The 57,515-nt window shown below is 62.2% G+C and carries 50 protein-coding genes (2 of these 50 cut by a window edge); 25 read left to right on the forward strand and 25 right to left on the reverse strand.

What is annotated here, in order from left to right; all coding sequences use genetic code 11:
* Window positions 1–432 carry the 5' end (the start) of a YeiH family protein gene (locus tag B5483_RS13770; protein ID WP_054944900.1) on the reverse strand. It extends 651 nt beyond the left edge of the window, so only the first 432 of its 1,083 coding nucleotides appear in the window; its start codon is at window positions 430–432; its stop codon lies beyond the left edge, outside the window.
* A 109-nt stretch (window positions 433–541) separates the two neighbouring features.
* On the opposite strand from B5483_RS13770, the gene B5483_RS13775 reads away from it, so the two are divergent.
* Window positions 542–1,780 (forward strand): MFS transporter, encoded by a 1,239-nt coding sequence (locus tag B5483_RS13775; protein WP_079730799.1) that lies wholly within the window; start codon window positions 542–544, stop codon window positions 1,778–1,780.
* A gap of 43 nt (window positions 1,781–1,823) precedes the next feature.
* On the opposite strand, the gene B5483_RS13780 is transcribed toward B5483_RS13775, so the two are convergent.
* The 4 genes from B5483_RS13780 to B5483_RS13795 all read right to left on the reverse strand — a co-directional run bounded on the left by B5483_RS13780 (window position 1,824) and on the right by B5483_RS13795 (window position 8,318).
* Window positions 1,824–3,599, reverse strand: a complete 1,776-nt coding sequence (locus B5483_RS13780) for a sensor domain-containing diguanylate cyclase (protein ID WP_079730800.1) — start codon at window positions 3,597–3,599, stop codon at window positions 1,824–1,826.
* Between the two features lie 174 nt (window positions 3,600–3,773).
* Window positions 3,774–6,200 carry a TonB-dependent receptor gene (locus B5483_RS13785; protein WP_054944908.1) on the reverse strand — a complete coding sequence of 809 codons (2,427 nt, stop codon included), beginning with the start codon at window positions 6,198–6,200 and terminating at the stop codon, window positions 3,774–3,776.
* Between the two features lie 135 nt (window positions 6,201–6,335).
* Complete coding sequence (locus B5483_RS13790; RefSeq protein WP_079730801.1) at window positions 6,336–8,093, reverse strand: tetratricopeptide repeat-containing sulfotransferase family protein; 1,758 nt, start codon at window positions 8,091–8,093, stop codon at window positions 6,336–6,338.
* A 39-nt stretch (window positions 8,094–8,132) separates the two neighbouring features.
* Window positions 8,133–8,318 carry a hypothetical protein gene (locus B5483_RS13795; protein ID WP_079730802.1) on the reverse strand — a complete coding sequence of 62 codons (186 nt, stop codon included), beginning with the start codon at window positions 8,316–8,318 and terminating at the stop codon, window positions 8,133–8,135.
* Window positions 8,319–8,397: 79 nt separating this feature from the next.
* Between B5483_RS13795 and B5483_RS13800 the strand changes: the two genes are divergently transcribed.
* Together B5483_RS13800 and B5483_RS13805 are read left to right on the forward strand one after the other, a co-directional pair.
* Window positions 8,398–9,471, forward strand: coding sequence for a LacI family DNA-binding transcriptional regulator (locus B5483_RS13800; protein ID WP_079730803.1), 1,074 nt, complete (start codon window positions 8,398–8,400; stop codon window positions 9,469–9,471).
* Complete coding sequence (locus tag B5483_RS13805; RefSeq protein WP_079730804.1) at window positions 9,464–10,684, forward strand: MFS transporter; 1,221 nt, start codon at window positions 9,464–9,466, stop codon at window positions 10,682–10,684. The genes B5483_RS13800 and B5483_RS13805 overlap by 8 nt, the downstream gene beginning before the upstream one ends.
* Window positions 10,685–10,825: 141 nt before the next feature.
* On the opposite strand, the gene B5483_RS13810 is transcribed toward B5483_RS13805, so the two are convergent.
* A complete protein-coding gene (locus B5483_RS13810; protein ID WP_079730805.1) occupies window positions 10,826–13,138 on the reverse strand; it encodes a TonB-dependent receptor in 2,313 nt (770 codons plus the stop codon).
* A 196-nt stretch (window positions 13,139–13,334) separates the two neighbouring features.
* On the opposite strand from B5483_RS13810, the gene B5483_RS13815 reads away from it, so the two are divergent.
* The 7 genes from B5483_RS13815 (at window position 13,335) to B5483_RS13845 (ending at window position 22,312) form a co-directional block, all read left to right on the forward strand.
* Window positions 13,335–15,344, forward strand: coding sequence for an alpha-glucosidase (locus B5483_RS13815; protein WP_079730806.1), 2,010 nt, complete (start codon window positions 13,335–13,337; stop codon window positions 15,342–15,344).
* Window positions 15,341–16,354, forward strand: a complete 1,014-nt coding sequence (locus B5483_RS13820) for a LacI family DNA-binding transcriptional regulator (protein ID WP_054945329.1) — start codon at window positions 15,341–15,343, stop codon at window positions 16,352–16,354. The genes B5483_RS13815 and B5483_RS13820 overlap by 4 nt, the downstream gene beginning before the upstream one ends.
* Window positions 16,351–17,265, forward strand: a complete 915-nt coding sequence (locus B5483_RS13825; protein WP_079730807.1) for an aldo/keto reductase — start codon at window positions 16,351–16,353, stop codon at window positions 17,263–17,265. The genes B5483_RS13820 and B5483_RS13825 overlap by 4 nt, the downstream gene beginning before the upstream one ends.
* A gap of 127 nt (window positions 17,266–17,392) precedes the next feature.
* Window positions 17,393–18,481 (forward strand): LLM class flavin-dependent oxidoreductase, encoded by a 1,089-nt coding sequence (locus B5483_RS13830; RefSeq protein ID WP_054945331.1) that lies wholly within the window; start codon window positions 17,393–17,395, stop codon window positions 18,479–18,481.
* Window positions 18,482–18,499: 18 nt separating this feature from the next.
* Window positions 18,500–19,987 carry a glycerol-3-phosphate dehydrogenase gene (locus B5483_RS13835; protein WP_079730808.1) on the forward strand — a complete coding sequence of 496 codons (1,488 nt, stop codon included), beginning with the start codon at window positions 18,500–18,502 and terminating at the stop codon, window positions 19,985–19,987.
* Between the two features lie 72 nt (window positions 19,988–20,059).
* Window positions 20,060–21,538, forward strand: coding sequence for a glycerol kinase (locus B5483_RS13840; RefSeq protein ID WP_079730809.1), 1,479 nt, complete (start codon window positions 20,060–20,062; stop codon window positions 21,536–21,538).
* Between the two features lie 99 nt (window positions 21,539–21,637).
* Window positions 21,638–22,312 (forward strand): DUF2270 domain-containing protein, encoded by a 675-nt coding sequence (locus B5483_RS13845; RefSeq protein WP_054945334.1) that lies wholly within the window; start codon window positions 21,638–21,640, stop codon window positions 22,310–22,312.
* 10 nt (window positions 22,313–22,322) lie between these two features.
* Here B5483_RS13845 and B5483_RS13850 read toward each other — a convergent pair whose 3' ends face one another.
* The 4 genes from B5483_RS13850 to B5483_RS22885 form a co-directional block, all read right to left on the reverse strand.
* The gene (locus B5483_RS13850; RefSeq protein WP_054945335.1) at window positions 22,323–23,000 is read right to left on the reverse strand and encodes a CDP-alcohol phosphatidyltransferase family protein; all 678 of its coding nucleotides are present in this window, start codon (window positions 22,998–23,000) and stop codon (window positions 22,323–22,325) included.
* A 126-nt stretch (window positions 23,001–23,126) separates the two neighbouring features.
* Window positions 23,127–23,396: a hypothetical protein gene (locus B5483_RS13855; protein WP_139384001.1), complete on the reverse strand. Its 270-nt coding sequence runs from the start codon at window positions 23,394–23,396 to the stop codon at window positions 23,127–23,129.
* Entirely contained in the window at window positions 23,393–23,581 is a 189-nt protein-coding gene (locus B5483_RS13860; protein ID WP_054945337.1) for a hypothetical protein, read from the reverse strand. Before B5483_RS13860 ends, B5483_RS13855 begins: the two co-directional genes overlap by 4 nt.
* Window positions 23,582–23,616: 35 nt before the next feature.
* Window positions 23,617–23,841 (reverse strand): hypothetical protein, encoded by a 225-nt coding sequence (locus B5483_RS22885; RefSeq protein WP_139384002.1) that lies wholly within the window; start codon window positions 23,839–23,841, stop codon window positions 23,617–23,619.
* A 35-nt stretch (window positions 23,842–23,876) separates the two neighbouring features.
* Between B5483_RS22885 and infA the strand changes: the two genes are divergently transcribed.
* Window positions 23,877–24,143 (forward strand): translation initiation factor IF-1, encoded by a 267-nt coding sequence (gene infA, locus B5483_RS13865; RefSeq protein ID WP_039858122.1) that lies wholly within the window; start codon window positions 23,877–23,879, stop codon window positions 24,141–24,143.
* A gap of 47 nt (window positions 24,144–24,190) precedes the next feature.
* Window positions 24,191–24,343, forward strand: a complete 153-nt coding sequence (locus B5483_RS23210) for a hypothetical protein (RefSeq protein ID WP_007014606.1) — start codon at window positions 24,191–24,193, stop codon at window positions 24,341–24,343.
* A gap of 95 nt (window positions 24,344–24,438) precedes the next feature.
* Here the strand turns inward: B5483_RS23210 and B5483_RS13875 are convergent, their stop codons facing one another.
* Window positions 24,439–24,681 carry a hypothetical protein gene (locus B5483_RS13875; protein ID WP_054945339.1) on the reverse strand — a complete coding sequence of 81 codons (243 nt, stop codon included), beginning with the start codon at window positions 24,679–24,681 and terminating at the stop codon, window positions 24,439–24,441.
* Window positions 24,682–24,758: 77 nt separating this feature from the next.
* Window positions 24,759–24,965: a cold-shock protein gene (locus tag B5483_RS13880; protein ID WP_007014604.1), complete on the reverse strand. Its 207-nt coding sequence runs from the start codon at window positions 24,963–24,965 to the stop codon at window positions 24,759–24,761.
* Between the two features lie 384 nt (window positions 24,966–25,349).
* On the opposite strand from B5483_RS13880, the gene B5483_RS13885 reads away from it, so the two are divergent.
* From B5483_RS13885 to B5483_RS13920, 8 genes are all read left to right on the forward strand, one after another.
* Complete coding sequence (locus tag B5483_RS13885) at window positions 25,350–25,958, forward strand: cation diffusion facilitator family transporter (RefSeq protein WP_079730810.1); 609 nt, start codon at window positions 25,350–25,352, stop codon at window positions 25,956–25,958.
* 97 nt (window positions 25,959–26,055) lie between these two features.
* Window positions 26,056–27,894, forward strand: a complete 1,839-nt coding sequence (locus tag B5483_RS13890; RefSeq protein ID WP_079730984.1) for a cation:proton antiporter — start codon at window positions 26,056–26,058, stop codon at window positions 27,892–27,894.
* A gap of 95 nt (window positions 27,895–27,989) precedes the next feature.
* Window positions 27,990–28,550, forward strand: a complete 561-nt coding sequence (locus tag B5483_RS13895; RefSeq protein ID WP_245829212.1) for an OmpA family protein — start codon at window positions 27,990–27,992, stop codon at window positions 28,548–28,550.
* Window positions 28,551–28,836: 286 nt separating this feature from the next.
* Window positions 28,837–29,379: a Csu type fimbrial protein gene (locus B5483_RS13900; RefSeq protein ID WP_245829215.1), complete on the forward strand. Its 543-nt coding sequence runs from the start codon at window positions 28,837–28,839 to the stop codon at window positions 29,377–29,379.
* A 16-nt stretch (window positions 29,380–29,395) separates the two neighbouring features.
* Complete coding sequence (locus B5483_RS13905; RefSeq protein ID WP_231634563.1) at window positions 29,396–29,929, forward strand: Csu type fimbrial protein; 534 nt, start codon at window positions 29,396–29,398, stop codon at window positions 29,927–29,929.
* A gap of 5 nt (window positions 29,930–29,934) precedes the next feature.
* Window positions 29,935–30,690: a fimbrial biogenesis chaperone gene (locus tag B5483_RS13910; protein WP_079730987.1), complete on the forward strand. Its 756-nt coding sequence runs from the start codon at window positions 29,935–29,937 to the stop codon at window positions 30,688–30,690.
* Window positions 30,691–30,781: 91 nt separating this feature from the next.
* Window positions 30,782–33,016: a fimbria/pilus outer membrane usher protein gene (locus B5483_RS13915; protein ID WP_245829217.1), complete on the forward strand. Its 2,235-nt coding sequence runs from the start codon at window positions 30,782–30,784 to the stop codon at window positions 33,014–33,016.
* Complete coding sequence (locus B5483_RS13920; protein ID WP_079730812.1) at window positions 33,007–34,005, forward strand: Csu type fimbrial protein; 999 nt, start codon at window positions 33,007–33,009, stop codon at window positions 34,003–34,005. Before B5483_RS13915 ends, B5483_RS13920 begins: the two co-directional genes overlap by 10 nt.
* Before the next feature lie 10 nt (window positions 34,006–34,015).
* Here the strand turns inward: B5483_RS13920 and B5483_RS13925 are convergent, their stop codons facing one another.
* Together B5483_RS13925 and B5483_RS13930 are read right to left on the reverse strand one after the other, a co-directional pair.
* A complete protein-coding gene (locus B5483_RS13925) occupies window positions 34,016–35,722 on the reverse strand; it encodes a M61 family metallopeptidase (protein WP_079730813.1) in 1,707 nt (568 codons plus the stop codon).
* An 85-nt stretch (window positions 35,723–35,807) separates the two neighbouring features.
* On the reverse strand, window positions 35,808–36,287 hold the full coding sequence (locus B5483_RS13930; RefSeq protein WP_054945343.1) for an Lrp/AsnC family transcriptional regulator: 480 nt from the start codon (window positions 36,285–36,287) through the stop codon (window positions 35,808–35,810).
* A gap of 145 nt (window positions 36,288–36,432) precedes the next feature.
* Here B5483_RS13930 and B5483_RS13935 point away from each other — a divergent pair, with 145 nt between their 5' ends.
* Window positions 36,433–37,401 (forward strand): ornithine cyclodeaminase family protein, encoded by a 969-nt coding sequence (locus B5483_RS13935; RefSeq protein ID WP_079730814.1) that lies wholly within the window; start codon window positions 36,433–36,435, stop codon window positions 37,399–37,401.
* Window positions 37,401–39,491 (forward strand): amidohydrolase family protein, encoded by a 2,091-nt coding sequence (locus B5483_RS13940; RefSeq protein ID WP_079730815.1) that lies wholly within the window; start codon window positions 37,401–37,403, stop codon window positions 39,489–39,491. The genes B5483_RS13935 and B5483_RS13940 overlap by 1 nt, the downstream gene beginning before the upstream one ends.
* Before the next feature lie 51 nt (window positions 39,492–39,542).
* On the opposite strand, the gene B5483_RS13945 is transcribed toward B5483_RS13940, so the two are convergent.
* The 5 genes from B5483_RS13945 to B5483_RS13965 all read right to left on the reverse strand — a co-directional run bounded on the left by B5483_RS13945 (window position 39,543) and on the right by B5483_RS13965 (window position 48,284).
* On the reverse strand, window positions 39,543–40,835 hold the full coding sequence (locus B5483_RS13945; RefSeq protein ID WP_079730816.1) for an APC family permease: 1,293 nt from the start codon (window positions 40,833–40,835) through the stop codon (window positions 39,543–39,545).
* Complete coding sequence (locus tag B5483_RS13950) at window positions 40,832–42,352, reverse strand: S10 family serine carboxypeptidase-like protein (protein ID WP_245829220.1); 1,521 nt, start codon at window positions 42,350–42,352, stop codon at window positions 40,832–40,834. Before B5483_RS13950 ends, B5483_RS13945 begins: the two co-directional genes overlap by 4 nt.
* Window positions 42,349–43,425 (reverse strand): pyridoxal phosphate-dependent aminotransferase, encoded by a 1,077-nt coding sequence (locus B5483_RS13955; RefSeq protein WP_245829223.1) that lies wholly within the window; start codon window positions 43,423–43,425, stop codon window positions 42,349–42,351. Before B5483_RS13955 ends, B5483_RS13950 begins: the two co-directional genes overlap by 4 nt.
* A 184-nt stretch (window positions 43,426–43,609) precedes the next feature.
* Window positions 43,610–46,642, reverse strand: coding sequence for a TonB-dependent receptor domain-containing protein (locus B5483_RS13960; protein WP_054945348.1), 3,033 nt, complete (start codon window positions 46,640–46,642; stop codon window positions 43,610–43,612).
* A gap of 145 nt (window positions 46,643–46,787) precedes the next feature.
* Complete coding sequence (locus B5483_RS13965) at window positions 46,788–48,284, reverse strand: S10 family serine carboxypeptidase-like protein (protein WP_245829225.1); 1,497 nt, start codon at window positions 48,282–48,284, stop codon at window positions 46,788–46,790.
* A 204-nt stretch (window positions 48,285–48,488) separates the two neighbouring features.
* Here B5483_RS13965 and B5483_RS13970 point away from each other — a divergent pair, with 204 nt between their 5' ends.
* The 3 genes from B5483_RS13970 to B5483_RS13980 all read left to right on the forward strand — a co-directional run bounded on the left by B5483_RS13970 (window position 48,489) and on the right by B5483_RS13980 (window position 52,029).
* A complete protein-coding gene (locus B5483_RS13970; RefSeq protein WP_245829228.1) occupies window positions 48,489–49,742 on the forward strand; it encodes an aminotransferase class V-fold PLP-dependent enzyme in 1,254 nt (417 codons plus the stop codon).
* A gap of 8 nt (window positions 49,743–49,750) precedes the next feature.
* Entirely contained in the window at window positions 49,751–51,265 is a 1,515-nt protein-coding gene (locus B5483_RS13975) for a S10 family serine carboxypeptidase-like protein (RefSeq protein ID WP_245829231.1), read from the forward strand.
* A gap of 131 nt (window positions 51,266–51,396) precedes the next feature.
* Window positions 51,397–52,029 carry a (d)CMP kinase gene (locus B5483_RS13980; protein WP_079730818.1) on the forward strand — a complete coding sequence of 211 codons (633 nt, stop codon included), beginning with the start codon at window positions 51,397–51,399 and terminating at the stop codon, window positions 52,027–52,029.
* A gap of 77 nt (window positions 52,030–52,106) precedes the next feature.
* Here B5483_RS13980 and B5483_RS13985 read toward each other — a convergent pair whose 3' ends face one another.
* The 6 genes from B5483_RS13985 to B5483_RS14010 form a co-directional block, all read right to left on the reverse strand.
* Window positions 52,107–52,985 (reverse strand): Rossmann-like and DUF2520 domain-containing protein, encoded by an 879-nt coding sequence (locus B5483_RS13985; RefSeq protein ID WP_079730819.1) that lies wholly within the window; start codon window positions 52,983–52,985, stop codon window positions 52,107–52,109.
* A 53-nt stretch (window positions 52,986–53,038) separates the two neighbouring features.
* The gene (locus B5483_RS13990; protein ID WP_079730992.1) at window positions 53,039–54,205 is read right to left on the reverse strand and encodes an acyltransferase family protein; all 1,167 of its coding nucleotides are present in this window, start codon (window positions 54,203–54,205) and stop codon (window positions 53,039–53,041) included.
* A gap of 174 nt (window positions 54,206–54,379) precedes the next feature.
* A complete protein-coding gene (locus B5483_RS13995; RefSeq protein WP_054945352.1) occupies window positions 54,380–55,207 on the reverse strand; it encodes an SDR family NAD(P)-dependent oxidoreductase in 828 nt (275 codons plus the stop codon).
* Window positions 55,208–55,240: 33 nt separating this feature from the next.
* Window positions 55,241–55,735: a VOC family protein gene (locus tag B5483_RS14000; RefSeq protein ID WP_079730820.1), complete on the reverse strand. Its 495-nt coding sequence runs from the start codon at window positions 55,733–55,735 to the stop codon at window positions 55,241–55,243.
* The gene (locus tag B5483_RS14005) at window positions 55,732–57,105 is read right to left on the reverse strand and encodes an aromatic ring-hydroxylating oxygenase subunit alpha (RefSeq protein WP_245829234.1); all 1,374 of its coding nucleotides are present in this window, start codon (window positions 57,103–57,105) and stop codon (window positions 55,732–55,734) included. Before B5483_RS14005 ends, B5483_RS14000 begins: the two co-directional genes overlap by 4 nt.
* A 283-nt stretch (window positions 57,106–57,388) precedes the next feature.
* On the reverse strand, window positions 57,389–57,515 hold the final stretch of the coding sequence (locus B5483_RS14010; protein ID WP_231634569.1) for a TetR/AcrR family transcriptional regulator. Its footprint extends 584 nt past the window's final position; 127 of the gene's 711 nt are visible here — the last part of the coding sequence; its start codon lies off the right edge, out of view; the stop codon is at window positions 57,389–57,391.

The following is a 57,515-nucleotide window of genomic DNA, read 5'->3' on the forward strand; positions in this document are numbered from 1 at the left end:
GGCATAGCGCGATTGTCCCGATATCCTGGCACCCGCGAGGCCGGCGCCGAAGGCAAGCGTCATGATTACCAGCAGCGCCGCAAAAGGCTGGATGCCCAACGCTTCGATCTGGACGAAGGTGATCTGCAGACCGAGAACGACAATGCCAAGGCGCAGGCAGGTGCGCGAGGCGAAGTCCAGCCCGGCATGCGTGTCCTGATCGCGCGAGATGAAATTGAGGGCGAGGCCGATGAGGAGGCCCATGAGGATGATCGGAAATCCGTAATGGTCCGACAGCCATGCCGCTGCACCGGCCGCCGCACCGCATGCCAGCAGTCCGGGAACAAGGTGCGACGGCACACGCTTGCCCGGCGGCGGGGTGTCTCCGGTGAGCTGCAGTTCGCCAAACAGGTCGCCAGCATGGGGCGATGCCTGCCAGTCCACACCTCTCATTCCTCTCTCCGATCCCATATGTCTAACGGTGTCATATTTTGCTTCCCTTATCAGGCACGGGCGCTAAGCTGCAACAACAATTCGGCTGGTAGGGCCGGGGATCGGGAGAATGCAGGTGGTAACGCAAGAGCAGTTGATGCGTGAAAAGGTGGCGAGCAGGATCGTCGTCCTGTTGGTTGTCCTCCTTTTCTTGGGCAATGCGCTCAATTACGTCGACAGGCAGGTTCTTGCCCTGCTCAAGCCGACGCTCGAAGCTGAGTTCCACTGGACCGATACCGACTATGCCCACCTTGGCGCGACTTTCCAGATCGCTGCTGCCGTTGCCCTGTTGGGGGTTGGCTGGTTCGTCGACCGATTGGGCGTGCGTCTGGCCTATGGCATTGCCATTGCGGTCTGGAGCGCCGCGGGAATGGCACATGCCCTTGCCGCAAGCGTCCAGCAGTTCGTTGCAGCCCGCGTAGTCCTGGCGGTTGGCGAATCGGTCAGTACGCCGGCCGGGCTCAAGGCTGCGGCGATTTATCTTCCTGCGAGGCAGCGAAATGTCGCCATCGGGCTTATCAACACCGCGCCCAACATCGGCGCGATCATCACGCCGCTGCTGATCCCGCCCTTCGCCATTGCCTTTGGCTGGAAGGCTGCCTTCATCGTGACCGGAAGCCTGGGCTTCATCTGGTTGGCGTTCTGGTGGCCGACGATGCGCGGGATCAAGCCGCTCCATCATGTTGCCGAGCGAGCTCCCGTGAGATGGGGAGAGATGCTGCGCGACCGCAGGACCTGGGCGGTAACCGGCGCCAAGGCCTTTACCGACTGTGTCTGGTGGTTCGTGCTGTTCTGGATGCCGGACTTCTTCAACCGGGCCTTCGGGATGAGCCAGGCCGATCTTGGCTGGCCCATTGCAATCATCTTCGCGCTCGCCGCGCTTGGCGCGATTACATCCGGGGGGCTTTACCCTATACTCTTGGGTCGCGGCTATACCGTCAACCGCGCCCGCAAGATGTCGATGCTGTTCTTCGCAGTGACGGTCCTGATCATGCTTCTCGCCCTGCAGACCGACAACCCCTGGCTTGCTGCGGTGTTCATCGGCTTCGGGCTGTTCGCTCACCAGGGTTTCTCGACGAACATCTTCGGCATGGCGGCAGACATCGTTCCGTCCGCGCGCATGGCAAGCGTGATTGCCGTGGGTGCGGTGGCTGGCAACCTGTCAGGAACGGCGATGATCGAGTTCGCGGGCTGGTCGCTGGATAGCGGTCTTGGCTATGGCCCGATCTTCGGGATCTGCAGTGTCGCCTACCTATGTGCGCTGGCCTTCATCCATCTGGTCGTGCCGGATCTTCAGCTGGAGGATTGATCCTGCTTGTCCCCCATGCCCGCCAGTTCTCGGCAGGCATGGGTCAGGCAGCGGCGCGAACGCCGTTCCTGCCGAACCGCTTCATTTCATAAAGTGCCACGTCGGCAGCGTGAAAGACCTGATCCGGCAGGTCCGACGCGCGAAATTCTGCCACGCCGCAACTGACTGTCGCCAGGATATGGACAGTATCCTCGCTGAAGGCAGGCGTCTGCCTGACGGATTCGACGATGCGTTGACATGCATTTCGCGCCGTCTCCAGATCGCAATGGAGGAGAATGGCGAACTCGTCGCCGCCGATCCGTGCAATGAAATCGCCTTCGCGCATGCTTCTCTTCATGCGCTGGGCTATTTCCCGCAGGACGACATCACCAACGCCGTGTCCATGGGCGTCGTTTATGGCCTTGAAGCAATCGACGTCGACGATCGCCAGCGAAGTGGAGCCGATGGGGGAGTGAGCAAGGGCTTCCAGTTCCACGCGCAGACCCTGGCGGTTCGGCAAGCCGGTGAGGTCGTCCTTCAGGGCTTTCAGCTCCAGTGTGGCTTCGTTGTCCTTGCGTACGGTCACGTCACGCAAATTGATCACCGCACCCGCGATGCAACCATTGCGCCGAAGCAGGCCGATCGAGCCTTCAAGGACCAGTTCAGGACGCAACATCGGCGTGAATTCGAATGTGCCGGGCAAGGCGATGTCATTTCTTGCCGCCCGGTGCATCTCGCGAACGAGATCCTGCGCCAGTGGCGAGACCGTGTCCATCGAGCGGCCAATCATCTGGCCCGGCTCGATGCCGAGGTACTTCCTGAGCGGTCCTTCCGCCCACTTGCACATGCCGTCTACGTCGAAGCCGAGGATGCCGTCCGGTGAATGCGACATCATCAGACGCAGGGCTTCCTCGCGTTCGGCGAGGTCGTGCATGACGGTCTTTCGCGAGGAGACGATCGTTGCAACCGGCAGCACGGTCGCAAGCAGCAGGACCAGGTAGAACTGGAAATAGAATTCCTGGGCACCTTTGGAATAGGGCATTATTGCGATCGGTCCCGCCCCCCTGATCGTGGCGACGGCGCCGATGACGGCGATGATGATGACGCCTGCCATGACCGAGGAATTGCCATGTCTGAAGGCCAGCACCAGCAGGGATGACGTCAGCAGGAACAGCAGGGGAATGTTGTCCTGTGCAAAGACGAAAGCCGTCAGCAGCGTATGTGTGCCGACCAGGCCCAGAACTTCGACTTTTTCGCTAGGGCCGCGCGACTGGAAGCCATGCCAGTAGCTTCCTTCGAACAGGGCCTTGAGGAACGGCGTCACGACGATGTAGCCCAGCGAATTGCTGAGGAACCAGCTGAGGAAGGAGGAACCGAGGTCCTCGCCGTAGCTTAGAAAGGTAACGAGGGTGCCGGCAATGGCCCCGACGAGTGGCGCGACGAGCCCGGCACAGGTCACGAAGCCCAGAACCGTGCGAGCGCTGTCAAGCAGACTGTCGCCTTTGTTAACCTGCAGCAGTAACCAGGCCGCAAGCCAGGTCTGGCCCATGTTGATGCCGCCATAAAGGAAAAGTCCCGGCGTCCATTCCCGGGTCAGGACGTTCGCGATCAGGTTGCCGCACCAGCCGGCGAGCAGGATGTAGGGCCAGTCACGCTTCGGATGTTTCAGGAGAAGGGCAAGAATTACAGCATCGGCGGGCCACATCGTGGCGTGCGCGTGAAGGTCGGAAGTGACGTAGATCGTGGTCCAAGCGAGCAGGGCGTAAGCCAGTGCGCCGATAAGCGCGCTATCGACGCAGTGCTGCCAGTCCTTTTTTCCTTCACTTACTTTGGCGACCATCGTCGCCCGGTCTAGCAAGATTCGTTAAAGAATTTTCTATCGTCGATTAGGTAGTGCGATTCGAAATCCATTGCGTTGATTTGCAATAAAAATTGCTTGCGCAAAGATCTCGTTTGGACCGTAGGCTTGGCCAAGGAGTACCTGGTGTTCAGATCCTTGGCCAATGACTGGCCACTAGTAGTCGTAGCCCACCTTGACGCCGAATAACTGGGGCTTGGTCGGATAGGCCATCGCGTATTCTCCGCAGAGCTGCGGGGCGCATACGGTGTTGAGCGACAGGATGCCGTGGCTGGAAAAGGCATTCTGGATGAAGCCTTCCACGCGATAGTGATCCCACCTCATGCCTATCGAGAAGTCGGCGGTCGTGAACGCCCTGGTCGGGCCGACTGCGGCAAAGTCACTGTCGGTGAGGAAGGAGCGGGTGCCGCCCTGGTGGCTGACCGTAGCCTGGAAGAATGCCGTTCCTGCGCCCACGGGGGCCTCGTATCGTGCGGTGGCATTGCCCTTGAACTTGGGCATGACCGGGAGACGGGTGCCCGAAGGTGTGGATTCGCCAAGCGAGCAGTCCGGATTGTTCGTAGCGTCGAGGTAGCAGAAGCCGCGCGACAACTGGGCATCGACATAAGTCGCACCGGCGGACAGCGAAAGGCCACCGAAGCGCATCGAGACGTCACCCTCGATGCCGTAGATACGGGCATCGCCGGCGTTGTAGGTGTTGGTCACGCCATTCTGGCCGAAGGGAACGAGGCCGAACTGGAGGTTCTTCCATTTTTCGTAGAAAACCGCGCCGTTGAAAATGGCCGGGCCGAGGCGGGTTTTCCAGCCGATCTCGTAGTTGTCGAGGGTGTCGGCCTTGAACGGTCTGACGCCGGGCCTGCGGTTGTTGCCGCCGGGGCGATAGCCGCGCGAGACGGTGCCGTAGAACATGATGTCCGGCGTCGCCTGCCATTTCACGCCACCTTTCCAGATGACGCCGGATTCGTCGACTTTCTTGTCAACGCTCTGGCACGGCACGTCGGGAATGTCGGTCGGGAAGCAGATAGCCGGATCGACGCTGCTGCCGGAATTGAGGCCGGAGAAGCCGAAGATTGTGTTCTTGGCCATGAAGCCGCGGATGCCGCCGATTAGCGTGACCGACGGGACAACGTCGTATTCCGCCTGCGCGAACATCGCGTAATCGCGGTCCTTGCGGTTGATGCGGGTGCGGAAAGCCGTGTCGGAATTGGGGAAGGGGACTACCCAATCGGGGTCGACTGCGGTGCCCAGGCCCTGGATATCATAGTCTGCAAAGACCTTGTCGGTCTGGATCTGCAGGAACATGCCGGCGGTAAGCCGGAACGGTTTGTCCGAAGGTGAGCTGACGCGCAGTTCCTGCGTAAACTTGGTGTACTTGTCCTTCAGGATCGCGTTCTGGGTGGGGTCGAGGAATTGGCCGTCAGGTCCGATGAACTTGGTTGCATCGCTGAAGTAGGTAACGCCATCGTATTCGTAGGTGTAGCTGTCGTAAGCGACGCTATAATAGGAATAATCGGGACGGTTATCGACCGTACGCTCGAAGTAGCCACCGACATAGGTGACATCCCAGTCCGAGAGCTTGCCCTGTACGGTCAGCGCAGCTTGCCACCATTCGTCCTTGTTATAGCCGGGCAGGTAGGAAGTGACTGTGAGATAGGGCTTGCCTGAAACGGCAGGACGGTTGGCGTTGCCTGGGACATCGCGCACCGGTCCCCACAGGAAACTGCCGTGGGCAACCTGGTGCTGGTACATGAAGGAGGGCGTGACCGTCCAGGAATCGTCGAGTTCGATGCCCAGCGCTGCGCGGCCGCCGGCCGTCTCGACATCGTTGAAGTCGTCCTCCACCAACGCCGCGTTGGTGACGGTGACACTGGTCGTCGGATCGTTGTCATCCAGATAGAATGTGCGCGTGCCCGGCTTGTTGTCGATATACCCGCCCTGCTTTTCATAGAAGGCACTGACGCGCAGGGCCATCATGTCGCTGAGCGGCAGGTTGACGTAGCCTTCGACGGAGCCACCGAAGTCGCCCTTGCCCCATTTGTTGGCCTGGAGGTCGATCGAGCCGGAGGTCTTGGTCGGGTCGGGCTTGTTGGTGATGATGCGCAACACGCCCGAAAGCGAGGAAGCGCCGAACAGCGTGCCCTGCGGCCCGGCGAGCGCTTCGATACGGGCAATGTCGTAGACATGGAAGTCTACCGTTCCCCCGATCGTCGTGACGGGCACGTCGTCGATATACATCGAACTGGTCGGCAAGGGGCCGATGTGCAGGCCGTCGCCGCCGGAAGCCACGCCGCGGAAGAATATCTGCGACTGGCTGGGGCCGAACGACTGGAAACTGACGCTGGGCAGGATCTTCGCGTAGTCGTCGAAAGAGGCGACGTTCGCGTTCTCGAGGCTTTCCGAGCCGAGGACATTGATGCTCAGCGGAACTTTCTGGAGGCTTTCCTCCCTGCGCTGGGCGGTAACGATGATTTCGCCGCTATATTCTTCGCCAGCCTGTTGGGCATGAACGGTTATGGGCGCGATAAGAGATGTCGTCGAAAGCAGAGTAAAGGCGAGCCGGCCCTTTCGGATTCCTCGAAGCATGCGGAAACCCCCCTGAAATGATGCGACATAGTTTGCCATGCGTGTTTATTCGCAAAGCGAATTGTTTCAGGGCATCGCGATTTGTGTTGCTTTTTCAGCTATGCGTTGCGGTGCTGCCACAGTGGCTTCGGCGGTTTATCGGCAAGCGTAATCGTCAAGCGTGGGCCCCAGGGCTTCGCGCAGCGGCGTCAGGCGGTCTTCGACGGCTCTCCAAAGCCCGGCACCGTCGCGATTGATGGGACGGCGAACTTGCTCGGAACTGGCGGTGCGCACCGCGCGGTCGTTTTCGAAGAAGCGCAGGCAGGCATCCTCGAACGGCAGGGCCAAGGCGTTGAGCAGGTTGCGGGTCGCCGCTTCGGGATCGTCCAGCAGGTCCTCATGGATGACCCTCACGATGCGCCCCGGCATGACGGAATCGAAATGACGCATGAGCCGAACGTAATCGGCGTAATAGTGACCGATGTCGGCTAGGTCATAGGAGAAGGCCTGGCCACTGGCGTAGTGTTGGCGGAAATTCGAATAACCGCAGTCCAACGGATGGCGGCGGGCATCGACGATGCGCGCATTGGGCAAGATCAGGTGGATCAGTCCGGCATGCAGCCAGTTGTTCGGCGTCTTGTCGATGAACAGCGCCTTGCCTTCACGGCGATGGATGCGCGTGCGCTCGAGATAGGTTTCGCCAAGCTCCCGCAGCCGCTCCGGAGATAGTCCGGCGATGACTTCGGGATAGCTGCCTTCCTTCCCAAGCCGGGAGACCAGGGAAAGGATGTCCGGCAATTCCATCGTGCCTTCGACCATCGAGTGACTGGAGAGGATCTGCTCGATGAGCGTCGAGCCGGCGCGCGGAAGGCCCAGCACGAATACCGGATCGGGTTCCGGGTAGCCCAGGCCATTGCGCTTCGCAAGGAAGGCGGCATCGAACAGGGCAATGGTGCGATCGACCGCCCTCCTGGTCCTTTCGGCGCGATAGGGAAGCTGTTCGCGGCGCAGGGTATTGGCCGTGAGATAATGGTCGAAGCCTTCCTCGGGGCGTCCCGCATCCTCCAGCGCCTTGGCGAGCGCAAAATGAAGATGGTACCTGTCTTCGGCACTGGCCGAGGGATCGGCAAGTCCGGCTTGAATGGACGCTATATCCGCTTCCTGAAGGCGCACGGTCTTGAGATTGGCAATGGACCACCAAGCTTCCCCGAAGGCCGGGCGCAAGTCCAGCGCGCGGCGGTAGGCGGCCACCGCGTCGGCCTGTCGGCCTACGGTCTTGAGCGCGTGGCCATAGCTGGTCCAGATGCGCGGTTGGCGTTCGCTGCCCGGGCGTGCCAGTACGCTTTCGTAAAGGCTGATCGCTTCGGCGAATTCGCCAAGCCGGCCGACGACTGCGGCGCGTAGCACGCCATTGCCGGGGCCTTCATCGGTCAGACGATCCAGCTCCGCCAAGGCTTCTACAGTCTTGTTCTGGCGGTAGAGGGCCATGGCCAGATTGGTGCGCGCGGCAACGAAGGCGGGGGCGAGTTCCAGTGCACGGCGCAGGAGCTGTTCCGCATCCTGATAGCGCCCGATCCGTCCGGCGACCTCGGCCAGCATCCGAATGGCGGCGACGTCGAACGGGTTCTCGCGCAGGCGGCCGCGAAGGAGCGGTTCTGCCTGCTCAAGCCTGTTCCGGACCATCGCGTGCCCGGCCTGGATCAGGATCGGGTCGAGAGTGGAGGCATCGATCGCGGCCAGTTCTTCGACACTGGCGCGCTCTTCATTGCCCAGGGCGCGCAAGGCGCGGGCGGCGAGGCGATGGGCTTCGGCGTCATCCGAATTTCGGGCCAGCAGCGTTTCGCAGTCGCGTAGGGCGGCGCGTGGGTTCTGGCCCACCTCTTTACGTATGGCGGAGTAGTTTGCTGGCGTCATACGTGGATCGACACCTCACCGTGGTTGATTCCACATCTTTCATACAGGACAAGATTCTCGACTGGCAATGAATTGCACAGGAGCGATGCTGCCAAGCTGCGCGATGATGAACTGGCGCACCTGCTTGCCGGTCTGCACGCGCAGGTAGCCTGCACGGGCGGCCGTCTCCCCGAAAGCCGCAACACCGGCGGTGTCGACGATCAGGGCTATCCCAAGTCCGTGCATATCGACTGGGTCCGTGTCTGGCAAAAGCCGCCAAGCGCAGCTAGTACACGGCAGCAGGACAGGGGGAAATCCGTAGACCATGGGGCGACGGCGCCAGGCAGTCACGATCAAGCACGTTGCGGCGGACGCGGGCGTCTCGCTGCAGACGGTCAGTCGCGTCATCAACAACGAGCCCAATGTGCGGTCCGAAATGCGCGAGCGGGTCCAGGCATCGATCGACAAGTTGGGCTATGTCCCGTCGATCGCTGCACAGCGCATGAGCGGATCGCGCTCCTACCTGATCCTTGCCCTCAACGATCGGGAGCGCACGATCGCCGATTGGCGCGCACGCCATGGCACGGACTGGGTGGACCAGATGCTGCTGGGCGGCATGCTGGAATGTTCGCAGCATGGCTATCGCCTGATCTTCGAACTGGTCGACACGCATAACGACCATGTCGAGCGTGAACTGACCGCCGCGATTGCCGCATTGCAACCGGACGGTGCTGTCCTGACGCCGCCGCATTCGGAAAATCCAAAGATCCTGGCGACGCTCGACCGGTTCAACATTCCCTATTCCCGCATGGGGTCGCGCGCAGGGTTCGACGAGACGGGGCATGACGGCTTCAAGATCGCCATGGATGAGGAAGGCGCCGCGCGCCTCGCGACGCGTCACCTGCTTGACCTTGGACATAGTCGGATCGGGTTCATTGCGGGCCCTGCAAATTACAAACTCTCGCAGTGGCGCGTCGATGGCTGGCGCGGTGAGATGGAAGCCGCCGGCAATGCCACCGAAGGGCTTCTGGCCGCAGGCGACTTTACTTTCGCTTCGGGCGAGCAGGCAGCAAGGACGCTTCTCTCGCAGGACAACCGGCCGACGGCGATCATTGTCAGCAACGATCAGATGTCACTCGCCACCGTCGAAGTCGCGCATGAGCTGGAGCTGTCGATCCCGCAGGACCTTTCGCTGATCAGCTTCGACAATACCCCGCCAGTCCGGTTCACCAGGCCGCCCCTCACGGCCGTGGACCAGCCGGTAGCGGACATGACCGCCCGCGCCGTACGGATGCTGATTGCGTGGCAGCGGGACAAGACGTGCGAACCTGCTGCCGAAGTCATTTCAGCCGATCTCGTCGTGCGCGGATCGACGGCTCCGCCGGGGCAAAGTGGCTAGGATTAACGCCGCAGAAGCGGCATCCGGTGAGAAGCGTTGCAATTCTGCCGGACGCTTCCTGGCGCTCTATGCCCTTGCATGGGCCGGAGCGACGATTGCCTACACGCCGTTCCTGACGATACTCCTGCCGGTTCGTGCCGAACTGTTGGCCGGCGGACAGCAGGTGCAATGGCTGGCGGCGACGACTTTCGCCGGAGCGATGGCCGCCAGTCTCGGCAATATCGCCTTTGGATGGTTGAGTGACCTGAGCGGACAGCGAAGGATCTGGGTGGGACTTGGCCTGGTGCTCTCCGGCGTCATCCTGCTGCTCATCCCGAGTATCGAAAGGCTGCCGGTCCTGATCGCGGCGGTGATCGGCTGGCAGCTTGCGCTGAATATGATGATGGCGCCGCTTTCGGCATGGGCTGGGGACGGGGTGCCCGACAGGCACAAGGGCATCCTTGGCGGGCTGCTTGCCTTTGCTCCGGCCCTTGGCGCGTTTTCCGGTGCCTTCGTCACGATCCCGGGCTTGGCGGAAGTGCAAATGCGCTTTGTGCTCGTGGTCATGATCACCTGTGCCTGCGTGGTGCCGCTGCTGGTCTTCGGCGGGCGAGGCGGGGCCGGCAGGCAGGAAGCCGATTTGCTGGAACGGGATGTACGGTTCGACAGCGCCCAATGGCTGCGATTGACCGTGACTCGCATGTGGTTTGCGCGTCTCCTCGTGCAGATCACCGTAGTCTCCCTGTTCGCCTATCTCTACATCTGGTTTCGCAGCATCGACCGGAGCTTTACCGATTCGTCAGTCGCCAGATTATTGTCCTTCGTCCTCCTCCTTGCCGCGCCCGTGGCCCTTTGGGCTGGACGTTGGGCCGATCTGGCCGGACGTCCGATAGCGCCCTTGCGCATATGCGCGATCGTCAGTGGCGCAGGACTCGCGCTGATGGCACTGGCAAACGACCCGGAACTGGCGATGGGTGGCTACATCGTATTCGGCATTTCGAGTACGGTGTTCCTGTCCCTGCACAGCGCACAGACCTTGCGCATCCTGCCAAACAACGCGCGTCGTGGACGGGACCTGGGATTTTTCAACCTCACCAATACCGTGCCCTCACTTATCGTCCCCTCCCTGACTCTGGCCCTGGTGCCTGCTCTCGGATTTCCGGCGCTCTTCGCGGTCCTGACGATCTTCGCGCTGTCCGCAGCATTCCTGCTTCGTCGGCCGTCCCGGCCCTGATCTACCGCTTCGGTGGCGTTTTGAAGCGTCGCCGTTTTGACAATACTCTTCTACGCTGACTGCAGTGAACGCCGTCACGCCAAAAAAAATGCCCCCTCGCCGCTGCGCGAGGGGGCACCGGGGGAGAACCGGCAGGTTGGGTTACAGGCGCGCGCGCAGGCTGGCGCCGAAGTAGCGGTCGGCATCGCGCGGGATCTGCAGGCGTTGTCCATCGGAAACGTTCAGCAGGACGTAGCTTTCATCGGTGATGTTGCGGACGTAGAACGTCAGGCGGTACTTGTCGTCGGCATCGGACAGGCCGAGCGAGGCGTTCCACTGTCCGTAGGCGTCGATCGGCCCGGATTCGCCGAGGTCCGAATACTGCTTGGAGACGTGGCGATAGTCGGTGTTGAGGTAGACGACCATGTTGCCGACGGGCCGCTCGTAGTCCGCACCCAGCGTATAGGTGAACTTCGGTGCCAGCGGCAGGCGGGTGCCGTCGCGGGCGTCCGGTGCATTGGTCAGCGGGTTCGGATTGAAACGCTTGACCTTGGCATCGGCATAGGCCGCGCTGGCGCGCAGGGTCAGGCCGGTGACCGGAACTGCCGTGAAGTCTGCCTCGAAGCCCTGGCTCTTGACCGTACCGGCATTGGTCAGGTTGGTGACCACTGCGCCATTGAGGAGCACGAAGTTGTTGGCCTGGAAACCGTCGTACTGGACCGTGAAGCCAGCAAGGTTAAGCTGGACCTTGTTGTTCAGGAACTGCGACTTGAGGCCGACCTCGAAGGCGTCGGAAGTTTCTTCGTCGATGGGCACCGCGTTGGTCGGCGCCGTGTGGTTGAAGAAGACGTTGAAGGCCGGGCCCTTGTAGCCGCGCGTATAGCTGCCGTAGAGCATGATGTCGCGGCTCGGGGTGAACTGTACGACGGCCTTGCCCGAAAGGTTGCTGTTGGAGCTCGATCCGCTCGAAACGTTGGTGCCGTTACCGCCGCCTGCAATCGTGCCGCCTGCCGGGTTGCCGGAAACGCCGGGTCCGGTTGCCGGAAGGCCGGTCGTCGCGTTCACGCCGGGCGCGCGAATATGGGTGAAGCTGAGTTCGTCCCAGGTGTAGCGCAGGCCGCCGGTAATCGCGAACATGTCGCTCAGGCGATAGGTCGCCTGGCCGAATACGGCATAGTTAGACGAGTTGACGTCGCTTGCCGAGCTGGCGGTCGGGAAGAGCGTATTGACCGTGTCATCCAGGTTGCAGGGCTGTCCGCCGGTGATGGGGTCGACCGGCAGGGTCGAGCTGGCGCAGGTGATGTCGCGGCGCGTGAAGTCCTGCTTGTTGTCCGAATGCCAGAGGAAGCCGCCGACCTGATAGTAGAACGGGCGCGACTGATCCGAGGCGATGCGGGCTTCGAAGGACATCTGCTGCGTCTTGACCACGCCGTTGTCGTGAAGCTGGGCCGTGCCGACGAGGGCGCGGGGCAGGAAGTCGCCCTCGCGGATTTCCTCGTTCCACCAGTTGCGGTAACCGGAGACGAAGCTCAGCGTGTGCGTGTCGGACAGGTCGATGTCGCCCGATGCGGTGAAGCTGTACTGCTTGTCACGCGTGCGGGTGACAAGGTTGTGGTTCACGTAGCGCTGGTCCTCGCCCAGCGCGACGCCACCGGGAAGGCCGAGTTCGGCATCGAGCACGGTGCCGCGGCTTGCGCCGGTGACATCGGCGCAGCAATCATCGTCTGCATGGAAGTAGTCGGCGATGAAGCGCAGGCGGGCGATTGAACCGGAATAGTCGACGATGCCGCGAGCACCCCAGTGCTCGTAACCGTTCACCTTCTTGTTCTTGCCGCCGTAGATATTGGTGATGTTACCGTCATAGGTGCCGTAGAAGCCTGTGACACGGGCGCTCCAATCGCGCCCGAGCGGGCCGGATATGGACGAGCGCAGGCGGTATTCGTCGCCTTCGTACCACTCCGCCTTGGCTTCGGCCTTCAGTGTGTCGGTACCGCCCTTGGAGACGATGTTGACGAGACCGGCCGATGCGTTCTTGCCGAATAGCGTGCCCTGCGGGCCGCGCAGGACCTCGAGGCGGTCGGCATCGACGAGATCCATGAAGGCCTGGCCCGAACGGCTGAGGACAACGCCGTCGACGACAGTCGAGACGCTGGGCTCGGCGGCGATCGAGAAGGTAATGGTGCCCACACCGCGCATGACGATTGCGCTGTTGGCGCTTGTCGTGCCCTTGCGGAAGGTGACCGAGGGAACGATCCGCGTGATGTTCTCGAGGCTGGTCGCGCCGGTCTGTTCGAGCCGGTCGCCCGAGACAGCGGAAATGGCGATCGGAACGCTCTGCGCGTTTTCCTTCACCTTCTGCGCCGTGACGATGATTTCCTCGACTTCCTGCGCAGAGGCAAGGCTGGGGCAAAGCATCGCCATCGCACTTGTGGAAGCGGCGAGCGCCCACACGAACTTATGCCTGGAAACGTACATAGTTACTCCCCTCCCAATACGGGCTCGACTTGGTTTTCATTCGCTTCCATGCCGCCGTTGCGGAGCCTTTCGGAAGCGGGCCTTCATTGGCCCTTGCATTGCCAGTGTGTCCCCGGTATGTCAAGCGGTGTCATACGCAAACGCAGAAGCACAGGAAGTGCCGCGTCGGGCAGGGCGCAATTAGAGAGGAAATGCATTGGAAGTGCGTGTTCTGAACGCTGAAGGCGGTTTCGACCTCGAGTATCGGGGGCGGGTGGTTCTGCGTCATAGACTCGCATGTCCAGCGCTGGACATTTCGCGCGGGAAGCCCAGTGTCGAAATGTACCGAGGCAATTTCTCGATTTCGGACGAGCCATCGGGTCGTGTAACTCCTGCACAATGGCGCAGGGTCGATGGGGGCGTTGAATTCCTTGAGGATGGCGTGCCTTGCGCATCTCTGCGCATCGACGGCGCGGCCTTGCAGGCCGAGGCGCTCGTGCCGGGTTACGACCGCATGACCATCAGGTTCCATGCGCAGCCCGGGGAGACGGTCTGGGGCGGCGGCGAGCAGATGAGCTATCTCGCGCTCAACGGTCGCAGCTTCCCGATGTGGACCAGCGAACCGGGCGTGGGACGAGACAAGTCCACAGAACTGACCCGCATCATGGACGAGCAGGGCATGGCTGGCGGGGACTACTGGAATACCAATTATCCCCAGCCGACGTTCCTGACTTCGCGCTGGCTGGCCGTTCATCTCGATGCCGCCTGCTACAATGTCCTCGATTTCCGCGATCCCACCGCGCACTGCGTGGAGGTGTGGAGCGGAAGCGCGCGCTTCGAACTGTTCGGCGCCAGCGGGCCGCTGGAACTGGTCTCGATGCTTTCGGAAAGGTTCGGTCGTCAGCCGCCCTTGCCCGACTGGGCGATTGGCGGGGCCATCGTGGGGCTCAAGTCCGGGGCAAGCAGCTTCGACCGTCTGGAGCGGTTTGTCGAGGCGGGTGCGGCTGTCTCCGGGCTGTGGTGCGAGGACTGGGCCGGGATCCGCGAGACGAGCTTTGGCCGTCGCCTGTTCTGGGACTGGGTCGGGTCGGAGCGCAGCGAGGCGCGATATCCCGATCTCAGGGCATCGATCGCGGGGCTTGCCGAGCGCGGCATTCGCTTCCTTGCTTATGCCAACCCCTATCTCGCCGTCGACGGTACTCTTTACGAAGAGGCCCGGCAGGGCGGGCACTTCTGTCTGCGGCAGGACAGCGACGAGGTCTACCTGGTCGACTTTGGCGAGTTCGACTGCGGCGTGCTGGATTTCACCCGTGAATCGACGCGCGACTGGTTCGCCGAACGCATTCTGGGACGCGAGATGCTGGATATCGGTATTTCCGGCTGGATGGCGGACTTCGGTGAATACCTGCCGACCGATGTGCGGCTCGCCGACGGATCCGATGCCATGGAAGCCCATAACCGCTGGCCGGTCCTGTGGGCTCAGGTGAATGCCCAGGCTCTGGCTTCGCGTGGCAAGACAGGCGATGCACTGTTCTTCATGCGGGCCGGCTATTCCGGCGTGCAGGCCTATTGCCCCCTGTTGTGGGCCGGCGACCAGTGCGTCGATTTCACGCGGCATGACGGCATCGGGACGGTTGTGACCGCCGCGCTTTCATCGGGGCTGGTCGGCAATGCCTACAGCCATTCCGACTGCGGGGGCTACACATCGCTCCACGGCAATGTCCGCAGCGTCGAACTGATGCAGCGCTGGTGCGAGCTTTCGGCCTTCGCGCCGGTCATGCGCAGCCACGAGGGAAACCGTCCGGACGACAACCTCCAGTTCGATTCCACGCCCGAATTGCTGAACTGCTTCGCGCGCTGGAGCAGGGTGCATGCGCACCTTGCTCCCTATGTCCGCCATTTGTGTCACGAGGCGCAAGGGGTCGGCTTGCCCGCACAGCGGCCCCTGTTCCTTCATTATCCCGATGATCCTGAATTGTTTACGGTGCAGGATCAGTTCCTCTACGGTGCCGACATGGTCGTGGCTCCCGTGATCGAGGAAGGGGCCGAGGCGCGCCGGGTGATCCTGCCGGGAAGCGGTGTCTGGAGACATTGCTGGACGGGTGAGGATTTCGCGCCGGGTGTTGTCGAGGTTTCCGCTCCCGTCGGGCAGCCGCCTGTGTTCTATCGGCCGGACAGTGCCTTCGCGCAGCTGTTCGCCGGATTGAAAGAGGTGTTGAGGGGATGAGTGAGCGGGCGAATATCAGGGACGTTGCCGCGATGGCCGGGGTCGCCGTCAAGACGGTCAGCCGCGTCCTGAACGGGCATCCTTATGTGAGCGCGGATACGCGTGCGCGGGTCGAGGAAGCCATGCAGAAGCTCGACTTCCGCCCGAGCGTCGCCGCCCGCATCCTGTCCGGCTCGAAGTCCAACCAGATCGCCCTGATCTACGACAATCACAGCCCTTTCTACATGTTCCAGATTCAGACCGGATGCTGGGAACAGTGCAAGCAGCACAACATCCGACTGCTTGCCCAGCCGGTCGACGTGACCGATCCGACCGTCGGCGAGCAGGTGCGCGGTCTTGTGACCGAAACGCATGTCGACGGGATTATCCTGTCCTCGCCGGTGACCGACTGCGAGCCTGTCCTGCGCGCGCTCGAGGCGCTTGACCTGCCTTTCGTGCGGATCTCTCCGGGCACTAACCACGCGCTCACCAGCTCGGTGTTCATGGATGACACGCAGGCTGCCGACGACATGACGACCTACCTGATCAATCAGGGCCATCGTCGCATCGGCTTCATCAAGGGGCACCAGAGCCACATGGCCTCCGAAGACCGCCTCTTCGGATATCGCCGGGCACTGGACCGTGTCGGTATCCAGTTTGAACCCTCGCTCGTCTTCGAAGGCGAGTTCGATTTCGAGAGCGGCGTGCGGGCAGCGCAGTATCTGCTCGACCTGCCCGAAGTGCCGACGGCCATCTTCGCATCGAACGACGACATGGCCGCCGGCGTCCTTGCCGAAGCGCACAGCCGCGGGATCGAGATTCCGACTGAGCTGTCGGTCACCGGGTTCGACGATACGACCCTGGCGCGAACGGTATGGCCACCGCTCACCACCATTCACCAGCCCATGGCGGAGCTGGCCCAGACCGCGACCGAGATTCTCATCGCCGGTAACGAGATTACCCATCGCCGCTTGCCCCATTCCCTTATCGAGCGCGCATCCGTCGCGCCGCCTCTCAGGAAGACCATATGAGCCAATTGCCTGCCGTCCCTGCTGTCCGTCCTCTCGGCGCCAGCGGCATCGAAGTGTCCTCGATCGCCTGGGGCATGTGGCGCCTTGCCGAGGGCGGGCGCTCCGTCGCGGAAGCGGCCCGCCTCGTGAACGCGGCTCTCGATGCGGGGATAACCCTGCTTGATACGGCCGACATCTACGGCTTCGACGGCGCGGCCGGTTTCGGTGATGCCGAGGCGCTACTGGGCGAAGTGCTGGCCCAGGACCCGTCGCTGCGCTCGCGCATGGTGTTGGCGACCAAGGGCGGCATCTTCCCGCCGCTGCCTTACGATCAGAGCACTGCCTATCTCAACGATGCCATCGATGCATCGCTGCGCCGCCTGAAGGTCGAACAGGTCGACCTCTGGCAGGTCCATCGTCCCGACATCCTGACCCATCCGCAGGAAGTGGCACGGGCGCTTGAGGATGCCGTTGCGGCAGGCAAGATCCGCACGCTGGGCGTTTCGAATTTCACGATCCACCAGATTGCCGCGCTGGATTCGTTTCTTGGCACCAAGCTGGTTTCGACCCAGCCGGAGATCAGCCCTCTGCGCATCGACTGTTTCGAGAACGGTGAACTCGATCAGGCGATGATGATGGGCCTGCTGCCGCTGGCCTGGTCGCCGCTGGGCGGCGGGCGCCTCGCCAATCCGCAGAGCGAGCGTGACAAGGCAGTCGTCGCAGCGCTTCGCACGGTGGCCGATGCCCACGGCGTGTCAACGACGGTGGCGGCCTACAGCTGGCTCATGGCGCACCCGGCAGGCATCGTGCCGATCATAGGATCGCAGCAGGTTGAGCGGATTGTCGAAGGAACGGCGGCCCTGAAGGTCCGCTGGACCAGACAGGAGTGGTACGGCGTTTTGGTTGCGGCCCGGGGCGTGCCTTTGCCCTGAGCCGAAGGATCCCGCTGCCGCGGGTCTGAACGAGTGTAACGGCAAGTAGTGCTGAACAGGAAAACGTGCGCCCTGCCCGGGTGTCCCGGTGAACGCGCGCGTCCGATAGAAGTGAGAGGAGATCGAAATGTCAGACCGGAAATGTGAAATCGCGTGGTTCTCCGCTTTGTGCGACGACGATTACGAATTTCTCGGGGTTCCTGATCCCCATCTCCAGTCGAGCTGGGAGCATTGCCGCAATATCGTCATGCGCGCCGAGGAAGGCGGCTTCGACAATATCCTGCTTCCCTCTGGCTATCAGCTGGGTCTCGACACCACGGCCTTCGCCGCAGCGGTGGCAACGCAGGTGCGGCGCATGAAGCTGCTCTGGGCCACCCGCATCGGTGAGGACTGGCCACCCCAGCTTGCGCGCCGCATCGCGACGCTCGATCGCATCCTCGGCCCCAATGCTTCGGGCACCGGCGGTCGCCTCAACGTCAACATCATTTCCTCGGACATGCCTGGCGAGAAGCTGGAAAGCGCGCCGCGCTATGCCCGCGCGACCGAAGTGATGAAGATCGTGCGCACGCTCCTTAATGGCCAGCACCTCGACCACGAGGGCGAGTTCTACAAGCTCAAGCTGGATCCGCCGCGCATCGGTACCCTCTCGGGCAAGTGCCCGGCGTTCTACTTCGGCGGCCTGAGCGAGGACGCGCGTGAATGCGCCGCCGAAGGCTGCGACGTCTACCTGATGTGGCCGGATACGATGGACAAGGTGCGCGAAACCATCGCCGACATGAAGGCGCGTGCCGCGCGGTTTGGCCGCAGTCTCAAGTTCGGATATCGTGTGCACGTCATCGTCCGCGAAACCGAAGATGAGGCCCGCCACTATGCCGATCGCCTGCTGTCCAAGCTGGATGACGAAGCGGGCAAGGCCATTCGCGAGAAGTCGCTCGATGCCAAGAACTACGGTGTCCAGCGTCAGGCGGAACTGCGCAGCGCTGCAGGCGGAGACGGCTTCGTCGAAGACAACCTGTGGACCGGCATCGGCCGTGCCCGTTCGGGGTGCGGCGCAGCGATCGTCGGCACGCCCGATCAGGTCCTTGCCAAGCTTCGCGCCTATCAGGACGAAGGGATCGAGGCGTTCATCCTCTCCGGCTATCCCCATGCGCAGGAGGCGGACCTGTTCGCACGTCATGTCCTGCCGCATATCCAGCACGGCCCGCTCGAAGCCTGACAGAGGGAAGCCAACGAGGTGAGCGAAGAGCTCTTCGACATTGCCGTTATCGGCGGCGGAGTGAACGGCTGCGGTATCGCGCGCGATGCCGCCGGCCGCGGCGCACGGGTCCTGCTGCTGGAAGCGCGCGACCTGGCAAGCGGGACGTCATCGGCATCGACAAAGCTCATCCACGGCGGTCTGCGCTATCTTGAGCATTACGAGTTCGGCCTTGTCCGGGAATCGCTCAGCGAGCGCGAGCGACTCTGGGCGATAGCGCCGCACATCATCTGGCCGCTGCGCTTCATCCTGCCGCACGTGAAGGGACTGCGGCCCCGCTGGCTGCTGCGCCTCGGACTGTTCGTCTATGACCATCTCGGCGGACGCAAGCGTCTGCCGGCAACGCGCTCGGTCGATTTGTCGAGGCATCCGGGCGGCAAGCCGCTCAAGGACGAATTCAACCACGCTTACGTTTATTCCGATTGCTGGGTGGACGATGCCCGGCTGGTGGTCCTCAATGCGCGAGATGCGGCAGACCATGGCGCGGAGGTCCATACGCGCGCCCGGGTCGAGGTGCTGTGCCGTGAAGGGGAAGGCTGGCGCATCGAAGCAGACGGCAAGACTTTCCGGGCACGAGCGGTCGTCAATGCGGCCGGTCCCGCAGTTCTTGACCTCCTGGGCCAGGCCGGTGAACAGTCCGAACGGCGCATGCGGCTCGTGCGTGGGTCGCACATCGTCGTTCCGCGCAAGTTCGAGCACGAATTCGCTTATTTCTTCCAGCTTCCGGACGGGCGGATATTCTTCGCCATCCCCTACGAGCAGGACTTCACGCTGATCGGCACGACCGACCGTGACCATCACGGAAGTCTCGAGGACGTTCGGGCCAGCGAGGAGGAGATCGCCTACTTGTGCGAGGGGGCGAGCCACTACTTCCGCGAACCGGTGACACCCGGCGATGTCGTGTGGACCTATTCGGGCGTGCGGCCGCTCATCGACGACGGTTCGGGCAAGCCCGAAGCAGCGACACGCGGCTATACCCTGGAACTGACCGACAGGGCCGAGGGGGCGCCGCTGCTCTCGGTAATGGGCGGCAAGATCACGACCTACCGGCATCTGGCGCAGGAAGCCGTCGACCTGCTGGGCGGGCGAATGCCGCAATTGGCGGACAGGCACTGGACCGACAAGGCGCCGCTACCCGGCGGGAACTTCTCTGCCGATGAATTGCCCGGAATGTTCGAAGACTACGCGGCCCGCTATCCGTTTCTCGAGCCTGCCTGGCTGCATCGTCTCCTGCGCAATTACGGGACGCTGATCTCCGACATCTTCGGCAATGCGAGGGCGCTCGCCGACTGTGGCATGCACTTCGGACACGGGCTGACCGAATGCGAGATTCGATACCTAGTACAGTTCGAATGGTGTCGCAGCGCGGATGACCTGCTCTGGCGCCGCACCAAGCTGGGCCTGCGTTTGACCTCGGAGCAGACCGAGAAATTACAGCAATATCTTGCGGAACTGACGCCTGCTTGAGTTTGGCTTGCGCTCGCCCATGCAGGCATTGGGACACGGGCTGCGACGGATTGAATTTAAGGGAGAGACACGGTGCAGGAGCGCCCCATTCTGGTCCTCGATGAAGGAACGACCTCGACCAGAGCCATATTGTACTCTGCCGACGGCAAGATACTGGGCGTGTCCCAGTCTGAACTGACACAGCACTATCCCGCGCCCGGCTACGTCGAGCACGATGCGAACGAGATCTGGGAGAAGACACTCGCGTGCGCCCAGGAAATGGTCGCGCGGGCAGGTGGCGCGGACCGGATTGCTGCCATCGGCATCACCAACCAGCGTGAAACTGTCGTTGCCTGGGATCGCCAGAGCGGCAATCCGGTCACGCGAGCGATCGTTTGGCAGGACCGTCGCACCGCGGACCGCTGCCAGGAACTGCGCGAGGCTGGCCACGAGAAGATGATCGGCGCGCGGACCGGGCTCATGCTCGATCCGTATTTTTCCGCGACCAAGATGAGCTGGATCCTCGAACACGTGCCAGCGGCTCGCGAGCTCGGGGACAGGCTGGCGTTCGGGACCGTCGAGAGCTGGTTGGTGTGGAAGCTTACCCAGGGCCTGCATATCACCGATGCCAGCAATGCCAGCCGGACCATGCTCATGCCATTGGAAGGCGTGGGCTGGGATGACGAACTGCTGGCGCTTCATGGTATATCGCGCGCCAGCTTGCCCGAAATCGTCGACAATGCCGGAGAATTCGAGAGGACGAGCCCCGAGCTGTTCGGGGGATCGATTGCCATCTGCGGGCTCGCCGGAGACCAGCAGGCGGCGACGATCGGGCAGAACTGCCTCTCCCCCGGCGATGTGAAGGCCACGCTGGGAACAGGCGCCTTCGTCCTTGCCAATACCGGCACGACGCCAAGGCTCTCGAGCCACAGACTGGTGAGCACTGTGCTCGCCCAGATCGGCGGGCAGCGCAGCTTTGCACTGGAAGGGTCGGTCTTCGTTGCAGGCAGTCTGGTCAAGTGGCTGCGCGATGAGCTGTGCATGGTCGGAACTGCCTGCGAAACGGAAAGTCTCGCCCGCTCGATCGCGGACAGCGGGGGCGTGTGCATTCTGCCCGCCCTGTCGGGTCTTGGCGCCCCGCACTGGCGCGCCGAAGCGCGCGGGGTCATTGCGGGACTGACTCATGGTACGGGGCGGGCGCATATCGTGCGTGCTGCGCTGGAGGCCATGGCGCACCAGATGCATGACCTGAAAGTGGCTTTCGATGGTGATGGTGCCGCATGGCTGAACCTGCGTCTCGACGGGGGCATGAGCGCTAACGACTGGATCGCGCAGGATCTTGCCGACATCCTTGATCTTCAGGTGGAAAGGCCGCTCGATGTGGAAACGACCGCGTTGGGAGCGGCCATGTTGGCGAGCGTGGGCTGCGGTATCTACGGCGGGCTGGAAGAGGCCGCGAGGATGCGTCCCGAAGTGACGGTCTTCAGGCCGGCCATGAACTCCGAGATGCGTCGTACGCGCCTTGGCCTGTGGCACGACGTGCTTTCCTCCGAACTGGGCAAGGGCGTGTGATCGGTCGGGGCGCACTCCGGCGGTAGAATTGACATCGCCGCGGCAAGGGTCGAGTTTCTTCCCAGCGACAAAAGTCGCCGGAAATGCGGGAGAGAAGACATGACCCTGCAGGCCGAAGAAGCGCCTGACCTGGGTGCTGCAAAGATCGGCGCGATCGCGCACCTCTATCGCGGAGAGGTGTACCGGTCGGCAGTCTGGCGAACCCGGCTGGATACCACCACGAATTGGTCGGTGGTGACCTTGGGGATTGCACTTTCCATCACTTTCGCCTCGCCCGACGCTTCGCCTCTGCCGCTATTGTTGGCAGGCATCCTGATCCTGTTCTTCTTGCTGCTCGAAGCGCGCCGTTATCGTTACTTCAATGTCTGGCGGGCCCGTTGCCGCTGGATGGAGACGCACTTCTTCGCCAGTTTTCTCAACGGCGATGATGCGCGGCACGAGGGGGACTGGCAGCAGACGCTTGCCCGTGACTACCTGCGCCCGCGCTATCATATCCCGCTGCAGGTCGCGATCGGCAGGCGGATAAGGCGCAACTACTTCTGGATCCTGCTCATCCAGACGACGGCCTTTGTCAGCAAGATCGTCGTCCATCCGACTCCGATCGAGCATGTGTCCCAACTCGCGCAGCGGTCAGCCATCGGACCCGTTCCTGGTGAACTGGTGCTGGGGCTGGGCGCGCTCTACTGTCTCGCCTGGGGTTGCATTGCGGTCTGGAGCTGGCGCGACGACAAGCGGCGCGCGGCGCACCGCGAAGACCACGTCGGGATGGGGTGAGCCGGATCGTCTAGCGGGCTTCTACCGCAAGGCGACGGCCTGTTACCAGCGTCTGGATGATGAAAAGGATCATCAGGATCGTTCCGACGGCGCCAACAAAGACATCGAAGCCCGATGTGGTGCCGAACACGCCCTTGCCGCTGCCCAGCACCATCATCATGAGCGTGAGGCCGATCAGCATGAAGCGCAGTTCGGTCGGCCCGGCAGAGAGGTAGGACAGCTTGAACTCGCCAATCACCCGCGCTGCCAGATAGGCGTGGATCGAGAGCAGGAGATAACCCACCAGCGCCACGGTCGCGATGTCCATGGCGATGTAGGGACTGGCCCCAAGACCCCAGACGATCAGCACGGTGGTCAGCCCGTCACAGCTGTGATCGATGAAATAGCCGTATGCCGGTCTTTCGATCTTGCGGAAGCGGGCAAGGCTGCCGTCCATCGAATCCCCGAACCATTGCACCACGTAGCCGGCAATCGAAAGCCACAGCCACTGCCATGCCCAGTTGCTGGCGGCGTAGCCGGCGAAGGTCATGACTGCGCCGACAATGCCCAGCGCTGTTAGAATATCGGGCGTGATCCAACTCGGCATGCGCGCGCAAAGCCATTGCAGGATGCGCCGCTCCGAGCGCGCCAGCAGGTTTTGCTGGATGCGCACCATCGGGCCGGCATGGGTCTCGGGATTTGAACTCATTCAGGTAACTTTCTGGGAGGCTCGCGGCCTCATTCTACGTCGTTTGCGCTGCAGCCTAGCGGTTTCTCTCCACTGCGCAATGCAGGCGCTGGCATCTGGACAGGAAATTCGGGCTTCTCAACCGGCTCAGAAGGACTGGCTGGCGAGGCGGCGGACAAGCTTGCTGACCATCAGTTGGCCGTGGGCCGAGCCCATGGCGACCGAAAGCAGTGTGCCCGGGAACGCGGCATCGTGCGCACCCAGGAAATGTGAGGCAGGTCTTGCGCCTCCCAGAAGGTGGAAGGCCAGGCCATAGACTTCGCTGCGACGTTTCCATTGCACCGAAGATCTGGGCGGGTTGGTCCATTGCCTGCCGCAGCGCGATGGAGGGTCGCGGACAACGCGGTTGGAGGTCACAGCTGCGCCTGACCGTCGGGCCAGTAAGGATACTGCGTGGTCCCCATTTCTTGCCGCAGTTTGCTGATGCGCCTTTCGTAGTGAGAGACGAGGTCGAAACGCGATCCGCAATGCTGGGGCGCTTCGTCATCCACTTTGCGCATGAGTGCAATTTGGTGATGATACAGAAGCTGATTGAGGTCCAAGACTGCTCTCCTTCATGCGGGAGCGCGAAGGTCTCTCAGTCACCGATTTGCATAACGGGGCCGGCGATAAATCTACTGTAATCTAAAAGCGCTGCGATGGCTAGTGGAGCATAAAATTTCGTTGCCTTGAAATTTGAGAAAGAAAGCTCTATATGGCTTTCGCTACGTCGCTCCATGGCGAGATAATTTCCAGCTTCGGCTGCAATCTCGATTTCCTTTACAGCTTCCTGGCAATCATTTCCCGGATTGCATTCAAGCATCGGGGCTGGGCAACGCTTTTTCAGGATTTATTGAAGTGGCTAAAGAAGAATTACTGACAATGGAAGGTTCGGTCGAGGAAGTACTTCCCGATGGACGTTTCGCCGTACTTCTGGACAATGAGCATCGGATCATCGCCTACACGGCGGGCAAGATGCGCAAGTTCAGGATCCGCACGGTGGCCGGAGACCGCGTTCACGTTGAAATGACGCCTTACGATCTCAGCAAGGGACGTATCGTCTTCCGTGAGCGTTCTCCCGGACAACCGGGGCCGGGCAAGGGACGTGGCAATTTCAAGAGGTAACCAGATAACAATAAGGGATGCGGCTGCGGCCGCTGTCAGAGGAATTGATGATCAATACCATTTCGGACGCATTTGGGCGTCCCCACAAGAAGAACGGCAGCGAAAAGCTGCCCTTTTCCATCAAGCATACGCTTGAGAAGACGCGCAGCTCACTTTCCGTGCAGGAGCTGAAGCTCCTCGTCGCGGCCATGGTGGACTGACACGCGTTACAGGTCGGGCGCTGCCCGGCCTGGGATTTCCATGAAATTCAATTAGCTGCATCGCAGGAGAGGCAAAGCGCCTGTCTCCTGCGTTGTCAGTTTTCGGCGATCCGGGCTTCCTGCGAATCCTCTTCGGATTGCGCGGTTTCCCTGGCTTCAAGTTGGGCACGTTCCCTGGCGGACCGTGTGGCCTCAAGCTTGCGGATCCTGTCGGACATCGCCTGCCAGGCGGCAGCCGAGCGCAACTCGCGTTCGCGAACGTTGTCGAGGCTGGATTGGTCGGCGGCGATTGTCGCAGCGCGGACTCTTTCGTCGCAGAAGGTGCGGGTCAGGCTCATATGAGGGTCTCTCCGCCAGATTTTACAAAGTATGAGAATGGCAGGGCTGTCCGGGGACAGCCCTGCACTTCGCGCGATCAGGCCTCGCGAAGGTTCGTTGCCGAAGCCTTGCCGTTGCGGCCGACTTCAACTTCGTAGGAAATGCGCTGGTTCTTTTCGAGCGTGTGCATACCTGCTGCTTGAACCGCAGACACGTGGACGAAGCTGTCATCGCCGCCATTGTCGGGGGAAATGAAGCCGAAGCCCTTGTCAGTGTTGAAGAATTTTACGGTCCCGATGGGCATTGGTGTTTCCTTTCAAGAAACGATGTTCCCGGCGCACAACGCGTGCAACCGGATCACGTCAAATCGTCAGAGAAAGGGAAATCGTCTCAGATGGGAAAATTGCCAAGGCAGGTGCCGGCTCAAAAACCAGAATTGTCGAAACCCGTCGCAAATTCGACGTGCGGTTTTATAGCACGGAACGCTCAACAATACCATAAAATTCTCGCACGAAAATTATCGGATTAAATCTTCACAACGTTGGTTTGAAATCGCAACAATTTTGCATCGGTAATTTATATTTCACGATGATTTGGCTGATAATAATATTAAAATGAAGTATTATTTCCATGCCTTCCAGTGGCGTGGGGCTTTGCCTTGGCTCGACCGCCGCGCTAGACATGGGGCATGGCAGGATGCGGATGCGAACCTACTCCGGTTGAAACACGGGCCCAGCAACGCGTGCTGTGGCTGGCCCTTGCCCTGAATGCCGCGATGTTCGTGGCTGAAGTGACCACCGGTCTGCTGATAGGTTCGACAGCCGTTCTGGCCGACGGTCTCGACATGCTTTCCGACGCAACTGTCTATGCGATTGCGCTTGCGGCAATTGGACGTAGCCCGCGTTTCAAGATCAATACGGCGACGCTGAGCGGTGTCCTGCTGCTGTCTCTCGGCGTCGGCCTGCTCTGGGAAGTCGTGCGCCGCTTCCAGGTGGGCGAAGCGCCTGAAGGCCTGTGGATGATGGCCGTTTCCCTTCCCGCACTTGCCGTGAACGTGATCGTCCTGCGCCTCCTCGCCCATCAGCGCAATGGCGAGGTGCATCTGCGTGCCGCCTGGATCTTTACGAGGGCGGACGTCGTGGCCAACGTGGCCGTGATCCTTTCGGGGCTGGCCGTCGTGGTGACGGGCATACGCTACTTCGATCTCGTCGTTGGCGCGGGAATCGGTTTTTACGTCATTCGCGAAGCGCTAGAGATCCTGAAGGATGCGCGGGCGGAAAGAGCCTCCACCACCTGACCTGCGTGCGCCGAAGTCGAGACCTGCTCGATTTCGGATGAACGATCCCGCGGCCCGGGCATTTAACAATGCGGACAACGTGGAGTATGCCCTCCTTATGGAGCACCAGGCCCTTGTTTTTGCACTGATTGGCGTTCTCGGGATCGGGGCGCAGTGGATCGCGTGGCGCACGGGGTGGCCGGCAATTGCGCTGATGCTTTTCGCTGGTGTCATCGCAGGTCCGGTCACCGGCCTCATCTTGCCGGAGCAGACCTTCGGGGAACTGCTGGAGCCGATGATCTCCGTCGCGGTTGCGCTGATCCTGTTCGAGGGCGGTCTCAACCTCAATTTTCGGGAATTGCGCAAGACCGAGGGCGCGGTGACGCGTTTGGTCCTGATCGGCGTGCCGGTCGGCTGGGGTCTCGGCGCCATTGCCTGCTACTACCTTGCCGGACTGGTCTGGCCCGTGGCCATCCTTTTCGCAGGCATTCTCGTCGTGACGGGGCCCACGGTCGTCCTGCCGCTGCTGCGACAGAGCAATGTCGCACCGCGCCCGCGGGCCATCCTCAAGTGGGAAGCGATCGTCAACGATCCGATCGGGGCGCTCTGCGCAGTCATCACTTACGAGTACCTGCGGCGGGCAGAAGCCGGGGGGACGCTGATCGCCGTCGTCGTCTCGCTGTTGGCTGCCGCTGTTGTGGCCGGATTGATCGGCTATGCGGTGGCGCGTCTGATCGCCTGGTCCTTCCCGCGCGGCCAAGTGCCGGAATACCTCAAGGCTCCGGTGCTGCTGGTAGCCGTGATCAGCACTTTCGTGCTGTCGAACGCCATCCAGCAGGAGACCGGCCTGCTAGCGGTAACGGTCATGGGCGTTGCGATCGCGAATATGCGGCTCGACAGCCTGCGGGACATTCATCCTTTCAAGGAGAACGTCACGGTCCTGCTGATTTCCGGCGTTTTCGTGCTGCTTTCGGCATCGCTGGATCTGGAAGTGCTGCGCCAGTTCGAGTGGCGCTTCATCGCCTTCCTCATTGCCCTGCTTTTCATCGTGCGGCCGGTGACGGTGCTGCTCAGCCTGGCCTTCAGCCGGTTGCCCTGGAACGAGCGCCTGCTGCTGGCATGGATCGCTCCGCGCGGTGTCGTCGCCGTGGCCATCGCCGGCCTTTTCGCCCTGCGCCTTGGCAAACTGGGCTATGCCGATGGCAGCATTCTGGTGGCATTGTCTTTCGCCGTGGTCGTCGCGACCATCGTTGCCCACGGGTTCAGCGTCCGGCATGTCGCACGCTGGCTGAAGGTGACGGGCGTGCAGCGCAAGGGACTGCTGATCGTCGGCAGTACCCCGTGGAGCCTGGCTCTGGCCGAGCAGGTGCGCTCGCTCGAATTGCCGGTCACGATTTGCGACACGAGCTGGCAGCGCCTTTCTGCCACCCGGCAGGCAGGCATTCCCACCTATCACGGTGAGATACTTGCGGAGTCCACCGAGGAACGGCTCGATCTCACGCAGTTCCAGGTTCTGGTCGCGATCTCGCAGAACGAGGCCTACAACGCGCTGGTCTGCAACGAGTTCGCACCCGATTTCGGGCGGGATTCCGTCTATCAGCTGGGCGGGATGGGCGACGACGAGGATCACCGCAGCCTTCCTGAAGCCCTGCAGGGCCGCGCGATGTTCGCGTCAGGGCTCGGTGTAGAGGACATCATCGCGCGTGAGCAGGCGGGATGGACTTTCCGCAAGACCAAGATCAGCGATCGGTTCGATTTCTCGGACGCCCGCGCGGTGTTGCCAGAAGGAGGGGATATGCTGTTCCTATACCGCAAGGATGGGAAGATCCGCTTTTTCACCCATGCTTCACGTCCGGCGGCCGAGCCGGGTGACGTTATCGTGTCCTACGCCCCTTCGCGCCATCCGGAAGCATCGCCTTCCGGTCAGACAACACAGACAGAAGAGGCAAGCGCATGATGCTCCCGCGTGTCAGGGTCGGCAGACCGGCTCGGTTTTTTACTGCGGCTCTGGTCCTGCCGCTTTCGGCTTGTAGCGGTTCCGACCAGCCTGGCTTGCCCGAAGAGACAGGTTCTGCGGCCATCGAGGCGCCCGGCATTGCGGTGCAGGACAGCTCCCCTGTCGTGGACGTCGCGCCGAAGAAATCGATCCTTCGCCCCGACGTTGGCCCCTTGCCGGATACCGCGCCTTCGCTGCAGCCCGTGACGGTTACAGTACGCTTTCCCGATCAAGGGAAAGAGCCGGACGAAACGGGGCTTGCCGCCATCGACGAGCTTATCGACAATCCGACTTTCAAGGCAGGCGGCGCCGTCACGATCTGGGGACATACCGATTCCCGTGGCAGCGACGATGCCAACCTCGCAGCTTCGAAGAAGCGGGCGGAGGCCGTGCGCGATCATCTGGAGAGGAAGGGTGTGGATGGCGGACGCCTGACGGTCATCCCTCTTGGGGAAAGTCGACCGATTGCGCCCAATCGCAAGCTTGACGGATCGGATGATCCAAAGGGGCGTGCGCGCAACCGGAGGGTGGAGATCCGCGTCGAGCCTCCCGTCAAGGATGTCGAGGAAGGCACCGGCGATCCTGCGACCATGGGCCCCAAACTGTCGCCCGAATAGCTTGTCCGGCTTGGCGCCATGATCCAGTCATTGCTTCATCGTGCTTGATTGCGGGATCTGCATCTGCGTGCTTCCCGACGTACCTGGTTGAGAGCACTAGTTAACGTTGAGACCAACCGCAATTCCACAGAGTTCGATTCTTGACTGTTTTTTCCTTCTAAATTTCCATAAATAAGTAATGTAATCAGTTATATCGATCCTATTACAGAATTGTAATCCGCGAATTTACCAAAGTTTATTTACCTAAAGAAGACACTCGTAGGACAAGAACTCGAGGTGTCTGCTTATGATACGTAGGTTCAAGTCCAGATATGGCGCGGTCCCCGTGCTGCTGCTCGCCGCTCTGTCCCCCTTTCAGCTGGCTTATGCCCAAACGGTTACCGGAACGATCGACGCCACGATAACCCTTGTGGCGGCTTGTGCAGTCAATGGCGATACGGCGACAAGCAATGTCGATTTCGGATCGCTCGATTTCGGGTCGGTCAGTACCTTTTTTACATCAACCGACGCCCAGGTCGACGGCAATGGATCCGGAAACATTTCGGTGCAATGCTCTCCCGGCTCCGATGCCACGATAACCATCGACAGCGGCGCGAACGACGCTGCGGTAGCCGGCGGCGGCAGGGCCCTGGCCAATGGCTCGGTTTACATACCTTACGACATCTATTCCGATGCCGGGTTCAGTACCGTCCTCAACAATGGATCGACGCTGTCCGTCTCCGGCGACGGTACCGCACAGACGGTGCCGATCTATGGCCGCGCGGTGGGTGTCACCGGGCTCTCGCCGGGCACCTACACCGATACGATTTCGGTGACGCTGACCTTCTGAAGCGGGAGAGCGGAGCATGGGATATCGATGGCACCGCGCATCACGAATGGGGGCCGGACTGGCGGCCGTTCTATCCACTCCGGCCATGGCGGACACCACCACCACTTTCCAGGTTTCGGCCACGGTCGTCTCGGGCTGCGAGATCAACGGCGCCCTTGCATCGAACGGCGAAGTGCTCGGGCGATACGGCCAGCTCGATTTCGGAACCCATTCGTCGCTCTCCACCGATACCGCATCTGCAGCCATTGCCGCTGATGCCGGGCTGACGTTGAGCTGCACGCCCGGTATTGCGCTGTCGATGGCGTTGGGGGCAGGCCAGCATGGGTCTGCCACGCGCAACATGCAGGCAGCCGGGAGCAGCGATCTGCTACCCTACCGGCTTTACCGGGATCCTGCCTTCTCGAACGAGATGCAGATCGATCAGGCTTATGCGATCACATTCGCCGATCCGGAAGCAATCGCTTTGCCCATCTACGGAAGGGTGGTGTTGAGCGGCGACAAACCGCCGGACACCTACTCCGACACTGTCGTCCTGACGCTGAGCTGGTGATGGCCATGGGAGAGGCAAAATCACCGGAAGGCATTGCGGCATTCCTCGTCGCGTTAGCCCTTGCGGTTCTGCCGCTGCGGGCCCCGGCCGCGACCGTCATGATCTGGCCGATCGATCCGGTCATTGGTGAGGGACGCGGTGGTACCGAACTCTGGCTGGAAAATCGTGGGGCGGCCGATGTCGTCCTGCAGATCCGTGTCATGCGCTGGACGCAGGAAGCGGGAAGCGACGTCCATTCCGATCAGGATGAAGTCCTGGCCAGCCCGCCGATGGTCAAGGTCGGTCCGGGCGTGCGCCAGCTCGTCCGCCTAGTGGCTGGTGAGCCGCTGCCACGGGACAGGGAGAGAGCTTACCGGATCATCGTCGATGAAATCCCTGCCGTCGCCGACCGGCCCGAGGAAATGCAGACCGCAACCGCGCTGCGCTTTCGCATGCGCTATTCTATCCCGCTTTTCGTGGCCCCGGAAAAGGGCAAGGACAAGCGGGAACCCGCCATGCCGCAGGTGAGCTGTCGTCTGATCGATCAGGGGCGGACGGTGCAGCTGGCCAACTCCGGGTCGATGCACGCCAGACTGGCTGACGCCGTACTCGATGCGGGTCAGGAAACCGTGCCGATCGCGCCGGGGCTTCTTGGCTATGTACTGGCAGGCAGCACCATGGAGTGGGCCGTTCCGGGCAAGCCGGCTACGACCGGTGCATTGCGTGCCAAGGTCAACGGCGATGCGAAGCAGGTGGCGCTTGGTGCCTGCAAGCCGATTTAGATGGCGGGCGCCGAAGTTCCTGCTGGCGCTGGTCGCGGGTTTCTCCGCGTTCACTCCGACGTCGGCCCATGCCGATGATGCGCCCGCGCAGATGACACGCGGTGCAGATATTTCGCCGGCCCTGCAGCTGCGGCTCGAACTGGTGGTGAATGGCCGGACAGCGAACCGCCTGATCCCCGTCACCCTGCAGGATGGACATCTTTCTGTGGCCGCGCGGGATTTGCGCGAGGCGGGCATTGACCGCGATTGGTCGATCGATTCCACGGTCGATCTTTCGGCTCAGGCGGGAATGACTGCCAAGTATACCGAAGCGGACCAGAAGCTCCTGCTGACGGTGCCGCCGCAGTGGCTTGAGGGCAGCCGTCTGGCCATTGCCGCCAAGCGCAGTCGTATCCTTCCGAAGAGCGATTTCGGCGTCCTGATCAATTACGACCTCTACGTCGCGCATTCGGAGCAGGACACCCATGGCTCGCTGTGGAGCGAACAGCGCCTGTTCGGGGGGCTGGGCATTCTCAGCAATACCGGGAGTATTTGGTTCGATACGTCCGGTGGGGCGAAGCGCTACCTGCGATACGAGACGCGCTGGACATACGTCGATGACGGGGCGATCCGGACATATGAAGCGGGGGATCTGGTTACCCGCACGCTACCTTGGACGAACCCGGTCAGGATGGCGGGCGCGCAGGTTTCGCGCGATTTCAGCGTCAGGCCAGACGTCGTCACATACCCGCTACCCGGTTTCGCCGGTACGGCGGCGGTACCGAGCGCGCTGGAGCTTTTCGTCAACGGCTACCGCGCGGCAGCGACGACGGTGGAGCCGGGGCCATTTGTGGTCGACGAACTGCCGTACGTGAACGGCGCAGGTGAAGCGACCGTCGTCACTACCGATGCGCAAGGCAGGCAGGTGCAGACGTCCGCATCCTTCTATGTCGCGACCACCTTGTTGCGGCCGGGACTGGCCGATTATGCGTTCTCTCTGGGCAGGCTGCGCCGGGACTTCGGAACGAGCCGTACAGGCTACGGCGAATGGGCCGCTTCAGCATCCGGGCGGTTCGGCCTTACCCGGTTCATGACTATCGAGGCATCGCTAGAGGCTGCCGGCGATCACCGTCTGCTTGGCTTCGGCGGCGTACTGAAACTTGGCAATCTGGGCGTTGTCGATGCCTCGGCCAGTGCCAGTCGCCAGTACGGGCGTGACGGCAGCCAAGTGGCACTGGGCTACCAGTACACCGGGCGCGGCTTTAACCTGATGGCCAGAGCCGTGCGGCGGAGCCCGGATTATGCCGACCTCTCGAGTGTTGCAGCCAGGGACTATCGTTTGCCTTCCCGCCAGTGGCAGGCGCAGGCGAACGTCATACTGGGCAGGGAACTGGGCAACCTTGCTGCGAGCTATGTCGAAACGCGTCAGGGGGATCAGCGCTTCCGGCTCGCGAACCTGTCCTATTACAAGTCACTATGGGGCCGCAGCAGCCTGCATCTGTCTGCAGTGCGTGACATCGAGCGTGGGACGACCAGCGCCATGGCGCAATGGGTGGTTCCGCTTGGGCGACAAGGAAGCGCAGTCGCCGGGATCGAGAGGACGCCGCGCGGCAATGCGCGCGCCGTGCTTGACTACGGCAGGGCGGTGCCGAGCGAAGGGGGGCTGGGGTGGTCGGCCGGCGCCTCCCATGCGAGCGGCGAGCGCGATCGCTATCGCGGGGACCTCACGTGGCGCAACAGTGCCCTGCAAGTGCAGGCTGGGGCATTCGGTACGGGGACGCAGACTACCGGTTGGGGCGAGCTTTCCGGTTCTCTGGTGATGATGGATGGCGGCATCTTCGCGGCCAATCGCATCAATGACGCCTTTGCACTCGTTTCCACCGACGGGGTGGCGGGCGTGCCCGTTCATTACGAAAACCAGAAGGTCGGCACGACCGACGCCAAGGGGCACCTGCTCATTGCGCGCGTTCCGTCATACTATGCCGCCAGCTTTGCCATCGATGCGCGCGACCTGCCAGCCGATGTGCAGGTGCCGTTCACGCGACAGCGTTCCGCCGTGAAGAACGGCAGCGGCCGTCTCCTGCATTTCCCGGTTTCAAGGAGCAGGGCTGCCCATGTTCTGCTGGTCGGGGAGGACGGCGCACCGCTTCCGGCAGGATCGAAGGTCACCTCGGCAAGCGGAGAGGAGACCTGGGTCGGTTTCGATGGCCGGGCCTACCTTGAGAATCTGCAAGACGACAATCGGCTCACTGTCATGAAGGCGGACGGCACACGCTGTCAGGTGGCGTTCGAATACCTTTCCAAGGACCCCGGGGTGGACCGTGTGGGACCATTGCCATGTCGATAGACGCCTTGCGCCCTTCAAGGCGGATCGGCCTTGCGCTGTTTGCCTTCCTGTTCTGGTTTGTCGTTCCGAACCCGGCGCGCGCTGCCTGCTCGGCAGCGTCGGGTTCGGTCAACCTCGGTAGCGCGAGTTCCTTTACTGTCGCGGCCAGCGCACAGACGGCAGGCGGAGCGACCGGGTTCTCGTGCACCGGAAGCCTCCTTTCGATCGCCTCTACCAATACGATCACGGCGACGATCGCCAGCGCAACCAACAGTCAGGGCACGCAGCCGCGGCTTCACGATGCCGCGACCGGGGATTACATTCGCTACGATATCTGCAAGGACTCCTCTTGCAGTGCGACTTATGCGGTGGGCGGCTCGATTACATGGAGCAGTACGACGTTCCTCGGCATCCTCGGCCTGTTCAACGCGACCGGCGGTACCCTGCCGATCCATATTCGCACGCAGACCGGAACCCAGGTGGCCGCAGGGACCTATACCGGCACGATCTCCATCGACTGGACGTGGCACCTGTGTTCGGCCGGTGCAGCCACGCTATGCATTTACGACGATGGAGCGACTTCGAGCACGGTCATCGTGAGCATGACGGTCAGTGCAGACTGCACCCTGTCCGCGCCCACTGCCGATTTCGGAAGCGCGGCCTTTGTCGGCAGTTTCGATCCGGTCGCCCAGACCATCACCATCCGCTGCAGCAAGGATGCGTCCTATACCGTGGGCATCGATGACGGGCAGAACTACTCTGGCAGCCGGCGCCTTGGAAATGCCGGTAACTACATCGCCTACGAGATCTACTACCCGCAAGGTTCAACCGGCCGCTGGGGACACCTGGGCACGGAACGTCGCAGCAGTGCGGAGGCGACGACCAATGCCGGGACTTATACCGGAACCACGGATCAGACCTATACCTACCGAGCGGAAATCCTGAGCGGCCAGTCGACGCCGCCTCCCGGTACCTACACGGACACCTTGACCATCGATGTGCAGTTCTAGCCTGTTCGGGTCAGTCTGAAGGACAGGCCGGTTTCGCTTGCCATTGATAGGCTTCGACCGTTTCCCCGCGCGGCATGTAGCTCACTTCGGATTGCCTGCCGTCCCGCTCGATCTGCAGGGTCAAAGTCGCATTCTGATCCGCCTGCATGGCGTCCTGCGGAAAGCGATTGCGTATCCTGTCGCCGTTGCGCAGCCCGGCTGCCTCTGCCGCCGATCCCGGCTTCAGGCCGCCGACAATGCGATCCGGAGTCGTCAGGATCAGCGGATCGAACCCGAGATCGAAACGGCGCAAGGGTTTCGTCACACGTTCGAAGCACGGGCCGAAAGCGTCAGAGGGCGGCAGCACGCCAGCTCCGCCCAGCATCGCATCGAACTGCGACAGGCCCTGCGTCCCCAGTTCCTGGCCCATCAGCTCTTTCCAAAGCGCCATGTCCATGGGGTGACCGGCGCGGCGCTCGGCCAGCATCTTGCGGACGATGTCGTCCAAGGAGCGTTTGCCCTGCGAAGCGGCCCTTATCTGGGCATCCACCGTTGCGAAATAGAGGGAACCGCGATCATAGGGCAGCACACGTATCCGGGTGTCCTTCCAGAAGCCGGCGGGTATCTCGTCGTTGGGCGTGTCGATCAGGGCATTGGTGTAGTAGCGCGCCGCCGTGGCGTTGAGATCGTCAAGGAAGGCCTGCCTGCCGATCAGTCCGGCCCGGTAAGGCAACATGCGCTGGTAATGGACGGCCAGCCCTTCACCGAACCAGGAGAGCGCAAGTCCGCCGGGAGCATCCATCGAGTTGCTAAGGGAGTTGATCCATGAATGGACCATCTCGTGTGCGAGCAGGCTTTCCAGATCCTCCAGCGTCGTCTTGTCACTGAAGGTGAAGGCAAAGCTGTCGGTCAGTCCGATACCGCTGCCGGGGTTCAGTCGGTTGGTACGCGCAAAGACCCCGAAGCTGGCCGGCCGCTGATCGAAGAAGTCCCCGTAGAATTGCTGCAGGCGGGCAGCCCAGCCCATCAGCTCGGTACCGTCGAAGCCGAATTGTCCCTGCCAGGTGCCGAAGAATGCGCCGCGGGAGAACGTGCCGACCTTTCCCGCCATGTAATAGCTCGATGCGATCTCCTCGACGCTCCATGGCTTGCTGGAGCGACTGTCTCCCGGGCCGAGGCTGGACACACCTTTGGCTCCGGCGCCGGCGCGCGAAAGGTCCCAGTGCACGGACACGTTTCGCGCAATCTCGTCTGCCGGCAGGGCCAGGAAGGCATTACCGCCTCCTGACAGACCGCCATCGCTGGCGCGCAGCTCGTATTGCGGTCGCGCCTGTTCCGGCTGCTGGGGATCGATGAGGACGCGATAGGCAATTGTCACAGGACCTGAGATCGCGCGCTGCGCCAGCCACGTGCGCTGCGTGTTGTCTGCGTCCAGCTTGCTGTCATGCGCTACGACAGGGACAAGGCCGCGCGCGTCGCTGAAGGCAAGCGCTGCGATCGCGTTGGCCGAGGTCTCTACCGTGTTCGCGGTGACTGCCATGCTTGCCAGCGCCGCGTCCTGCGGCGGATCCTCGAACCGGATGGCAACGTCGAGCCGGGTCAAGGCACCGTTCTCGTCCGCGATTGGCGCAAGCCAGATCGAGAGATCCGGTGCCTCCGCTGCACGGACCGTGCAAACGGGCGTTGCGGTCAGCAGACCGGCGGTGAGTGCGACGAGGCTGTAGCTAAGCGATTTCATCGAGGCAGGCTATCAGGCCGGGTGGCCAACGGTCTGTGCAAACTGCTCCCCGATTCTCTCGACCTGTGCATGAATTATGCGCAGATCACGCGGGTAGCGAGGGCAGGGGCAGACGGTGTGTGCACTTGAGCTCCGACAGCGTCGCGGTTGAGCGTACGTCCTCGACGCCTGGCAGGCGCAGCAGGGTGCGGAATGTAAAATTCTGGTACCAGCCGATGTTGGGTGCGAGCACCTTGAGCATGACGTCGAGTTCGCCGAACAGGGTGTAGGCTTCGAGAATTTCCGGGATTGCCTCTATGGCATGGACGAAGCGGTCGCGATCTTCGTCCGAAAGCCGGGACATCTTGAGCTGGGCGAAGATGAACATGCTTTCGCCGAACTTTTCGCGATCGAGAATCGCGACGGTGTGCCGGACGTATCCTTCATCCTTCAGGCGTTGCATGCGCCGCCAGCAGGGTGACTGCGATAGCCCGACGCGGTCGGCGATTTCGCTCGAAGATTCCGACGCATCGATCTGCAGGCGATCGAGGATTTTGATGTCGAGCCGGTCCAATTCGCCAGGCAAGATTATGCTCCCTGAAGGTCTTTGTTGACTTGAACATGCCATGGATCGGGCGGGAAGCGCAACAAAGCGTGAAATATTCCCGTGAGAGGCGCTATCACCGATGCTCGGAGACGAAACTACCAGGACCAGAGAGGCGGCCCGGACTATGAAACGCAGCGAACTGGCGGTCTTTGATGCCGAAGACGTGCGCGACCTGCTCGATTACCCTTCGTGCATCGGCGTCGTTCGTGAAGCCATGAAGGCCCTTTCGCGTGGGGAGACGCGGCAACTGCTGCGAACGATGATCCATATGGGCGAAGGGCGAACTTTCGCGCAGATGCCCGGTGCCCTGTCGGATGACGGTATGTTCGGGGCCAAGATGATCAGCGTGTTCGCCGAGCCGGACAATCCTGGCGTGCGCCGCCATCGCGGCCTCGTGACCATGTTCGAGCCGGTCGAGGGCAAGCCAGTCTGTGTCGCCGATGCTGAAGAGATCACCCATATTCGCACTGCGGCGGCCACGGCGGTGGCGACCCAGGCGCTGGCCCGCAGCGATTCCAGGGTGCTCCTGTTAATGGGAACCGGTGGGCAGGTTCATTCCCATCTTCAGGCCATGCCGCTGGTTCGTGATTTCGAGCGAATCCTGATTTGGGGACGTGACGAGCGAAAGGTGGGCGCCGTGATCGAAGACTGGTCCTCGCGCTTGCCTGTGGAACCGGCGGGCGAGGCCGAGGCCGCCGTGGGCGAGGCGGACGTGATCTGCACGTTGACTGGAGCGCGCTCGCCCATTTTGTTGGGTGAGTGGCTGCAGCCCGGCACTCACGTCAACATCGTGGGGTCCAGTGGCCCGGGCCCCGTCGAAGTCGACAGCGCGCTTGTCGCGGTTTCCCGCTTCATCGCCGATAGCCGGGCATCGGCGCTGGATGCAGCAGCGGAATTTCTCGTCGCCAGGGCTGCCGGTCTGGTCGGGGATGACCACATTGTCGCGGAAATCGGCGAAGTCCTCCTTGGCCTGGTCCCGGGCCGACGCAACGATCGGGAGATCACGGCCTACAAGTCGCTTGGCCATGCCGTGCAGGATCTCGCAGCCGCTGCCCACATCTATACGTCTCACACAAAACGGAACTCGATCTGATGAAATTCAACCGTCCCGCCGCACTGCGCCTGCTTGCCTGTTCCGTTATTGCCCTGAGCGCGGGTGCCCTCCATGCAGAGGAGCAGCGCTTTGCCGTCATCGATAACGGCGAAAACGTGGGGCACGTTTATGTCGACATCGATGGCAAGACCATTTCCATCGACCACGACGTCAAAAGCAATGGGCGCGGGCCCACCATGCACGAGACGATCGTGCTGGACGACAAGGGATTGCCGCAAGGCTGGACGCTCCTGGGCACCTCGACATTCGGCAACGAAGTAGACGAGCGTTTTGCGGCGAAGGGCAAGCGCCTGACCTGGACGGATACGACCGGCAAGGGCGCCATGCAGGTCAAGGAGCCGACGCTCTATGTCGCGCAGGAAGGCAGCCCTTTCTCGTTGGGTATCTATGCCCGCGCACTGCTGGCCGATGCGGACCATACTTTGCAGGCGGCCCCGGGGGGCGCGCTGTCGCTTGAGGAAGAAGCGCCTGTCACCCTGGGGGGCACCCAATACCGGTCCTACCTGGTCAAGGGTATCGGCCTGACGCCGGACGCGATCCTCCTCGACCATCAGGATCAGTTGGTCGCTGCCTATTCGCCAACTCACGTTACCGTGCGGGAAGACCTTGCGTCGTCCGCGCAGGAGCTCGGCACGATCGCGGCCACGCGGTCGGCCGAGCGATTTGCGGCGATCCAGAAGAAGGTGGCCCACAATTACGGGATGCCGATCCGGATCCGCAACGTGAGGGTTTTCGATCCGGCGAGCGGCACACTGGGTGAGCCGGTCTCGGTCGTGGTGTTCAAGGACCGCATCGCCTCGATCGAACCGTTGGACAGCCCGCCGTCGCCCGAAGAAGCGCTGGTGGAGGGCGAAGGCCGTACCGTCATTCCCGGCCTGCATGACATGCACGCCCACGTCTCCCTGCAGTCGGCGCTGCTCTATGTCGCCTCGGGTGTCACTTCTGTCCGCGACATGGGCAACGACAACGCCTTCCTTCTCGACCTGACGGACCGGATCGACCAGGGCGAAGTGGCCGGACCGCACATCATTCGCAATGGCTTTCTGGAAGGCCGCAGTCCCTATTCCTCGCGCAACGGCTTTATCGCCGACAGCGAGGTCGAGGCACTGGACGCCGTGCGCTGGTACGGGGCCCGCGGCTACTGGCAGATCAAGATCTACAACAGCTTCCATCCCGAATGGGTGCCGGCAGTCGTGAAGGAGGCCAAGAAGCTCGGCCTTGGCGTCACCGGGCATATTCCCGCATTCACCAACGCCGATGCGATGATTGCGGCTGGCTACGACGAGGTGACCCACATCAACCAACTGATGCTCGGCTGGGTGCTCAAGCCCGAAGAGGATACGCGCACGCCCCTGCGGCTGACGGCCATGCGCCGGACTGCGGGTCTCGACCTCCATTCGCCGCGGGTGGCCCGGACGCTGGACACGATGCAGGCCAAGCACATCGCGCTCGATCCGACCGCCGTGACGCTGGAATTGCTGATGCTGGCACGTAACGGCAAGATCAATCCGTCTGTCGCCGGCTATTTCGATCATCTTCCGGTCGGCATGCAGCGCGTTCGTCGGCAGGGCATCGCGCCGATCAGTTCGCCGCAGGATGCAGCCGAATACGACGGCGCATTCGAGACGATCAAGGCACTCTTGTTCGACCTTCACAAGCGCGGTGTCACCCTGCTCCCGGGAACCGATTCCGACATGGGGCTTTCGGTACACCGCGAGTTGCAGATCTATGCCGAGGCCGGCATTCCGGCTGCAGATGTCCTGCGCATCGGGACGCTGGATGCGGATAGATACCTACACCGCGATCAGGCGTTCGGTTCTGTCGAGAAAGGCAAGTACGCCGATTTCGTCCTGCTGGACGGCAATCCGCTGACCGACATGAGCGCGCTGCATCGCATGGCGATGGTGGTGAAGGGCGGGACCATCTATTACCCCTCGGAGATCTGGAGCGAAGTGGGCGTTACGCCTTTTGCGGCGGCGCCGAAGATCGTCGTGCCCCAGATCGCGCCGAAGCCGGTGGCTCTGATCCACGGGCAGGGCGCAGAAGCGCATGAGGACTTCGCATTCTGAAAAGATGAGATTGGATGGGGGGCTGCCTCGGGCAGCCCTTCTTTACCGGACTTACTTGCGCCGCAGCCAGTACCAGGCGGCGCCCAGCAGGCCCCAGACCAGCAGAAGTGCATAGGGCCGCCAGTCGGCTTCGAACCCGACCATCACTAGGGCTGCGGCACAGATCGCACCTGCTCCGGCAAGCACAGTCATGCGTCGGCGCGAAGGGCGGAAGCTGGCGCTGGCATGAAGCTCGGGATGACCGCGGGCGACGCGCAGGGCGCAAAGGCAGATGCTTGCGTACTTTACCAGGTTGGGAATGTTGACCGCCAGGAACAGGAACGTCAGTTCCATCGGCAGCAGAAGCCCGGCGCATCCTATCGCAAAGACCGCGAGCAGGGCGATGTGGGGCACGTGCCAGCGCGGGTGTACGCGGGCCAGGGCGCGTGGCAACACGCCGGCCTGTGCCATCGCGAAGAGGCTGCGGCTGAACATGGTGAAGATGGCGTTCAGGCTTGTGCCGATCGCCACGATGGCTGCGACGACGATCACCGGCACGGCCAGCGGTCCCATGAAGCGCTTCGCCACGTCGAGGATCGGCGCCTGGCTGGCTGCAAGCGGCTCGGCACCCATGACCGTCAGGGAGACGAAGGCGACCGCGGTGTAGAGCAGCGTTGCCGAACCGATGGCAAGGGCAATGCCCAGGGGAATGTTGCGGCGTCCTTCGGCGACTTCCGAGCCGGCTTCGGTGGCTGCTTCGATGCCGAAGAACAGCCCCATCAGCAGCGGAGCCGCGGCAATCGCGCCATGGATGCCATGGGGAAGGAACGGCTCCAGCCGGGCCGGTTCAACAGCGGCGATGCCGCCCCAGAGCGTGAAAAGCGCAAAGAGGACGACGAGCGCGCCGATCATCAGCGTCTGCGCGCGGGCCGCGATGTGAACGCCGAACAGGTTGGCAAGCAACGCGAGGAGCAACACTGCGAACATGGTCGGCTTGACCGGTAGGGGGACAAGCATCGAGACATAGCGCACGAGGACTAGGGCCAGCACGACCATCGCCCCCATGTTGGCGACGATGCGCATCCACGCGATGAAGAAGCCGAGTGCCGGATGAAGATAGCGAGAGGGCCAGACGAAACTTGCGCCCGAAACCGGGTCGGCTGAACCGAGAAAGGCGTAGCTTACCGCGATCAGGTACATCGGCAGAGCGGCGACCAGGACTGCGAGCAGCATCGCGGGCCCGGCAAGTGCGGTGGCCGGTGAAATCGCCGAGAAGATCGATACGCCAACGGCGGTGCCCAGGCCCATGGACACGACGCCCCACAGGCCGATCCCCTTGCGCAAGGCGTGGTCGGGAGTGCTCACCGGCAGGTATCCGCCTTCACGAAGGCGGCAAGGTCCGACTGGAAACGCGCGCGACTGGTGTCATCGGAATAGAACACGTGGCCGCCGACATAGCGCTCGTTGCGATAGCGACTTTCAGGAAGGCCGGACTGCGCGAAGAGGTAATCCGCAGCGCCGATCGTCGTCGTGGTGTCGTAGATGCCGGTGCCGACGAAAAGGCGCAGGCACTTGTTCGTCTCTGCATGCCTTTCCACGACCGACATGAACGGCCAGTCGGCAAAGGGGGAATCTGCGCTGCCGTAGCTCCATTCGCCCTCGAAGCGCGCAATCACCTTGTAGCGGTCTGCGCCCGGAATGTGCAGGGACGCGGAAAGGTACCTGAGCATGGCATTCTGGTAGGCATCTGAAATCGTTGAAGCGGGATCGCCCGGCATGAAAGTCGCCACGTCGTCGGGACGTCTGGCGACGTATCGCGCGTCGTAACGCCCGGTGACTTGTCCCTCGCTGCGAAGCAGTTCGACGCGGAAGCGTTCCTTGGAAATGCGCAGGTCGTTGGCCAGGTAGAATGCGGCGGGAATGCCCGTCAGGTCCTCAAGGCGCTGAGCCAGGCGCGCGCGGTCGGCCTGCGGAAGGTCGCGCCCCCTGTACAGGGCGGGCAAGTATTCGTTGCGGGCAAATAATGCGGCTTCGGCCGTGATCGTCTCGGCGGTACAGGACGATTTCAACTTGCCGTGATAGCAGGCGATTGCGGCGAGCGTGGGCAGCGAGACGGCATAAGTGACGACGTTGTCGGGACGCTGCGAGGTCTCGATCATGTTGAGCGCCTGCCCAAGCAGGACGATGCCCCGCATGTTCGCGGAAAGACCGAGCTTGTCCAAAGCATCGAGCATGCCGACGGCGCGGATCGTTCCGTAGCTTTCACCGAGTAGATAGATCGGGGCCCCGCGCCGACCATGACTTTCGAGCCATTGGCGAACCAGATCGGCCGCCGCCGCCGCGTCGCCTTCGACCGACATGTAAGGCGTGAACGCCGATCCCTCCGGGCGGGTCGAGAAGCCGGTTCCCGGCGGATCGATGAAGACGATGTCCGCCAGGTCGTAGATCGACGTCGGACCGGTCATCGAACCGACAGGCGCATTCGCACTTGCCGTCGGATCTTGCGCCAGATGCGCCAGCGAAGGGCCGAGCAGCCCCATCTGCAGGTATGCTGAGGATGCGCCGGGGCCGCCGTTGAAGGCGAAGATGACCGCACGATTGGCCGCAGGTTTCTCCCGGGTATAGGAGAGATAACCGGCAGTGGCGGGGGCTGCCCCGGTGCCTGCAGAGACGGTGTAAGTCCCGCTTTCGACGTGTAGTGGTTTCGCGAAGCCTTCCGGCTTGGCCTGCGTATCAAGAAGGACCTTTCCGGCCTGCGGTTCTTCCGCCTGTACCGTCATCGATCCGCACATCACTGCAATCGTTGCCAGCGCGGCGAACGCATGAATGCGCCGCCGCGCTGGCTCGGTGCGACCCGAGGAATGCAGTGATGCCTTGATCATGTCCTGTGCTTCGTCCGGTTCTGCTCGCGGTAGGTCAGGAGACTGTCCGTAAGCGCCTGAAGCCCATAGTCCAGTCGCGAAGGCTCCATCGCGAAACCGAGGCGGACATGGCCCGGTGCGCCGAAGTATTCTCCGGGCGCCACCAGAACTCCGCAGCGGTCGGACAGCCAGCGCGAGAAACCGAGGGTATCGGAGATACCGACAAGGCGCGGGAACGCGATGCAACCATGTTCGGGCAATGCGCCTTCGACCAGCTCGTGCTCGCGCCAGTGATCATGATAGGATTCGATGATCGGACGGGCCTGGGCCAGAACCGAGAACGTGTTCTCGCGAAAGTCGACGGGATCTTCGACAACCAGCGCGGCTATGCAGTGGGCAAGGTTCGAGATCGCAAACTCGACCTCGCTTGCCAGATCGCGGATCGGTGCGACGATAGCGGCATCGCCGACAATCCAGCCGCAGCGCAGGGTGCTCAGCCCATAGATCTTGGTCAGGCTGCTGACGGAAAGAAACCGTTCGGAAATGCCTTGGGAAGCCGCCGGGGTAAATTGCTCGCCGGCATAAGGACCGTAGACTTCGTCGAATACGAAGACGACATTGTGCCGCTCGGCAATGTCCGCAAGCGCGTTGAGAGTTTCGCGTGCAATCAGGATGCCGGAAGGGTTGTGCAGATTGGAAAGGACGACGAGCCGTGTCCTCGGCCCGATCGCTGCTTCCAGCGCCTGTGGATCGACGGCGAAGTGGGGAGCAGGTCGCTCGAAAGTATCGACGGCATGGCCGGACGAGGCTGCGAGATTGGCAAAAAGATCGAAACAGGGATTTTCGACCAGGATGCGATCGCCGTTGGTGAGAAGAGCGCGGTAGATCAGGGAGAGGGCACCGGTCGCGCCGGTGGTGGTTAGCACCTGGTCCTCCCCGACCCGGTATTCCTGCGCCAGCGCGGCGACCAGATAGGGATTCCCGCGGACGAAAGTACTGGCGTAACGCGAGGTGACTTTCTTCTCGAAGCCTTCGAGAATGACCTCGCGCAGCAGCGTCGTGGGCTCCGGCACCGAGCTTTCGAACAGGCTCACCAGCAGGTTGCGCGAGTTGCTGTTGCGGACGATCGATTCCCTGATCCACCGGGCATATGACGTACTGGTTCGGAGGGAGGGGCTTGCCGCCATTGTGATCGTGTCTGCCGGATAGATTGGGGGTGAGTTGACCAAGGCGACGCCGGGCGTTGGGAGGAGAGTTTAGCCCGGCGCCGCCAGCCCGTTACATCTTCAGCTTTGCGCCTACCCAGAAGCGACGTCCGAGGATGTCGCCATAGGCAATCTGCGGGTAGGACGGCTGTTCGTCGGTAAAGTTGTCGATGCCGGCGCGGAAGGTCATGCGACCGGTATCCCACTGCATCGAGATCGAGTGCGTCAGGTTGCTGTCGAGCCGCGGATTGGGATTGTTCTCGATCGTGGCGTAGTAATCGGCCCGCGTCGCATCGAGATAGTAGGCCTGATAGCTCACCTTGACCGGACCCTTCGTCCAGTCGAGGTTGAAGCGGCCTTCCCAGGTCGGCTTGAGATAGGTGTTGTCGGTGCGCGTGAAGGTCTCACCCGTCACCGATGTGGTCAGCAGCGTGTTGTGCGTCGCATTCACGCCCAGGTGGATGGTGCCCAGATTGCCCGGCATGAAGACGTAGTCGAGCGCATAGACTTCACCGCGGTACTTGACGACGCCTGCATTGAAGGTCGTCGAAGTGCCGGTGACGATCGTGCCGCCGGGGCTCACGCCATCCGACGCGGCAAGCCGGGTGAAGGCGTTGCAGACCGCGGGGTCCGGATCGGTATTGTCATAGCAGGTCGCAGTGAAGTTCTCGGTCACGAAGGACGACAGGCCGTCCTTCAGATCGATCTCGATGCGATCCGCGCTGATCGTCAGGCCGGGGATGAACGCCGGCTGCAGGACGATGCCGTACGTGAAGGTGTCCGAAATCTCGTTGCGCAGGGCCGGGTTGCCGCCGGTGGTAATGGTCGCGCGTTCGAAGTTCTCGGCCGGGTCCTGGAAATTGGCGAGCCGGTCGGCGGCGCTCAAGCCGGCATTGGTGCCGTCGGCCTCTACGCCGTAGTTCGGGTTGGCTTCGAACAGGGCAAGACAGTTGGCATAGCGAACCGAAGGATTGGGGCCGCTGGTGATGCGGTCGGAATCGCACGGATCGGCGCCGACCGAGCCAAGTTGGGTCGATGAAGGCGCGAACAGCTGCGCCAGCGTGGGAGCGCGGAAGTTGCGGCTGCGCGAGACGCGAAGGGTAATGCCGTCGACCGGCTGCCAGCGCAGGCCCAGATCCCAGACCTGCTCCTTGCCGGCGATGGAATTGTCGACAAGGCGGCCTGCGGCGCTGGCTTCGAGCATCTTGACGACGGGAACGTCCATGGCCCGGTCGACCAGCGGGATCAGCAGCTCGGCCGAGACCTCATCGGTGTTGTACCCGGCTGACTGGCCGACTTCCATCGTGCCGCCGCCGAACAGGCCCTGCTGGTTGGCAGCCAGCGGCGTGTACCGGGCCTTTTCGTCGCGGTGCTCGTAAGCCACGCTGAACTTGGCTGCGCCGGCAGGCAAGAAGAACAGGTCGCCCCCGAAGGTCGCGAGCAGGTCGACCTGCTCGTTGACATAGTCGAGCCCGGCGCGGACGCTGACGTATTTCTGCGCATCGGCACTGACATTGCCGTTGCCGAACGGATTGATCGGCGCGCAGGACGGATCGTCGTTCGCGGTATCGGCATCGGCGTTGATCGCGCAAACGATGTTGCCGCCCGAAAGCACGGCATTGATGGCATTGCTGTACTTGGCGTTGTCGACTTCCCAGCGCCGCTGCGAACCCTTGACCCGGGCATAGCTGCCCGAAACCGACCAGTAGAAATCGCGATCGCCGACCGAGAAGTCCCCGTCTGCGCCGAGGAGCGCCCGGTAAGTGTCGGTCTTGTATGTCTGAACGTTGTCAGGGGTCAGGTCGTAGAAGTACTTCGAGAGGAACAGAGGCGCCCCGAAGGCAAAGCCCGGATTGGCTGCCGAAAGTGTCGCCTTCGCGGAATCGCTCAGATAAGGGTTGTTGATCGTGAAGATCACCGGCCCGGCGTAAGTACCATAGTTGAGGATCGTGCGGCTCTGGCCCTGGGGAAGCTCGGTGCCCTCGGTACGGGCGTAGAGCAGCTCGGTGCGCACGGTGATGGCATCGGTCAGGTCATAGTGGGCGATGACGTTGCCGGTGAAGCGCTCGAGGCCCGTACGCAAACCCACCAGGTTGTTGTAGGCGAAGCCGTCGCCGCCGCTGGCGAAGGGAATGCCGACCTGGCTGCCCGGGTCGAAGGCCACGAGGTCGCCGCTGGGGGCGAACTGCAGAGGCGTTCCGTCCAACTGCGTGAGGAAGCGCGTGAAGGGCGCAGGCGTATTGAAGACGACGCCGTTCGAATTGAATTCCCAGAAACGCGCGTCGAGCAATTCCTTGCGCGAGGGAAGCCCGTCATTGGGCCCGGTATCGTTGGGGTTGGTGACGGTCAGTCGGCCAAGCGCGGAAAGCGGCCGTGCATCGTAGCGCAGAAGCGGGGACTTCGCGTAGTTCAGATCGATCGCGATATTGCCGCGATTATCGGCAAAGTTGGTGCCGGCGGTGCCGCGGAAGCTGTACGTGTGATAGTCGCCACGCGACGAAATGCCATTCTGAGCGTCGAGTTCGATGCCTTCGAAGTCCTGCTTGAGGACGTAGTTGACGACACCGGAGATCGCATCGGAACCGTAGACGGCGGCGCCGCCGCCCTGGACTACTTCGACACGTTCCAGCAGGCCGAGCGGGATTATGTTGGCGTCGACCTGCGCGTCGCCCTGTCCGGTTGCCGCCGAAGTCGTGACCATGCGGCGGCCGTTGAGCAAGGTCAGCGTGCGCCCGGTGCCAAGGCCGAAGAGGTTGGGATACTGCTGGCCCGATCCGCTGCCTTCTCCCGAGCCGTCGGCTTGGGCCAGCATCGGGCTGTTCGACGTGAGCTGGTTGAGCGCCTGCGATGCGCTGGTGTAGCCTCGATCCGAAATGACCTGTGCGTCGACGATGTCGAGCGGGGCGCTCTCTTCCGCACGGTCACGCCGGATGCGCGAACCGGTGACGATGATTTCGCCGGCATCGTCGCTCGCGACGGTTGCCGAAGCGATGTCCTGAGCGAATGCGGGCGCTGCGCTCGCAAGCCAGGCGGCTGTCGCGGTGGAGACCAGAAGCGCGGTTACCCCGGCGCTGTGGTTGCGGACTTGAGACTCCCTGCTGATCATCGAACTACCCCTCATGTTCCGTCTGCAATACGGCTTGTCTGGAAAGCAGATTAATCGAGATCGCGAGGCAGGATGTTGCGAACTTGTGCTGAAGGGGTATGGCCTGTGCATTGCGCAATCGACGATCCGGGCCTTTGAGAAATTTTTATTCCAGCTTTCGGGCATCGTCCGCATTGGTGAAGAACGATTTGAGGTCATCTGCAAATTGCACAGCCTCTGCCGAATCCTCGTACATCATGTGGCCGCCGCGATAACAGTGGGTGTCGATCTGCTTCGCCAGTGGCGCAGGAAATCGATTGGCTGCCTCGCGATTGGCCGCGCATCCATTGAGTGAATCGTAGAGACCTGTGGCGACAAGCACGCGCATGGTCGGTGACATTTCCAGCGCGCGCAGGACCCAGGGCTGCGATGGGCTTGGCGGTCCTTCACCCGCCATGGCCCGGGCAAGGGACTCCTTCGTGATCGGGGCCTGATCGTACTGCCAGTCTCGGCCCACCGGCAGTGCCGGAACTTCGATGCCGGCGTACTTGCCGTCCCGGAATCCCAGGGCCCGGCGATAGTAGGCAAGAACTGCATCGGCACCCGAGTCTCCTTCCTCGGCTTGGGTTCGGCGCATGTCGAAGATGCCCAGAGTCTTGCCCTCGTCGGCCAGCAGTCCCTGGCGAAAATCGCGCGGTGAAACCCAGAGCGTGGCGCTATCGATCCGGCTCGGCGCCAAGCCCATGAACCGTGCAAGACCGGTCACGACTTCCTGCCGTTGCCGAAAAGTGAGCGATTGTGGGGCGGCAAGGGCGGGGTACCAGACGTCCCGCGCCCACAGTTCCGAACTGGCGAGGGCGCCGGCGGGATCGGCGGACAAGGACGTATCGAGCTTGCCGAGGGCAAGGGCGGTCGCCGTGCGATTGGGCAAGGAGAGGGCTCGCATCAGGGCGCGATCCCGCTCCTCACCCATGGGAATGCCGCCGGAGATCAGTGCTATGCCGGCAACGGGCTGGCCGACCTGCAGAAGGGCTTCGGCGACGCCCGATGCCCTCCAGGTGCCGAAACTTTCACCAACCAGATAGAGCGGCGAGGCGGTGCGGCCCTGCGCAGCGAGGAAGCGACGGATGAATTGCGCGGTAGCGGCGATGTCGCCCGTCGTCGAATAGAGCGTCCTGGCCGCCTCGTCCGAACTGGCGCGGCTGAAGCCGGTTCCGGCGGGATCGAGAAAGACGAGATCGGCTGCGGGCAGGGGGCTGTCGGTATTGTCCGCCAGCTGGCCGGCCTGCAACGTTTTCGGGCCGAGCGCCCGGAAGTGCAGAAGTCGGGAATCCGCCCCGGGGCCACCGTTCCAGACGAAGGCGATCGGCCGCGGCTCATCCTTGTCCGAAGGCAGCATATAGGCCGTGTAGAACAGGTCCGCCAGTGGTCCATCCCGTGTGTCGGTAACGCGGATCGTTCCCGCGCAGGCGGTATATTCGACCGGACCCTTCTCCAGCGTGAGGATAGTTTCGGATCGCGTCGCATCGCCCGGGCATGACGGCGTCACCCGTCCCGCTTCGCCCCGTCCCGCTTCACTTCGCAATGGCGCAACATGTTGGCAGGCTGCAAGAGCGGCCAAAGCCAGAGACACGGTCAGGATGCGATAGGATTTGACGGGCATGGCTGATCTCTTGCTGCGGGTTGTCATGGCAGACTAGCGCCAGTGGTGCGGCAATTTTATGCACGAGTTGGCCTGAAGGTACGGATCGCATTCGGGTTTCTGGCATCTCGGCGCCAGGATGCGCTCAAATTCCGCAATTCTTATGCGCAAGTCTTTCCCTAGGATGTGGAAATGATCGAGCGTCCCGATTCGCAGCAGTCCAAAATGTCCCGCAGGAATGTTCTGCGCGGTTCGGCCATGTTGCCGCTTGCACCTGCGCTGACGGGTGGAGCCTTGTCGGCAGCGAGCGTTTCGCCGACTACATCGGCTACCGCTTCGCTGGCGCGACCCGGCGAATTTGCGCCGATGGACAAGCTCTACCTCGACTCCGGCACGATGCATCCGGTCCCGCTGCCGGCGAAGGCGTCGCTCGACGCCTATCTTACCGCGCGTGCCGAAACGCGCTCATGGCCGACCGAGGAAGTGGAAGGCCGGATCAAGACCGCCTTCGCGCGATTGATCAATGCAGCTCCTGAAGATCTTGCATTCGTGCAGAGTACGACGGCGGGCGAGCAGCTTGTTGTCGAAGCCCTCGATCTGCCCGCTGCAGGGGGTAGCGTGGTGACCGACACGCTGCACTTCTTCGGCTCGTTCTGGCTGTATGAGCAACTTGCGAAGCAAGGGGTCGATGTGCGCTGGATCAGGCCTGTCGACGGCCGCATCGATCCTGAAGCCTACGAAAAAGCGATTGGGCCCGGTACCCGCCTCGTCAGTCTTTCGCTCGTGTCGACCTACAACGGCTTCGAACACGACCTCGCCCGCATCTGTGAAATCGCGCATGCTCGTGGCGCCATGGTCTATGCCGATATCATCCACGCCGCAGGGACTGTGCCTATCGACGTGCGGGCGAGCGGCGTCGATTTCGCTGCCAGTGCCAGCTACAAGTGGCTCATGGGCGATTTCGGGCTCGGTTTCCTCTACGTTCGGCCCGACCGCCTGAAGGATCTGAAACGTCCGCGCTTCGGCTATTACCAGCTCGAACGGTTCAGGTCTCACGTCTACCCCTACGACAGTCCCGGGGAAACCGTCGCCGACATGGCCCCGCGCGACGACGCTGAGGGCATGTTTGCGATGGGAACGCGCTCGCACGGCGTCATGGCGCAGCTCGACTGGTCGCTGGCGCGCTTGCTCGAACTGGGCGTCGACCGGATCATGGCGCATCGCCAGCCTATGCTGCAACGGCTTCACGAGGCCTTGCCGCGCAAGGGCTATTGCGTCGCAACGCCTCGCGAATGCCGCAGCCCTCTGTTCACCTGTGTCTTGCCTGATGCCCATAAGCGCCTGTCCGAGCCGCTTGGGCAGGCCCGCCTGCACATCACGCTGAGCCGCAATCGCTTTCGCGTCTGTCCTTCCTGGTTCAACTCGATGGACGACATCGAACGCCTCATCGACACCTTGCCCATCCAGAAACCGGAATAACCAGCCCTATGCCTTTCAGGACCCTGCGTGCCAGCGTGATCGCGCTGAGCCTTGCCGTGATCCCTTCAGCATCCGTTTTCGCGCAAGACGAGAGCCTGCCGATGCCGCCGGTTTTCCTCAAGGCGATGGAAGCGATGGTGGAGCGCGACGCGCCGAGCGAGCGTGTCGTGACGACACGCCACAAGGGTGAATTCGGCGGTCGGTCGCTGCGCTACGATGCCATCGTGACGGAAAGCCCGGTCACCAACGACAAGGGCGAGAAGGCTGCTGTCCTTGTGACTTATGCCTATGTCGCGCGCAATGCCGGGCAAGCCGCGAAACGGCCGGTCCTGTTCATCTTCAACGGCGGCCCGGGCGCGTCCTCCTCGCCCCTGCATCTTTCGGCCTTCGGACCCGTGCGTATTGTCGATAAGGAAGGCGGACAGCCTCGCCTTGCGAACAACCCATTCAGCCTGCTCGACGTTGCCGACCTCGTCTTCATCGATCCGCCCGGCACCGGCACGAGCATGCCGATCAAGGGCATCGATGCGACGAGCCTGTTTTCGGTAGATGGCGATGCACGGGCCGTTGCCGATGTCGTTCAGCGCTGGCGCGAGGCCAATGGGCGCACCGATTCCCCCTTTGCACTGGTGGGCGAGAGCTACGGGACCGCGCGTGCCCTTGCCATCCTCAACGCCGAGAACCAGGCCGATCAGCCATTGCCCGATGGCGTGGCGCTCCTGTCCCTTTCGATCGGAGACAGCAGCGGGCCAATCGTTTCGGACGTCACGCTGCTGCCGACCCTTGCCGCGGTTGCCTGGTATCATGGTGCGGTCGACCGGCAGGGCAGTTCGATCGAGGAGCATTTCGCGCAGGCCCGGGCCTTTGCGGAAGGCGACTATGCCAGGGCCCTGATCGCAGGTGCATCGCTTGCCCCTTCCGAACGTGCGCGGATCGCGCAGCGCCTGTCGGGTTTCATCGGCCTGCCTGCAGCGAAGCTGGAACAGGACGGACTGCAACTCGACAAGCCAGGGTTCATGCTCGGACTGCTGGCCGACAAGGGATTGCGGACGGGGCAACTCGACGGCCGGGCGACGAGGGCCATCGCCGAGTCCAACATGCACCCGCCTTTCGACGATCCGTCGATGACACTTGGTGCAGAGACCGGTGGCCTCATTTCCGAATATATCGAAAAGCAGCTCGGCTATGCTCTGCCGAGCCCATACCGAACGCTCAACCTCGGGATCAACTTCAAGTGGAACTGGGGGCGCGGAGAAGTCTACAGCACCGTGCGCTTTGCGCCTTATCTGGCCAAGGCGATGGAGGCCAAACCCGGCCTCAAGCTGATGACCGTTGGCGGATACTACGACATCACCACGCCGATTGCGGCAGGCCTGTTTGCCCTGGATCATGCCGGAATCGGCCCTGACAGGCGGACCTCGAAAGCCTATGCTGCCGGTCATTCGGTTTTCGAGGATGAGGGCGAACTGGCACGCCTCGCTACTGACATGCGGACATGGGCGAAAACCCTCGGGAAACCTTGAGAGGTAGGTCCCTTGGCGGGCCTTGCTGCGCGATCGAAGTAATGCTCTCGCGCCGGTAATTGGCAAGCATTGCAAAGCCTGCTGCAGATCCCATCTTGATGGGGTGAGAACAGTCAGGAGGCGAAGAAGTCATGCTTATCGCCGTTGATGGTCCTATCGGATCGGGGAAAGGTTCGATCGCCAGGGGACTCGCGTGGCATTTTCAGGTGCCGTACCTCAAGACCGGGTTGCATTACCGCGCAGTTGCGCGGCAGGTCATCCTCAACGGGGGCTGTGTCGATAACGAGGACGACGCGCTGGCGGCCTGCGATTTTCCGATGGGGTTGTTGGGTGAGCCGCACTTGCGCTCCGAACTGGTCGCGGACCTGGCCAGTCGCGTCGCTGTGTTCCCCTCGGTGCGGCAGGCCCTGTTCCAGCGACAATGGGTCTTTGCGCACAGGAAAGGTGGCGCTGTCCTTGAAGGCCGCGACATCGCCACCGTTATCGCGCCCGATGCCGATGCGAAGATCTTCGTTACCGCCAATCCCGACATACGCCTGCGCCATCGCTTCAATGAGCTGCTCGAGATGGAATACCCCATCGAGCTCAAGGAATTGGCTGCTGAAGTCACCGCGCGCGACTTCAGGGACGAGAGCCGCGAGCAGGCGCCCCTGCGCATGTGCAGGGATGCGATCCTGATCGACACGTCGGCTCTATCCCCGCGCGACGCGATCTCGACGGCAGTCGACCGGATCCGCAAAGGACCCCGCAACCAGTTGCATTGAGAACTGTGTAGCGGTCCGCTCCCGCACTGGAATGATCGACAAGGTTCCGGATGATGCGCAGTTGTAGCCGACAGGGCTCAGTAGAGCTCCGAGCGGACCCCGCCGAGCGGTAGGGGCGCTCCTTCAGTCTCCAGTTCATCCACTGTTGCCAGGGCCATCGCGCGATAGGCCGGCAGGACCTGCGGGCAATGTTCGACAAGGGCTGCGATATGCCGGCCGATCGTTTCGCGGTCACCTCTCAGCACCGGACCGGAAAGCGCATCGAACCCACGTGCAAGGCTGTTCTCCAGCGCAGCGCGCACGAGCGGGGTCAGCATGGCATAAGGTTCCTCCACTCCCGCGGCGGAGAGGATGTGCGAGGAACCGGCTAGCAGGGTCACGAGGTGATTGGCCGCGTGGCACAAGCCTGCGTGGTATAGAGCGCGACGGTCTTCGGTGACCTCCGCTGCGACGCCCCCCAGCTCGGCGACGATCTGCCTGGCCATGTCCCACGCGCGGTCGCTAGATCCGGTGATAGCGAAGTAGGCGCCTGTCATTCGCGTTACTTCCTCCTGCGGATTGCCGGTGAAAGTCATGGCCGGGTGAATCGCCGCGGTCAGCGCGCATTTTTCGCGCAGGGGATCGAGCACGGCTGCGCCGCTGCGGCCGCTGACATGGAAGACGAAGGGCATATGTCCGGCAGGGATGAGGGTTGCCATCTTCTCGATGACGGAGGCGACAGCATCGTCGGAGACGGCGATCGCGATGATGTCGCTGGCTTCAACGAGATCGGCCATCGTATCGCTTGCATGGGCCTGCCTTCCGATCCGCGATACGGCCTCTTCGCGTCCGGTGGCGGTACGCCCCCAAATCAGCGGCGGGGACAAGGTGTTTGCGCCGAGGCCAAGCGCGAGCGCCTGAGCGACGCGTCCCGTGCCGATAATGCCGATCCGGCGATTTGCAGAATTGCCCGTCATGCCCGGGCTGTACCAGCCTGATGGCCGTTCATGCGAGAGGAGATTATTGTTTCTCAACCCAGGTGGGCAGGACTTACCGGCTCTGCCGGGGCAGCATTTGCCAGGGGCGATACAGCAGCCGGTTTGCGTGCCTTGAGCCGTCCTCCGCTCAGCATCTCGGCCAGGCCCGGCGCGCACCATTGCAGGAACCGTCCGATGGCAACGATACAGACGAGCACCATGACCGGCTGAAGCAGCAGGTAGACCGGATAGGCTGGCGCCCCGAGCTTTCCGAAGATCTGGCCGAGCAGCGGGCCAGCCAGCCACATGAAAACGAGGTGACCGCAGAAGATGAGGAAGGCGAAAGGCTCTATCTTCAGAAGCAGGCTGCGGGCTGGCGACTTCGCAAGAGCCCATGCCAGGCGCCAGAAGAACAGCGATGCCGTGACGCGCATCACTAGGTCGAAGCTGGCGATCAAGGCGCCGGTTCTGGGCATATCGGGCGCCATGACCAGCCAGAGCTGAACCGGCAAAAGTACCGCAAAGGGAGCGATGGCAAGGCCGAGCGGCCAGGCCGCCGCGCGTTCGGCAAGGCCGGCGCGGCGGGCGGCGATCCCGAGGCCGAAGAACATGACAATGGCCGGGCGCAGGATCAGCGGCGCGCCGAATCCGAACACCTGACCAGCTGCAGCCAGTGCGATCACCAATGCCAGAGACCGGCCGCTCATGCGCAACAGCATTGGCGCCATGACCATGCACACGAAAAGGTCGCGCAGGAACGGCATCTGCACGTTGACGTCGGGATTGCGGGTGAGGATGAAGACTTCCTCCAGAACCCAGCTGACCGAAGGCGGCGTCGGGGCGGGAAGGGTGAACAGCCAGGCGGTTCCGCAGACCAGCACGAGCGCTATCACGTTCCATGCAATCATCGGCACGACGATCGTGCGCGCCTTGCGTTCGACATGTGCCAACCAGTTGCGCGTTCTGGGTGAGCCGGCAACGAGCCAGCCCGAAATCAGCCCGAGCAGGGGCACTGCGCTGCGCCCGAAGGCTTCCATCAGGAACCAGCGCAGGTTTTCCTGCGCCGTCCCGCGAGCCAGTTCGAGATCGTGGCCGCCGAGCCCTGTCCAGGCGTGAACGTACACAACGCCCAGGATGCAGATCACCCGGGCGATGGAAATCGCATCATGGCTCAGGACGGCCCGTGAGCCGAACCTGTCGACAGGACGAGTTTCATGAATTCGTGCGGACAAGTCATCCAATCCCGGTTCTCGAACCGTTGCACGAAGAGCAGTTGGACGCGAATTGCCACTGAAATCTGGCACGCTGCCCGGGAAATCGGGTGAGACGCCCAAGCTGTGCAGCTTGGGCGCTAACCATCCATCTCGCGGAAATCAGCGACTGCTGACCTGCGGTCAGTACTTCACGTTACGGGTGAAGCCCCCGTCGACCGTGAGGTTCACGCCCGTAATCCAGGAGGCGCGAGCCGAGGCCAGGAACAGCACGGCATCGGCGATCTCGTCCGGGCGGCCGAAGCGTCCGGCAGGATGTTTGGTGCGGTTTGCCTCGTAGTAATCGGGCATTTCCTTTTCGAGGAAGCCCCAGCTACCGTCCGGAATGTAGACCGGACCAGGGCAGACACAGTTACAGCGAATGCCGTCTTTCATGTAATCGATAGCAAGCTGATGCGTGTAGTTGATCAGCGCGGCTTTCATGGCGCCATAGCTCAGGCCGGCTTCGCCGAAAGCGTGGTTCTCGATGGCGGTGATCGTCGACATCTGGACGAAAGCGCCAGCGCCGGCTGCCTTCAGGTGGGGCAAGGCTGTGTCGAACATTGCGACGGCGGACAGCAGGTCGACGTTGTAGTTGATGTCCCAGCCCTTGCGGCTGCGGGGGATGCCGCCCAGTGCGCTGGCGTTCGAGACGACGATGTCGATCCCGCCCATGTCCGAAGCGGCCTTTTCCACCCATTGGGTGACCTGGTCGAAGTAGCCGCAGTCTACTACCGAACCATAGACCTCGCCTCGCGAGGACAGCGCTGCCACGGCATCTTCCACGCCGTCACCATGGAGTGGGTTGGCGAACACGCTTTCATCGCTGGGATTGTTCTCAACCGAGCGCGCACGCCGTCCGCAGAACGAGACTATCGCACCCTCGTCGAGGAACTGCTCGACAATCTTGCGCCCGATGCCGCGGGTGGCAGCGCTGACGATTACCTTCTTGCCCTTCAGCTCGAGGTCCATTCTTCTCTCCCGATTTGCTGTTATCGCGCCGGCTCAGATCGGCTCGACGTTGTCGTTTTCGTGTATTTCCATGATCTCGAAAATGTTGCCGAAGTAGTCGCGACCGTAAGTGGCTGCGTACCCGACCTTTGTGCCGTTCTCGTCGACCGAGATTGTCGAGAGATCGGGCGGCGTGTGAAACGTCAGGCCAGCTTCGACCATCTTCTCGTATACCGCCTGGATGTCGTCCACCTGCAGCCCTATGTGGGTGTAGCCGTTAAGGTTGACGGGACGGTTCGCATCGACTGGCGGCGACTTGGGGCTGAGATATTCGAAGACTTCGATATTGACGTTTTTCAGGCGGGCCATGAACGACTTCGCCGACGACCGGTCCAGCCCGACGATGGCGTCGATCCACGCATTGCCCGGTTCCCACTCGGCCGTGGAGACTTCCTCGGCGCCCAGCAGGTCGATGTAGAACTTGCGGGCAATGCCGATGTCCGGGACCGACAGGGAGACATGATGGACTGCCTGGAGGTGCTCTTTCACTTGAGGCCCTCCAGATACTTGTCGAGCGTATCGTGCAGGTGGCGGATGCGCGATTCCTGGTAGATCGACAGGGTCTCGGCTCCCTTGCCGCTCGCGTACATGCCTTCGCGCTGCCAGCGCATGATGTCGGTATCCTGATCGAGCACGCTGGCCAGAAACGCGTCCATGCTTTCAACGGCAGTGAAGCTGTCGTGTTCACCGATTACCTGGACTTCGGCGACTTCGTAGTCTCCGTCGAGCGGCTTGGGATGAAGGACGTACTGGTCGAAAGTGGAGCGGTCGCGGTCGTGACCGTCCGGCCTGAATTGCTGGACGAGGCACAGGCCCGGCGCCGGATAGACGAGCAGGTTCGGGAAGACGTGGTACTTCAGCGAGTCGATCATCTCCGGCACTGAATGGTTCGAGTAGTCGAGGCCGTACTGGTCCTGCATCTGTTCGCGAAGCTGCTGCGCCATGACCCAGCGGGCGGTCTTGCCTTCAGGCACTTTCGCGCGATCGCCCACCATCTTGCCATCGCCCACCAGCATCGTGTCGAGCAGGTCCTGTTGGCTCATCTGCTGTCTGGAGGTCGGGCTGGGGGATGCCATCGCACACAGATCGCGGCTGACGTGATCCGAGAAGATATCGTGCTGCATGTTGTGGTCGCCCACCACATTCGTCATCTCGGGGTGAACGTAAGGGGTGTGGTAGGCCTCCATGAAAGCTTCCATCGACAACTTCCAGTTGCCCGGCAGATGCTTGCGCACATGGGTTGCGACATACCAACCGGTGAGGTCCCAGTTCTTGAAGTGCTCCGGCAGCACCTCGAGGTAATCGACCAGCGGCGCAGCTTCGCTATCGAAGTTGATGAAGATCATGCCGTTCCAGCTGGCCACCTGAACTTCGGCAAGACCTGCACGCTCGCGATCGACCTGGGGGAACTCGAAGTCGCAGGGAATGGCTTTCAGCGAGCCGTCGAGGTTCCACTGCCAGTTGTGAAACGGACAGGTGATATTGGCCGACCAGCCGCAGGAGCCCGATGCCTTGAGCTTGGTGCCGCGGTGGAGGCAGGAATTGTAATAGGCTTTCAGCCCGCTTTCACTGCGAACGATCAGAACGGACATGCGGCCGATGTCGTAGACGAAATAGTCGCCGACTTCCGCGACATGTTCCTCGCGGCAGGCGAATTGCCAGACGCGCTTCCACATGCGCTCCATCTCAAGTTCGAAGAAGTCGGGATCGGTGTAGCGCGCAAATGGTATGTCGCGCAGGTTCTGCTTCGGATTCGACTGCTTTGCGAGAACCTCGGGCAATTCTCCGTCACGTCTTGCTACGTCGGCCCAAGTATTGCCCGGATAGCGATCGCGCATGATCTTCTGGATATCGTTCATGAGCCTTGTCCTCTCCCAAGAGTAAAGCTACAAAAATGAATATGAACTCATGTTCTGTTTGATCGGAGAATGAAGGGAGATGCGGCGTGGGTCAACAAGGCAAAAGGATAGGGTGGGGCCGGAAAGCCGGTGCGGCCGAATCGACATGCTCACTCAGCCGTCAGAACTGCATCCCGAATTCGATTCAGCGCGAGTGCCCTCCTGAGTGGAATCGGGGGCGACCCGGGAATTTCGCCTGTGCGGCAACGGCGGCAAGTCAGGAAGCTAGGTGCGCGGGGCGCCGTTATTCCTCTATGCCCAGATACCGCAGGGACATCTTGAATGCCTCTTCAGCAAAGGCCGTGTCGGTTACTTTCAGACCCTCGCCCAGTTCGCCACCTGCCGGCAAGACCGACCAGACTACGGCGCCC

The organism is Novosphingobium mathurense (assembly GCF_900168325.1).
GTDB classification, from domain to species: Bacteria; Pseudomonadota; Alphaproteobacteria; order Sphingomonadales; family Sphingomonadaceae; genus Novosphingobium; species Novosphingobium mathurense.

What these genes read in the sequence shown, in the direction of transcription:
- B5483_RS13920 (WP_079730812.1), top strand. Translation starts at nt 33,007, where the DNA reads ATGTCGATAGACGCCTTGCGCCCTTCAAGGCGGATCGGCCTTGCGCTG.
- B5483_RS13935 (WP_079730814.1), top strand. Translation starts at nt 36,433, where the DNA reads ATGAAACGCAGCGAACTGGCGGTCTTTGATGCCGAAGACGTGCGCGAC.
- B5483_RS13905 (WP_231634563.1), top strand. Translation starts at nt 29,396, where the DNA reads ATGGGATATCGATGGCACCGCGCATCACGAATGGGGGCCGGACTGGCG.
- B5483_RS13820 (WP_054945329.1), top strand. Translation starts at nt 15,341, where the DNA reads ATGAGTGAGCGGGCGAATATCAGGGACGTTGCCGCGATGGCCGGGGTC.
- B5483_RS13780 (WP_079730800.1), bottom strand. Translation starts at nt 3,599, where the DNA reads ATGGTCGCCAAAGTAAGTGAAGGAAAAAAGGACTGGCAGCACTGCGTC.
- B5483_RS13965 (WP_245829225.1), bottom strand. Translation starts at nt 48,284, where the DNA reads ATGCCCGTCAAATCCTATCGCATCCTGACCGTGTCTCTGGCTTTGGCC.
- B5483_RS13845 (WP_054945334.1), top strand. Translation starts at nt 21,638, where the DNA reads ATGACCCTGCAGGCCGAAGAAGCGCCTGACCTGGGTGCTGCAAAGATC.
- B5483_RS13985 (WP_079730819.1), bottom strand. Translation starts at nt 52,985, where the DNA reads ATGACGGGCAATTCTGCAAATCGCCGGATCGGCATTATCGGCACGGGA.
- B5483_RS13915 (WP_245829217.1), top strand. Translation starts at nt 30,782, where the DNA reads ATGACACGCGGTGCAGATATTTCGCCGGCCCTGCAGCTGCGGCTCGAA.
- B5483_RS13910 (WP_079730987.1), top strand. Translation starts at nt 29,935, where the DNA reads ATGGGAGAGGCAAAATCACCGGAAGGCATTGCGGCATTCCTCGTCGCG.
- B5483_RS13880 (WP_007014604.1), bottom strand. Translation starts at nt 24,965, where the DNA reads ATGCCCATCGGGACCGTAAAATTCTTCAACACTGACAAGGGCTTCGGC.
- B5483_RS13950 (WP_245829220.1), bottom strand. Translation starts at nt 42,352, where the DNA reads ATGATCAAGGCATCACTGCATTCCTCGGGTCGCACCGAGCCAGCGCGG.
- B5483_RS13785 (WP_054944908.1), bottom strand. Translation starts at nt 6,200, where the DNA reads ATGCTTCGAGGAATCCGAAAGGGCCGGCTCGCCTTTACTCTGCTTTCG.
- B5483_RS13940 (WP_079730815.1), top strand. Translation starts at nt 37,401, where the DNA reads ATGAAATTCAACCGTCCCGCCGCACTGCGCCTGCTTGCCTGTTCCGTT.
- B5483_RS13900 (WP_245829215.1), top strand. Translation starts at nt 28,837, where the DNA reads ATGATACGTAGGTTCAAGTCCAGATATGGCGCGGTCCCCGTGCTGCTG.
- B5483_RS13890 (WP_079730984.1), top strand. Translation starts at nt 26,056, where the DNA reads ATGGAGCACCAGGCCCTTGTTTTTGCACTGATTGGCGTTCTCGGGATC.
- B5483_RS13810 (WP_079730805.1), bottom strand. Translation starts at nt 13,138, where the DNA reads ATGTACGTTTCCAGGCATAAGTTCGTGTGGGCGCTCGCCGCTTCCACA.
- B5483_RS13980 (WP_079730818.1), top strand. Translation starts at nt 51,397, where the DNA reads ATGCTTATCGCCGTTGATGGTCCTATCGGATCGGGGAAAGGTTCGATC.
- B5483_RS13885 (WP_079730810.1), top strand. Translation starts at nt 25,350, where the DNA reads ATGGCAGGATGCGGATGCGAACCTACTCCGGTTGAAACACGGGCCCAG.
- B5483_RS23210 (WP_007014606.1), top strand. Translation starts at nt 24,191, where the DNA reads ATGATCAATACCATTTCGGACGCATTTGGGCGTCCCCACAAGAAGAAC.
- B5483_RS13790 (WP_079730801.1), bottom strand. Translation starts at nt 8,093, where the DNA reads ATGACGCCAGCAAACTACTCCGCCATACGTAAAGAGGTGGGCCAGAAC.
- B5483_RS13925 (WP_079730813.1), bottom strand. Translation starts at nt 35,722, where the DNA reads ATGAAATCGCTTAGCTACAGCCTCGTCGCACTCACCGCCGGTCTGCTG.
- B5483_RS13800 (WP_079730803.1), top strand. Translation starts at nt 8,398, where the DNA reads ATGGGGCGACGGCGCCAGGCAGTCACGATCAAGCACGTTGCGGCGGAC.
- B5483_RS14005 (WP_245829234.1), bottom strand. Translation starts at nt 57,105, where the DNA reads ATGAACGATATCCAGAAGATCATGCGCGATCGCTATCCGGGCAATACT.
- B5483_RS13875 (WP_054945339.1), bottom strand. Translation starts at nt 24,681, where the DNA reads ATGAGCCTGACCCGCACCTTCTGCGACGAAAGAGTCCGCGCTGCGACA.
- B5483_RS13995 (WP_054945352.1), bottom strand. Translation starts at nt 55,207, where the DNA reads ATGGACCTCGAGCTGAAGGGCAAGAAGGTAATCGTCAGCGCTGCCACC.
- B5483_RS13795 (WP_079730802.1), bottom strand. Translation starts at nt 8,318, where the DNA reads ATGCACGGACTTGGGATAGCCCTGATCGTCGACACCGCCGGTGTTGCG.
- B5483_RS13850 (WP_054945335.1), bottom strand. Translation starts at nt 23,000, where the DNA reads ATGAGTTCAAATCCCGAGACCCATGCCGGCCCGATGGTGCGCATCCAG.
- B5483_RS13970 (WP_245829228.1), top strand. Translation starts at nt 48,489, where the DNA reads ATGTCCCGCAGGAATGTTCTGCGCGGTTCGGCCATGTTGCCGCTTGCA.
- B5483_RS13825 (WP_079730807.1), top strand. Translation starts at nt 16,351, where the DNA reads ATGAGCCAATTGCCTGCCGTCCCTGCTGTCCGTCCTCTCGGCGCCAGC.
- B5483_RS22885 (WP_139384002.1), bottom strand. Translation starts at nt 23,841, where the DNA reads ATGCTTGAATGCAATCCGGGAAATGATTGCCAGGAAGCTGTAAAGGAA.
- B5483_RS13975 (WP_245829231.1), top strand. Translation starts at nt 49,751, where the DNA reads ATGCCTTTCAGGACCCTGCGTGCCAGCGTGATCGCGCTGAGCCTTGCC.
- B5483_RS13830 (WP_054945331.1), top strand. Translation starts at nt 17,393, where the DNA reads ATGTCAGACCGGAAATGTGAAATCGCGTGGTTCTCCGCTTTGTGCGAC.
- B5483_RS13775 (WP_079730799.1), top strand. Translation starts at nt 542, where the DNA reads ATGCAGGTGGTAACGCAAGAGCAGTTGATGCGTGAAAAGGTGGCGAGC.
- B5483_RS13960 (WP_054945348.1), bottom strand. Translation starts at nt 46,642, where the DNA reads ATGATCAGCAGGGAGTCTCAAGTCCGCAACCACAGCGCCGGGGTAACC.